We start from the raw sequence: 56,862 nt of genomic DNA, 5'->3' as shown, positions 1-56,862 counted from the left end.
GAGAACCTTGGGCAGCTCGGTCGGTTCCAGTTCCCTTGTCTGGCCCGTGCCGTCGGGGTACTCGGTGACGAACGTGGTGCCGTCCAGCACGTAGTGGACGTCGGGGTGGAAGCGCTGCACGTACGGCCGGGTGGTGAACGGCGAACGCGGCGAGGTGGACACGAAGTGATTGCCGACGGCGTAATCGATGCCGTACTGCGGATTCAGGGTGAAGCTGTGCCGGTCGATCCACCCGTCGCGGCCGAACTGGTGCAGCACCCACAGCTCGGAATCCAGCTCGCCGCGCCTGCTCTCCAGCCGGAATTTCCAGTCGCCGCCGGTGAATTCGCCCGCGGACAATTCGAACGGCACGAGCGGTCCGGCGCCGAAGCCGACGTCGCACAGCCAGACGCGGTCGTCGTCGCCGGTGGTCACGCGCAACAAGGCATGGGTGGCGGGGCGCAGCGCCGTGCCCGCGCCCATGCTCACGCGCCCGCTGAGGCCGGTGACGCCGAATCCGAGCCGTTCCAGCGCGGCCGCGAACAGTCCGACGTTCTCGTAGCAGTAACCGCCGCGCCGCCGCCGCACGAGTTTGTCCTGCAAGGTCGCCAGGTCCAGCGGAATCGACCGGCCCAGGATGATCTCCAGGTTCTCGAACGGAATCGCGGTGGTGTGCGCCCGCACCAATTCGCGCAGCGTCGCGACGGTGGGGGCGCGCTCGCCGTCGAACCCGATCCTGGCCAGGTAGGCGTCCAGATCGAGGTCCGCTCCGTTCCAGTGGTAAGCCGGGTCGGCGGGTTTGTTCATCGCGTCCTCACTTCGTCGTCGTTTTGTCGGTCAACCGCGTGAGGCGGCTTTCGTGTTCCCTCAGGCCGCGCATTTCGCGCCCGCGGGGGCCGCCGGTGCGGTGACGACGCCGTGCGCGACGTCCACGAGGTAGTCGCGGTCCGGGCCCTCGACCGGCTCCGCGCCGAGCAGCAGGCGCTCGACCACGCAACCGCCCTCGAAGAGGGCCGGCCCCACGCTGTGGTCGCCGGGAACCACCCTGCCGTTCAGGTCGTGCCCCGTGACGACGGTGTACATCGAGGTGGGCCTGCCCGCGGCGAGCAACCCCGCGCGCATCTCGACGCTGGTGGCGTACGGCACCACGTCGTCGGCGGTGCCGTGGACGAGAAACGCGCGCCGCACGTCCATCCGGGCCGCAAGCAGCGCGGGCGAGCGTTCGGCGTAGGCGAGCGGGCAGGCGGCGGGCGGGCAACCACCCGCGTCGCGCTCGATCTGCGCGGGCAGCGCCGGATCGACGGCCCCTGCGCCCAGCCACATCGTGAAATCGTCGGCCGGACCGTAATTGTCGACCCAGTAGTCGAACATCCCGCGCGGACCGTGCGCCGCCGCGAGACCGCTGGTGATGCCGCCCTGGCTCCAGCCCCACAGCACCGTGCGGGTGATCGAGCGATGGGCGTCCCGGTACCACGCGGTCGCGGCGACGACATCGCGCCACCCCGCCCACAGGTTCCACTCTCCGGCGCGCCATTCGCTCTGCGCCGAGCGCAGATCCATCGCCAGGATCGGCGTCGCGGTGCGCCGGGCGATCGACTCGAGGTAGCCCGCGAAATCCGCCGAAGACCCGCCGTGCCCGTGCACCGCGACCACGAGCGCCTGCGCAGGCGTGTCCTGCTCGGCGCACCGATAGGGCTCGTACACCCGGCCGGTCGCCTCATCCCCGTCCACGGTCAGCGAAACCGGGCGCACCGCCACGCCCCCGGCGCAGTCCGGCTCCGCGGAAACCGGCGCCGCCGCGGGGATTGTCGTCATGATCACGCCGATCAGCGCGCAGCAGAGTCCGAGTGCCGCAGATGCCCGTCGCATCCTCGGATGATGTCACGTCGTCAGCGCGCCGCGGGAGCGCACGACGACGAGCAGTCCGCCCGCGACCGCCGCGAGGCCGACCACCACGCCGAACGCGGTCACTCCCGCGCTCGATCCGTAGGCCGAGGCCACCTCCGTGCTGCCCGAGCCGGACCGTGCCGATCTGCGGCTGGACCATGTGCTCGCCGCGCTGAGCGACCCCCTGCGCCTGACCATGGTCCGCAGGCTGCTGCTGGACTCCCCCGACACCGACCGGCCGTGCTCATGGTTCGGCATCGATCGCCCCAAATCCACGCTCACGCACCATTTCCGGGTGCTGCGTGAAGCCGGCGTCACCCGGCAGCGCCGTTACGGACTCGAACGCCGCAGCCAGGTCCGCGTCGAGGATCTCGAAGCGCGCTTTCCCGGCCTGCTCGACCTGGTCCGCGCCTGGGAGCCCGTGGACTGATCCCGAACTTTGGGGGCAGGTCCCGGCGTCGCGGCCCTGTTACGGTCCGGGTATTCATTCCGAGTCCGGATGGCACGGGTCCGCGCGTTCGGACGCCTTCGCAGGGAGTCAGCCATGACCTTCGCACCCCGCCGCACCCCCGACGCGACCCTGATCAGCACGCCCGAGATCGCCGCCGGCTGGCGCGAACTACTGCTGGCCGAGCGGAATCAATTGCGCGGCGGCTCCTTCCGCGACGCCGCGGTGGCCCTGTGCGCGCTGGTCGCCGTGGCCGACGACGCGATCGCGGACCGGGCGACCATCGGCGAACTGGTCACGGCCGATCCGGTGCTGTGCAACTTCCCGGTCGACGACTTGCGCGCGTTGTTCGAGGACAACTGCAATCGGCTGGCGAACGCTCCGGTGCGCGGTTACGCCCACGTGCTGCGGCAGATCGCCACAGCGGCGCACCGGCCGGTCGAGGCGGACGCGGTGATCCGCACCGGCCTGCTGATCGGCAGCGACGCGGGCGCATGCGGCCCCGCGGCGGCCGAGGCCGTCCGCGACGCCTGCCGGACGCTGCGCCTGACCCCGGAGCGCTTCGGCCTCTGACCCGCGGCGCGAACGCTACGATTCGCCTATGCGTTCGATTGATGCCGCCGAGCGGCGCGCTCGGTTGGCGATACGACACCGGCTGGCCGCTTCGGAGCGCAGCGGCCAGGTCGCGGACATCGCCCGGTCGCTGGTCGCCTTGCACGCGACCGATCCGGCCACCGTCTTCCTCTCCGTCGCGGCGCGCGGCGAGGGGCTGACGCCCTCGGATGTCGAACGGGCCCTCTACGACGACCGGTCGCTGCTGCGGATGCTCGCCATGCGCCGCACCATGTTCGTCGTGCCGGTGGAACTCGTTCCGGTGCTGCAGGCCGCGTGCGCGGACGCGCTGGCGCACAAGCAGCGGCGCACCTACGCCAAGTACCTGGAGCAGGCAGGCATCGGGGACGGCGATGTGCGGCGCTGGTGGGCCGAGGTCGAGACCGAGACGCACAAAGCGTTGCTCGACCGCGGCGCGGCGACCGGCGCGCAGCTGAGCAGGGACGTCCCGCGCTTGCGCACCCAGGTGAACACCGCGCCGGACAAGCCGTATTCGAAGCCGACGAACATCACCACCTGGGTGCTGGTGACGCTGGGCTGTGAGGGCCGCATCGTGCGCGGACGGCCGAACGGCAGCTGGACCAGCAGCCAGTACACCTGGTCGCCGATCGAATCGTGGTTGCCGCAAGGCGTTCCCGCCCTCCCCGCCGCCGAAGCCCGCGCCGAGCTGGTCCGCCGCTGGCTGCGCGCGTTCGGCCCCGCGCCGGTGTCCGACATCAAGTGGTGGACCGGATGGACGTTCGGCGAGGTGCGCGCGGCGCTCGGCGCGCTCGATCTGGTCGAAGTCGATCTGGACGGCGTGACCGGCGTACTGCTGGCCGACGACGTGGAACCGGTCGCCGCCCCGGAACCGTGGGCGGCGTTGCTGCCCGCCCTCGACCCGACGCCCATGGGCTGGCAGGCACGAGAGTGGTTCCTCGGCTCCCACGCCGCGAACCTGTTCGACCGCAACGGCAACATCGGTCCCACCGTCTGGTGGGGCGGGCGCATTGTGGGCGGCTGGGCACAGCGCGGTGACGGCGAGATCGTCTACCGCCTGCTCGAAGACGTGGGCAGCGAGGCCGAGGCGATGATCGCCACGCAAGCGCAACGTATTCGCGAGTGGTACGGCGACGTGCGCGCCATTCCCCGTTTCCGGACGCCACTGGAGCGCGAACTCACCGCCTGACCGGGCGAAGCCGCGCGCCTACATGTCCAGCCCCAGATCGAGCACCCGCACCGAGTGGGTGAGGGCGCCGACGGCGAGGTAGTCGACGCCGGTGCGCGCGTAGTCGGCGGCGACGTCCAGGCTCAGGCCGCCGGAGGACTCCAGTTTGGTCCGCGGGGACGCCGCGTTGCGGCGCTGCACGGCCGCCTGGGTCTGCCAGAGCGGAAAGTTGTCCAGCAACACCAGTTCCACGTTCTCGGCGAGCACGGCGTCGAGCTGTTCGAGGCTGTCGACCTCCACCTCGCAGGCGATGTCGGGTGCGGCGGAGCGGACCGCGCGCAGCGCCTCGACCACCGATCCCGCTGCGACCACGTGATTGTCCTTGATCAGCGCGGCGTCGCCGAGACCCATGCGGTGGTTGACGCCGCCCCCGACCCGCACGGCGTACTTCTGCAGCGCGCGCAGTCCCGGTAGCGTCTTGCGGCTGTCGCGGATGCGGCACTTGGTGCCCGCGACGGCGTCCACCCAGGCGGCCGTCGCCGTCGCGATGCCGGACAGATGGCACACCAGGTTGAGCATGGTGCGCTCCGCGGTGAGCAGCCCCCGCGTGGGTGCGATCAAGGTCAGCACGGACTGTCCCGGCGACACCCTGGTTCCGTCGGCGACGCGGTCGGTGACCTCGTAGGCGTCCGCGCCGATCACCTCGTCCAGCACCAGCAGCCCCGCGTCGAGCCCGGCCACGGTCCCCGGCTCCCGCGACACCACCGATGCCTTGATCACCGCGTCCGCGGGCACGGTGGCCGTCGTCGTGACGTCGGGGCCGTAGCGCAGGTCCTCGTCCAGCGCGGCGCGGATGACGCGCAGCACCTCGTCGCGATCCAGAGCGGCGTCCAGAGCCATCGAAGCGTTCCTCTCTCGCCGAGCGGGACCGGTGGACAAGTCCGTTTCGGCGCGTGTGGTCAGGGAAGGGGTGCGTACTCGGCGACGCCGTCACCGTTCAGCCGGATCGGGAGGCTGTGGCGGAGTTCGGGCGCGGCGTCGGGGTGGTCCGAGCGGGTATGGCAACCGCGGCTCTCGGTGCGGGCGAGCGCCGCGAGCAGCAGGGCGCGGGCCGCGAGGGTGAGCGCGGCGTCCTCGATCGCGGCGATCGGATGGGCGGCGGCGCGCGTGTCGCGGCGGGTGACCGCGTCGTCGAGCCGTTTGAGCGCTTCGGCGAGCCCCGCGCGGTCGCGGACCACCGAGGCGTGCGTGGTCATCAGGTGCTGCACCACGTCGCGGTCGGCGTATTCGACCGCGCGCGAGGGGATCTCGACGACCCCGGATCGCTCACCGAGCCGCTCGGCGGCGGCGGCTCCGGCGCGCTCGCCGACCACCAGCCCCTCCAGCAGGCTGTTGGAAGCCAACCGGTTCGCCCCGTGCAGCCCGGTGCGCGCGACCTCGCCTGCGGCGTACAGGCCGGGCACCGCGGTGCGGCCGTGGGTGTCGGTGACGACTCCCCCGCACTGGTAGTGCGCGGCCGGTGCGACCGGGATGAGATCGGTGCGCGGATCGATGCCCGCCGCGAGGCACGAGGCGGTGATCGTCGGAAACCGTTGTGCGAAACCGTCGATCGAGCGCGCGTCGAGATAGACGTGCTCGGTGCCGAGTGCCCGCATGCGCGCGGCGATGGCGCGAGAGACGACATCGCGCGGGGCGAGATCGCCACGCGGGTGCACCCCCGCGGTCACCGGGTCGCCTTCGGTGTCGACCAGCGTCGCGCCTTCGCCGCGCACCGCTTCGCTGATCAGCGGCCTGCGTCCGAGGCCGCCCGGGGTGTAGAGCACGGTGGGGTGGAACTGCAGGAATTCCAGATCGGCGACGGCGGCTCCGGCCCACAACCCGAGCGCGATGCCGTCGGCGGTGGCGCCGGGCGGATTGGTGCTCAGCGCGTACAACTGGCCGAGCCCGCCGGTGGCCAGCAGCGCGGCGGGCGCGTGCACCACGCCGAACCCCCGCTCCGACACCGCGACCACACCCCGCACACCGGTCGGCCCGGTGACGATCTCGGCTGCCGCCGCGCCGAACAGCACCGGCAGGCCGGCTTCGTTCAGCGCCCGCTGCACCTCCGCGCCGGTGGCGTCGCCTCCGGCGTGAATGATCCTGCGGGTGCTGTGCCCGCCCTCGCGGGTCCGCGAGATCTGGCCGTCGCGGCCGAGGTCGAACACCGCGCCCAGGTCGGTCAGCGCGGCCACCGCGGCCTGCCCGCCCTCGACGATGGAGCGCACGGCGTCCACGTCGCAGAGCCCGGCGCCCGCCTCCACCGTGTCGCGCACGTGCGATTCGACCGAGTCACCGTGCGGCGCGACGACGGCGATGCCGCCCTGGGCGTACTGGGTGGAGGTGTCCGTCGGCCCGCCCTTGCTGAGCGTGAGCACCCGCAGGCCGCGCAGTGACGCGGTGCGCGCCGCGGTCAGTCCCGCGACGCCGCCGCCGATCACGACCAGATCGGCCTCGGCCTCCCAGTCGATGGAAACCCGGGTTGTCATCGGCCCGCGCCTCTCTGTCTTCCGTTCCGCGAACGACCTCCGGAGCGGACGCGGCGGTCACCGCGTCCGGCCGGAGCACGACCCACCGCCGCGAAGGCAGCGGTCGGATTCATTCACCGCCGCCGGGATTGCCGATCGCGATCATCCGCTGCACCGAGTTGCGGCCCAGCGCGGCGGTCTCCGGATCGACGTGCACCTCGTCGCGGCCTTCGACCAGGCAGCGCAGCAGCGCCGCCGGGGTGATCATCTTCATGTACTTGCACGACGCCCGGTCGTTCACGGCCTGGAAGTCGATGCCGGGGGCGGCCTTGCGCAGCTGGTGCAGCATGCCGACCTCGGTGGCCACCAGCACCTGGTTCGACTTCGCCGCCTTGGCCGCGTCGATCATGCCCCCGGTGGACAGGATGTGCACCCGCTCGGCCGGGAACGCGCCCTCGCCGGCCAGGTACAGCGCCGAGGTGGCGCAGCCGCATTCGGGGTGCACGAACAGCTCCGCGTCCGGGTGGGTGCGCGCCTGCTCGGTCAGCTCGTCGCCGTTGATGCCCGCGTGCACGTGGCACTCCCCCGCCCAGATGTGCATGTTCGCGCGGCCGGTGACCCGCTTGACGTGCGCGCCGAGGAACTGGTCCGGCAGGAACAGCACCTCGCGGTCCGGGTCGATCGAGGCGACCACGTCCACCGCGTTGGACGAGGTGCAGCAGATGTCGGTGAGCGCCTTCACCTCGGCCGTGGTGTTCACGTACGACACGACCACCGCGTTGGGGTGCTCGGCTTTCCAGGCGCGCAGCTCATCGGCCGTGATCGAATCCGCGAGCGAACATCCCGCACGCTGATCGGGGATGAGCACGGTCTTCGCCGGGCTGAGAATCTTGGCGGTCTCGGCCATGAAGTGCACGCCGCAGAACACGATGGTGTCCTCGGGCGCCTCGGCCGCGATCCGCGACAGCGCCAGCGAGTCGCCGACGTGGTCGGCCACGTCCTGGATCTCCGGCAACTGGTAGTTGTGCGCCAGGATCGTCGCGTTGCGCTCCCTGGCCAGTCGCTTGACTTCCCGCGCCCACTCCGGCGTTGCCTCGACACCCGCGAACCCCGATGGTCCGTCGAACACCTGCCCCATCAGCGGGGGCGCCAGTTTCGCACCCGTCGTCGCCATGGATGGCTCCCTTCCTCGTGCGGTCGGCTACACCGCCGATTCGCACCAAACCAGGTTTTCGACTTATAATCGAAAACGTGGCCCATAGTAGCACCATCCACGAATCGCTCACCGCGGTGTTCCAGGTTCGCCGCTTCCCCAGGGACATCGCCGCAGGTCACACCCCAGCCGACCGGGCGGAAGGCATGCTGCGGCGTTGCCCGCCCGACCAGCGGACCGAACTGGCGGTGTTGCTGTGGGAACGCGCATTGGATCCACAGAAGGGCACCTGGTCGCTGCCCGGCGGACGCCTCGGCGACGACGAGGACCTCGACGCCTCCGCGCGCCGCCAGCTCGCCGAGAAGGTCGACGTGCGCGAGTTGAGCCACCTGGAACAGCTTTCGGTGTTCAGCGCCCCCGACCGGGTGCCGAGCCCGCGCCGCATCGCCTCGGCCTATCTCGGACTGGTCCCGCTGACCGCCGACCCCCATCTGCCCCCGGACACCGCATGGCATCCGGTCTCGGCACTGCCGGCCATGTCCTTCGACCATCGCACGGTCGTCGACCACGCCCGCACCCGGCTGGCGGCGAAACTGTCCTACACCAACATCGCCTTCGCCCTCGCGCCGGACCGGTTCACCATGTCCACACTGCGCGAAATCTATTGCGCCGCATTGGGGTACGACGTGGACCCCACGAACCTCCAGCGCGTCCTTTCCCGCCGCAAGGTGATCACCCCCACCGGAGCCACCGCCGCACCCGGCCGCGCGGGCGGCCGCCCCGCCGCGGTGTACCGCTTCACCGACTCCGGACTCCGCGTGACAGACGAATTCGCGGCCCTGCGCCCGCCCGGCCCTTCCTGACCCCGCCTGGCCGCCCTAATCGGCCGAAGCCTTACGGTGCTTGCTCCGACGACGGTACTGCCGCTTGCTCGGCACAGGCCGCGCCGCATTGCTACGCCGCAAGGCATCCCGCCGCCGCCACGCCGCCAGATCGGCCCGTTCGCTCTCCGCGGGAACCGTCCCGGCTTCCGCTCCAGGTGCGCGCCTCACCGCCCCAACCCCTTCCAACGCTTTCTCGGCGACCCACCGTATCCCTACCCCCACACCGGCCTCCACCGGTTTTCGCCGGAATAACAAGATCAACGGCACGCCGCGGCGTTTCGCGAGTAGATTCCTGTGCCGTTGATCATGAAGAGGCGATCAAGCGGCCTTCATCTGCGGGCTCGGCGGGGGAGCTTCGGTTCGTTGCGACAGTCGGGAAGCGGCCCAGAAGGCCAGTTCGACGAGCCAGAACAGCAGGAGGAGCAGCGTCACGACGGTCGCGGGGACGGCGAGGAAGAACACCGAAGGGATCGCGACGACGAGGAAGCGCGCGACCTCGCCCGCGCTCGCGCCACGCAAGCGGTGGGCGGCACGCACGGCCGCCCACATCATCCAGCGGCGCGGCAGCGAGACCCCGAGTTCGTGCAGGCTGCGGCGGAAGATGCCGTCGGCGTCGGCCACGCTGACGGCGTGTGTGCTGAGCAGATAATCGTGCAGGATCGCGGCGCGGGTGTAGATGCCGTAGCGGGGGATCAGCCAGATCAGCGGGCGTGGCACCGACGCGAAATCGGTGCGGAAACCGGCGGGGATGACGAATTCCGCACTCGCCCCGCGGTAGACGAACGGTTCGGTCACCCGCCAGAACTTGGCGTCGAGCTCTTCGACGACCGGCCCGCCACCGACAAAGGTCACGTCCTGTTCCTTCCCCGCGCTTCGCGCCACCCCGCGGTGGTCGGGCCTGCCGCGACCACGCGCCGGGTCAATACCGTTGCCGGTATTCGGGTACCGAATACTCTTCCGAGGCAGGCTCGTAGCCACGATAAGGCAGCTCTTCCCCGCTCGCAGCGACGCCTCCGGAGCCCGTGAAGGTTTGCTCCTTCCGGGCGGCGCGGCGTCCGCTGCCGAGATCCTCCGACGTACTGAGCGCGGCGAGGAACAGCATGACCAAAGACGCGATCAACGGCTGCACGATCAGCGCGAGGTCGCTGCCCAATTCGATCGGCAATGTGACGATCTGGCCGACCGGCGGGTCGTGCGGGCGCGGATGCGACCACTCGGCCACCTGCTCCCCCACGCGGGCCATCACCACCGCGCCCGCGCCGCTGCCGAGCAGCAGGCCCAGTTGCAGCAGCGGCCCGCGCGCCGAGCGCCAGCGCCATACGGCCAGCGCGCCGAGCAGGCCGAGCACCGCCCCCGCGAGCACGAACAACGCCAGCGCGTCGAACTGATGAGTGCTCTCTCCGGTCAGCGCGACCCCACGACCCGGCTCGACCACGAGCAGACGCTCGGTAGGCGCCAGCAGACCCCAGCCGACGCCCGCGAGCGCGCTCACCACCACCACGGCGACGGCGACCACCGCCGCCGCCCGCCCCTCACCCCGCGACGATGCCACTAGCGGCGTTCCAGTTCGGCGGAGTCGATGACGCCGTGCCGGGAGCACTTGGCCCACCAGCCGTCCGGGCTCACCTGCACGATCATGCGGCGGCCGCACTGCTCGCAGAAGCGCGGCGGCTCCAGGCCCAGCGCGGCGGCGGGCGGGATCGCGTCGTCGAGGCCCGGCACCATCCGCTTGCCGGTGAACGGGTTGTAGCGCTCGTCCATGTCCATGACAGTACCCATGCTCGCCTGCCTCTTCGTCGCAACCGAGCCGGGTCAGAGCGTTTCGTTGAGCGCCTTGATCGGCATCTTCAGCTCGCCGAGCAGGTCGAGGTCCTGTTCGGCGGGGCGGCCGAGGGTGGTCAGGTAGTTGCCGACGATGACGGCGTTGATGCCGCCCAGGATGCCCTGTTTGGCGCCGAGGTCACCGAGGGTGATCTCCCGGCCGCCCGCGAAGCGCAGCATGGTGCGCGGCAGCGCGAGCCGGAAGGCGGCGACGGCGCGCAGCGCGTCGGACGCGGGCAGCACCTCCAGGTCGCCGAACGGCGTGCCCGGTCGCGGGTTGAGGAAGTTCAGCGGGACCTCGTCGGGCTCGAGTTCGGCCAGGTTGGCGGCGAACTCGGCGCGTTGCTCCAGGGTCTCGCCCATGCCGAGGATGCCGCCACAGCAGACCTCCATGCCCGCTTCGCGGACCATACGCAGGGTGTCCCAGCGCTCCTCCCAGGTGTGCGTGGTCACCACGTTCGGGAAGTAGGAGCGGGAGGTCTCCAGGTTGTGGTTGTAGCGGTGCACGCCCATGGCGGCCAGCTGGTCGACCTGCTCCTGGGTGAGCATGCCCAGCGAGCAGGCGACCTGGATGTCCACCTCGTTGCGGATGGCCTCGACACCGGCGGCCACCTGGGCCATCAGGCGCTCGTCCGGCCCGCGCACGGCGGCCACGATGCAGAACTCGGTGGCGCCGGTCTTGGCGGTCTGCTTGGCGGCCTCCACCAGGCTCGGGATGTCCAGCCACGCCGCGCGCACCGGCGACTGGAACAGGCCCGACTGCGAGCAGAAGTGGCAGTCCTCGGGGCAGCCGCCGGTCTTGAGGCTGATGATGCCCTCGACCTCGACTTCGGGACCGCACCACTTCATGCGCACCTCGTGCGCCAGGGCGAGCAACTCCTCCAACTGGTCGTCGCCGAGGCGCAGCACCGCCAGGGTCTGCTCCTGATTCAGCCCTTCACCGCGCTCGAGCACCTGCTCGCGGGCGATCGACAGAATGCCGGTGGCTACGGGTGCCTGGGTCACTGCACGAATCCCTTCGTCCGGCCGAGGTGGCCGTGCAACTTGAACGGTGTTCAGGCTAGGGTAGCGACAGGAGTGAGTCAAAGCACGACGGGAAGGGCATCGAGTGCAACTGCACCGGGCGGACGTGGTCGACGGCGCCATCGCGATTCTGGACCGATACGGCCTGGCCGACCTCACCATGCGCAGGCTGGCCGGTTCGCTCCAGGTCCAGCCGGGAGCGCTGTACTGGCACTTCCCCAACAAGCAGGCGCTGCTCGGCGCGGTCGCGGACAAGATACTCGCGCCCATGGATGACCCGATCGAAGCCGAGGAGTGGTCCGGGCAGATCACCGAGCTGGCCCACCGGCTGCGCGACTGCCTGCTGGCCTATCGCGACGGCGCCGAACTGGTCTCGGCGACCTACGCGTCGAGACTCACCACAAGCAAGGGGCGGGAACGCTTGGCGAGCGCGGCCATTCGCGCGGGGATGCCGCGTCAGGAGGCCGAACTCGCGGCGTTCACGCTGCTGTACTACGTGCTCGGCGAGACCGTGGACGAGCAGTCCAGGATGCAGATGGACTCGGCGGGCGCCCTGCCCGAGGGCGCGTCGCCGCTGGAGGAGACCACCGACGCCACCGCTCGTTTCGACTTCGGCCTGCAATTGTTCGTGGCGGGGGTGCGGCACCTGCTCGGCACTCGCGTCCGCTGACGTCCGACGCGTCGGCATGACGGTTCCGCGTTCGGTGTAGCGGCCTGGTTTCCGGCGGCCCGCTGTGGCGCGCCGAGGGTTCAGCGCAGGTGCGTGTTCAGGAAAGCCGATGTGTCCGGAAGCGATGCCAAGAACGCACCGCTGTGGTCCTGGCCGGGGTAGCTCTGGACCGTCACTTGTACTCCGGGGTTGAGCTGTCGCAACTTCTGCCCGTAGCCCTCGGTGTCGGTGGGCGGCACATCGATGTCGGCCGTGCCGTAGCCGATCCTGAGATCGCTGGTGAACCGGTCTTCCGGATATCTCGTCAAGGCGGCGATGTCCTCGGTGAAGGTGGGCGTCGGCCGATCGGGATCGGCGACGAGCGCCGACGGCCTGCGGCCCTCGGCGCGCTCGACCAGGCGCGACAAGCATTCGTGGGCCGCCTTTTCCACGAATTCCTTGCCGAAATCCGACAGGTACGGGGTGACGCTGCCGGGGTTCAGTTCCTCCAGCGAAGCCAGGTAATACGCCGCGTAGGCGATCTGGTTCTTCGAGCCGGTCGAGTCGCGCCGGAACATCTCCGGCAGGCTCTTACTCGGGTCGGTGCGCAGTCCGGTGACCACTACCCCGCTCAAACCGGGCGCGGAACCGCCTTTCTCGGCGTACAGGGCCGCAGCGCTCATCGCCGCGTGCGCTCCTTCCGACTGGCCGACGACGACCCATCTCCGCGACAGCGGAAAGGGAGTCGCGCGCAGCGCGGCGACCGCGTCCACTATCGACATTCCCTCGACCTGCGTGTTGTAGTAGCTGAACTGCCCGCGGGTGCCGAGGCCCTGATAGTCCGGAGCCAGCACCGCGTACCCGTTCTCCAGAATCCGGTCGAAATACGAGGTGTTCCGCTCGGACTGCGGGCGGCGCGACGGCGCGCAGGCATCGCCGATGCCGGCGGTTCCGTGCGCCCACACCACCAGCGGCCATCCGCCCTCCGGCGGCAGGCCCTTGGGCAGATAGAGCGCACCGGAGGCCTGCGCGGCGGCTCCGTGCTGATCGGTCGTGGTGTAGCCGATCCCGAACGAGGCCATGGCCTCGGGGAATGTCCACGCCGGATCGAGCAGTTCGATCGCACTCAGTTGCCCGGTCGCCGGGCTTTCCGCTGCCGCGGGCGCCACCGCGAGCGTGACAGCGACGCACATGCTGATCGAGGCCGCGACCGGAACGGCTCGCCGAAGGAAGGGGATGGGCATGGCGCAGCACCATACCGACGCGCATCGGTGACAACGTCCCAGCGACACCAGCCACCAGTGGAAATTCCCTTATCCCGCGCAGTGGCGGCGAGGGCCGAGCGGCTACCCGGTCTCGGCGGACGGCTGCCGTGCCGGCGGCACGACCACCTCGGGAAACCAGCGGTGCATGGTGTAGGCGCCCGCCGCGGCGGTGAGCGCGAGCGCGACGGCCGCTCCGCCCAGCACCGTGACGGCGCTGATCGCGCCGACCGCCACCGGCCCGGCGAACATGCCGATGTCGTGGGTGAGCCGCCAAGCGCCGAGGAACTCCGCGCGCTGCCCGTCGGGCGCGACGTCCGCGCCGACCGTCATGATCAGCCCGTTGCTCATCCCGTTGGCCAGCCCGAGCAGCACGGCGGCGCACCCGAGACCGAACACCGAGGAGGTGAACGGCAACACGCCGAAACCGGCGGCGAACAGGACCATCGACGGCACACCGGTCGCCCGCCTGCCGTAGCGATCCAGCCACACCCCCGCGGGATAGGACATCAGCACGTCCATCGCGCCCGCCACGCCGAAGATCAGACTGGTCGTCGAGGCGCTCACTCCGATGTGCGCGGCCCACAACGGCAGCAGCGCCAGCCGCGCCGCCCGCGCGGCGCCGACCAGCAGCGCGGCCAGCCCGAGCGTGCCGAGTGTCCTGCGGTGCTCGACCACGATCGCCGTCAGCGCGTGCCCGGTGCCCGCTCCGCCCGCTGCCTCGGGCGATCGGATCGCCGCCATGGCCGCGCCGGACACCACCGTGGTCGCCAGCTGCAACCACAGCGCGCCGTTGGGACCGAGCGAATGCACCACGGCCGCACCGAGGAACGGGCCGCAGAAGAACCCCAGCCGCATGGAACCGGCCAGCGTCGACATCGCGCGCCCGAGGTCGTTCGTGGGTATCACGGCCACCAGATAGGACTGGCGAGCCAGGCCCCACACCGCGCTTGCCGCGCCGCCCAGCAGCATGCCCAGCGCGAGCACGCCGACATTCGGCGCGACGATCGCCGCGAGCACGCCGAGCGCCCCGAGCACCGAGCCGAGCGCCAGCGCGCCGCGTTCGCCGATCCTGGCGACCACCCGCCCGGCGGGCAGATCGGTGAGCACCATGCCCAGTCCGGACAGCGCGACGACGACGCCGGCCAGCCCGGCCGACGCCCCCAGATCGAGCGCGCGCAGCGCGTACATCGGCGCGGCCGCGCCGGACCCGATGCCGTACACCACCATCGGCACGAACACCGTCCAGGTCAGCGACCGCAACCGCACCGCGCCGACGACTTCGCCCGCCACGGCGGACCGCTCGCTCATCGCGCCACCGCTCGACGCCACGACGCCGCGCTCACCTCGATCACCGGCAGCCCGAAGACGCTGCCCGAGGCGAGATCGCGCGCCGATTTCGCTCGCACCGGTGCCGTCCTGCGGCGGACAGCCCTGCGCCCGGGCGGACAGTCGCTTCCGTCGCCGCCGCTCACCGGGCCAGCGCGGGCTGCCGGGCGAAGCGGCTGTCGGGGCGGGGCAGGCCGAAGTGGTCGCGCAGGGTGGTGCCGCTGTACTCGGTGCGGAACAGGCCGCGCTCCTGCAGGATCGGCACGACCGTCTCGGCGAAGATCTCCAGTCCGCCCGGGTAGTACGGGGGCATCACGTTGAACCCGTCGGCGGCGCCGTTGCGGAACCATTCCTCGATGGTGTCGGCGACCTGCTCGGGCGTCCCGGCGAACACCCGGTGGCCGCGCGCACCGGCGAGGCGGTGCAGCAGGCCGCGCACGGTCGGCCGTTCCCGCTGCACGATGCCGGCCACGACCTGCAACCGGCTCCGCCCGTTGTCGGTGACATCGCCCGCCGCGTCGAACAATTCGACCGGGATCGGCTCGTCCAGCGGCAGGTGCCGCAGGCTGATCCCGACGATGCCCTCGAGTTGCGCCAGGCCGTATTCCGGCACGGTGAGCTCGTTGAACTCCTGCTCCAACTTCTTCGCCGCCGCCTCGGTGTCGGCGATGAACGGGCTGATCCCGGGCAGGATCTTGACGTGCTCTGGGTCGCGCCCGAAGCCGCGGGCCCGCTGCTTGATGTCGGCGTAGAACGCCTGGGCGTCGCTGAGCCTTTGGTGCGCGGTGAAGATCGCCTCCGCGTACTTGCCCGCGAACGCGCGCCCGTCGTTCGACGCGCCCGCCTGCACCAGCACCGGGTGGCCCTGCGGGGTGCGCGGCGCGGTGAACGGACCACGTACCCGCAGGTGTTCGCCCGCGAAGTCGATCCGGTGGATCTTCTCCGGGTCGGCGTACACGCCGGAGGCCCGGTCCAGGACGATGGCGTCGTCCTCCCAGCTGTCCCACAACGCGACCACGGCGTCGACGAATTCCCGTGCGCGGGCGTACCGTTCGGCGTGGACGGGATGCTTGTCCAGACCGAAGTTGGCCGCGGCGAGATCGGTGCCGGTGGTGACGATGTTCCAGCCCGCCCGGCCGCCGGAGATGTGGTCCAGCGTGGAGAACAGCCTGGCCAGGTTGTAGGGCTCGTAATACGTGGTCGACGCGGTGGCGATGAGGCCGAGATGCGTTGTCGCCGTGGCGATCGCGGTGAGCAGGGTGATCGGCTCCAGACCGGAGGCCGCGTTGTGCTCGACGTCGGTGCGCAGGGCGGGTCCGTCGGCGAAGAACACCGCGTCCAGTTTCGCCGCCTCGGCGGTGCGTCCGATCTCCTGGTAGTAGGCGACGTCGTAGATTCGGTCGGGGCTGCTCCACGGATGCCGCCAGGCCGCCTCGTGGTGGCCGGAGGGATAGATGAAGGCGTTGAGGCTGAGTTGGCGCGGTGCGTTCATGAGGCTTTCTTCTCGTCGGTGGGCGCGTCGGCGATGTCGACGCCCAGGCTGGCCAGCAGCAGGGAGCGGTGCCGCAGGAAGGCGGGATCACCGTGGCCGCGCGGACGTTCCAGGTCGATGCGCTGGTCCACCGCGATGCGCCCTTCGTCGAGCACCAGGACGCGGTCGGCCAGCAGCACCGCCTCGTCCACGTCGTGGGTGACCAGCAGCACGGCGGGCCGGTGCTTGGCGCACAGGTCCTGCAGCAGTGCGTGCATCTTGATCCGGGTCAGCGCGTCCAGCGCGCCGAACGGTTCGTCCGCCAGCAGCAATTCGGGTTCGCGCACCAGCGAACGCGCCAGCGCGACGCGCTGCTGCTCGCCGCCGGACAGCTCCTTGGGCCAGGCCTGCTCTCGGCCCGCGAGCCCGACCTCGGCCAGCGCCGCGCGGCCGCGACCGGCCGCGTCCGGACCGCCGAGGCCGAGGGTCACGTTGTCGAGCACCCGCACCCAGGGCAGCAACCGCGAGTCCTGGAACACCACGGAGCGCTCGGTGGGCACGCTCAACTCGCCCGAACCCGGAACGTCGTAATCCAATTCCGCCAGCGCGCGCAGCAGCGTGCTCTTGCCCGACCCGCTGCGGCCGAGCAACGCGACGAACTCGCCGCGGGCGATGTCGATGTCGAGATCGCGCAGCACGACCCGGTCGCCGAAGCCACGGCGCAGCCGCCGGACACGGACCACGTTCAGTCCCCGAGTGTCTGCCGCCATGACAGCGCCCTCCTTTCCACGGCGCGCACCAGCAGGTCGCCGAACAGGCCGAGCAGGCCGTAGATCACCAGGCCGACCACGATGATGTCGATCTGGCCGTAGGTGCGGGCCTGGGTCATCAGGTATCCGATGCCGCTGGTGGCGTTGACCTGCTCCACCACGACCAGCGCCAGCCACGAGATGGTGACGGCCAGCCGCAGGCCGGTGAAGAAACCGGGCAGCGATCCCGGCAGCGCGATCCGGCGGATGAATCCCCACCGCGACAGACCGACGGTCTGGGCGAGTTCCACGTACCTGGCGTCGACGCTGCGCAGATGCGCGTGCGTGTTCAAGTAGATCGGGATCGCCACGCTGGTGGTGATCACCACCAGCTTCATCTCCTCGCCGATGCCGAACCACACGATGAACAGCGGGATCAGCGCGAGCGTCGGAATGGCGCGCTTGATCTGGATCGGCCCGTCCACCAGCGCTTCACCGATCCGGCTCAGCCCGGCCAGCAACGCCAGCACCAGGCCGATCGCGACACCAAGGCCGAGCCCGATCGCGGCGCGTTGCACCGAGGTCAGCAGATTGCTCTGCAGACGACCGTCGGCCAGCAGGTCACCGGCGGTCTCGGCGACCGTCCACGGCGCGGGCAGCGTCTCGGGATCCAGTGTGCCGGTGGCCGATCCGGCCACCCATGCGGCGATCAGCAACAGCGGTCCCACCGCGATGCCGAACGGTATGGGACGGCCTGGTCCGAGGCGCGGCCGGGTCGGCTTGCGCTTCGCCGGCACCGGTTCCGTCGCGGAGCGGCCGCGACCGAAGCGGCGCAGCACCGCGGCGTCGACGGTCGCCATCAGCGGGCCTTCGGCTCGAACGACGCGCCGCTCTCGGTGACCGCCTGCGTCACCGCGGCGTCGAAGCGCAGGTCGAAGCCGTTGGCCGCCTGCACCTTCTCGGGCAGTTCGCCCGCCTCGGCGATGGCGTCGATGGTGGCCTGCTGCCGGTCGACGAGCTGCTGGTCCAAGTGCGGGAAGACGTAGGCGCCCAGGGATTCCACGATGCGCTTGGCGTCGTCGGCGCTCACCTTCTGGTTGTCCACGTAGTAGCGGCGCGCCCAGTCCTCCGGGTGGGTGTTGGCCCACTGGTAGGCGCGGACGAACGCGCCGACCAGCGCACGGCTGGCGGCGGCCTTCGCCGGGTCGCGCACGACGGCCCGGCGCGCGTACAGGTAGGCCAGACCGCCGTAGATGCCTGCGGTCTCCGAATCCGGGACCAGCGAGGCGCCCGGCGTGCGCAGGAACCGGGTGACGTTCGGCTCGATCAGCGGCGCGACGTCGACCTGGCCGGTGCGCACGGCATCGGGGAACTCGGCCAGCTGCAGCCGGATCAACTGCACGTCGGAGGTGGTGAGCCCGGCCTTGTCGATGGCGCGCAGCACGGCGGCCTGCTGGGCGGTGCCCTCGGCGTAGGCGATCTTCTTGCCCTTCAGATCCGACAGCTTCGACACCGGCTTGCCCGGCGCCACCGCCAGCTTCAAGGCGGTGGTGCTGGTCTGGTAGGACGCGATGATCGGAACGTCCTGCCCGGCCACCAACGCGTGGATCGGCGGGACGTCGCCGACCTGCGCTACGTCGGCGGCGCCCGCGCGGAACGCCTCCAGGATCGCGGGACCGCCGACGAAGTTGGCGAACTCCACCTTGAACGGCAGTTTGTCCAGCTCGCCGGACAGGCGAAGCACGGATTGCAGGCGCTCGGACTGATCGGCGACCACGAGGGTGGTTCCGGCGGGAACCTCGGTCGGCAATGGCCCGTCGGCGGTGGGACCGACCGGCTCGTCGTCCTTCGCGCAGCCGGTGAGTCCGAGGGTCGCAACGGTCGCAACGGCGAGCAATGCGGCGGTCGCGCGGCCGCGGCGGCCGGACCGGAACGTACTTGGTCGGAACATAACGCGAATTACAACAAGACGAAACCGGCGCGAGAACGGTTTGTCTCAGCCTGGTTCGAACCCCTCAGCGCGGCGGCGCGGCCACCGTCGCCGACCGGACCTGCTGCTGATAACGCTGCACGAACGGCAGGATCTGCTGTTCGATCACCGTGTTGTACTCCCGGGGCCGCTGCATGGGATTGGCGTGCCCGGTGTTGCGCGCCAGCACCACCAGCAGTGTGCCGTCCACTCCGCCGGACTGCTCGATCAGCACCCGGTGGGAGTACTCGACATCGACCACGCGGTCGGCGTTCGCGTCGCGGGGCCGGATGAAGACGATCGCGGGCCGCGGCTTGTCCGCCACCGGCTGGGCCAGGGTGCGCAAGTCGTCCGTCGCGCCACCGGCCACAATGGCGGTGAACTGGGACTCGATCAGGCCGTTGCTCGCCGCGTCGCGCGAGACGATCTTCTCCCGCATCACTTCCGCCAGCACCTCGCCCAGCTCGCCGAGCCGGACGCCGGGCAGCCCGTGGCCCCGGTCGACGAAACGGTCCCGGCGGGCGTAGGTCTCCACGGCCAGCCGGAGCATGCGGCTTTCCCGCGCGCCGGGCAGCCAGCCCATCCAGCGCAGCATGTCCTCACCGCGCCCGCGGCTCTCCGGGCGCACCGCGTTCAGGTCGACCGGCGTGCAGTCCAGGATCACCCCGACCAGTCTGCGGTCGCTGTCGCGGTGGATGTGCTCGGCGACCTCGAGCGCGATCACGCCACCCATGCTGTGGCCGACCAGCACGATGTTGCGCAGACCCGAGAGTTCGGCGGCGCGCACCACGAGATCGGCGATGACCTTGGTGTCGATACCTTGGTTGTCGTAGCGGATCGCCCACACCATGCCCATCCTGCGCAGAGCGGGCAGCGCGGCGGCGGTGTCGCCGGCGTCGAGCCCGCCGAGCCCGACCAGGTCCACCACGACGGTGTCCCAGTTCTGCGGGTCCACCGGCGGGGCGACGGGCAGGATGGCGGGCTCGGTGCGCGCCAGTCGCGCTTGTTCCGGCGCGACGTCGTACTTCCAGTACTGCGCGAACACCACCAGCCCGGCCAGCAGCAGCGCGGCCACCCGGAGCAGCGTCACCCTGGTGCGGCGCAACGTCTTCCACCCGTGCCCCGGGCTCGTGTCCCGCAGCCGGGCTCGGCGTCGCGCGTCGTCCCAGTCGGAGACGGTGGACGGGTGCCTCTCGTCCATCGGCGACATCCATCCCACTGTAGGCACGGGTGCGGATGGTCGCCACGAGCCCGCTATCGCTCAGCGTGCCGCCGCGGCCATGGCCGCGAGTTCCCCGGGGGCGGTCCGGCGGCCGATTTCGTTGTCCTCTGGCACCATTCCGCTGGGCACCCCGCGTGCACCGCCTGGATATCAGTGCCGCCCTGGGCATCGTGTTGGAGCCACCGCCGTTCGGAGCTCTTCGCGAACGCGGCCGGTCAGCGGAAAGGTGACCAGGCGGGCTCGAACCAGCCGGGGGCGGCGGCGGTGAATCGCGCGCGCTCCCAGCCGCCTGCGCCTTGCGGCACCGAGCCCACCAGGTCGACGCCGGTGACGCGCGGCAGGTCGGTGCGGTTGCACTCGGCGGCGAGATCGGGTTCGGCGGGCCAGGAACCGATCACCAGGCCCGCGCACCGCACGCCCGCCGCGTGCAGTGTGCGGGTGGTCAGTTCGGTGTGGTTGAGCGTCCCCAGCCCGGCGGCGGTGACCAGCAGGACGGGTGCGCCGAGTTTCTGGGCGAGGTCGAGCAACGTGAAATCGCCCAGGCGCACGAGCAGTCCACCCGCGCCCTCGACCAGAACGAGGTCGGCGCCGGTCAAAGAGTCGACGGCGGCGGCGGTCTCGGCCAGCGTCAGTTCCGGCAGCCCGGCGCGGCGGGCGGCGGTGTCGGGCGCGAGCGGGTCGGGGTAGCGGGCGAGTTCGAGGGTGCGGGTGACGCCGGACAACCGCTGGATCTCCGCGAGATCGCCGGGTTCACCGGCCGCCACACCGGTCTGGCCCGGCTTGCACACCGCCACCGAACGGCCGTTGGCCATCGCCGCGGCGGCGACGGCCGCGGTGACGACGGTCTTGCCGACATCGGTGGAGGTGCCGGTGACGAGCAGCACGGTCATGCCGGTACCGCCTCTCGCGCCTGCGCCAGCACCTCGCCGAGCACCCTCGCGATGACATCCAGTTCGGCCGGGGAGAGATTCGCCCGCGCGGTCAAGCGCAGTCGCGACGTGCCCTCCGGCACCGTCGGCGGACGGAAGCAGCCCACGTCCAGCCCGCGCGCCCGGCACGCCTGCGCGGCGTCGAAAGCCACCTGCGCCGGGCCGAGCACGACCGACACCACCGCCGAAGGCGGCGCGGGCACACCGGCGATGGCGGCGATGTCCGCGGCGCGAGCCAGCACCCGTTCGGCCAGCTCCGGCTGCGCGCGCAGCACCCGCAGCGCGGCCCGCGCGGCGCCGACGGCGGCGGGCGCGAGACCGGTGTCGAAGATGAACGTGCGCGCGGCGTCGATCAGGTGGGCGCGCACCCGCGCGCTGCTCAGCACCACACCGCCTTGTGCCGCGAGGGATTTCGACAGCGTCGCGGTGATCACCAGGTCCGGCGCCCCGGCCAGGCCCGTCTCGTGCACCAATCCGCGCCCGCCCGCGCCGCGCACGCCGATGCCGTGCGCCTCGTCCACCACCAGCACCGCACCGTTGGCCCTGGTCACGCGATGCAGCTCGGTCAGCGGCGCGAGATCGCCGTCGGCGCTGAACACCGAATCGGTGAGCACCAGCGCACGGTCCTCGGTCCGCTCCGACAGCAGCCGGTCCACGGCGGCGACGTCGCGATGCGGCGCGATCTCCACCCGGGCGCGGGAGAGCCTGCACGCGTCCACCAGCGACGCGTGGCTGCCCGCGTCGGAGACCACCAGCGAGCCGCGCCCGGCCAGCGCGGTCACCGCGCCGAGGTTGGCCGCGTATCCGGAGGCGAACACCAGTCCCGCTTCCGCGCCGACGAATTCGGCCAGCTCGGTCTCCAGCAGTTCGTGCTCGGTGGTGGTGCCGGTGACCAGCCGTGACCCGGTCGATCCCGCACCCCAGCGGCGCACCGCCTCGATCGCGCCCTCGGTCACCTCGGGGTGGCGGACCAGGCCGAGATAGTCGTTGGAGGCGAGATCGATCGACGGCGTTCGCGGGGCGCGCGGGCGCAGCTCACGGCGCAGTCCCGCGGCCACCCGTGCGGAAGCGCGTTCGTCCAACCAGCTCAACGGATCGGTACTCACAGCTGGGCAGCATACTTGAACACCGTTCAGGACACCCGCCCCGAGGTCCGCTGGTACGGTTGAGCCATCGTTGGTGGTGTCACCGGCCCGCGGTGACAAGCTGCACCGGGGAGGATTACGGCCGGATGCCGCGGTGGGCGATAGTCGTCGAGGAAACAACGGGTTCGGGCGATCACAAGCGCTGGTCACCCCGAATTCTCACCGAAGTGGTCGGCACGCGCGCACAGGCACTGGCGAAGCTGGCCGGTGTGCTGCCCACCTACACTCCGGAGCATCCCAAACTGCGCGGTCGCCGCATCGTGCTCCGCGACGGCGACACCTACCTGCTGATGGTGCGCGGCTGGTCGGACGACTATCACTGCATCTTCCGGGTATGGGAGATGGTGTCCGACAGCGATCGCCCGGAGATCGCCGACCACGCGCCCGACCGGCTCACGGACCGGTGAACCAATTCGGCGTATCGAGCCGGAACACCTCGCCGGGCGTCAGCAAGCGCAGGTCGCGCTCGAATGCGGCCAGCCGGTCCGCGCCGAGCAGCTCCGACCAGCGATCGCGGATCCGGTCGAACGTTCGCGCCGATCGGATGAGCACGTCTTCGGCGCGTTCGGTGAGCGTGTAGACCTTGCGCCGCGCGTCGGACGGATCGTGCCCGCGGCGTAGGTAGCCCAGCCGCTCCAGCGCCTCGATGTGCTTGCCCGCGGCCTGTTTCGAGACGCCGAGCGCGCGCCCGAGGTCGGCGGCGGTGCAGCCGTGCGGCCCGCCCGCGCGCCCGATCGCCTGGAAGACGAAGCCGTGCATCGGCCGCAATTCGGGATGACCGTGCCCGGCCAGATCCGCGTGCACCTCGTCGATCGCCGAGCGGAAGCCGAGCAGCATGCGCAGCGGCAACTCGTAGCCGCCCCGGTCACTTGACATGATGGACAACCTCGTTGACTATATAGACAACCATGTTGTCTATTCTAGAGGTGGTACCCCGATGACCGTCATCCGGCACTCCGACACCCGCCGCACCGAAACCGCCAGCGGCGTCATGACCACGCTCGCCTCGCCCACCCAGGGCGGCTCCGGGCTCGCGCTGTGGCGGGTCGAGGTGCCCGCGAACACCGCGGGACCGTTGCACTTCATCGACGCCGAGCAGATCTGGACCGTCCTCGCCGGACGGCTCGACGTCGCGCTCGACGGCACGGAACTCACCGCGGCGGAAGGCGATACGGTGATTCTCCCGCCGAACGCGCTGCGGCAGGTGCGCACCGGCGACGGCTTCACCGCCATCGTCACCGCGCCGGCGGGGGCTCGGGCCGGAACACCGGACACCGAGGCCACCATCGTCCCGCCGTGGATCGCCTGACCGGTCAGCGCCCGAGCTGCGCGGCGACCGCGGCGCGCATCCCGGCGGTGATCGTGGCGATGTCGCCGGACGTGCTGACGAACGGCGGCATCGTGTAGACGAGGTTGCGGAACGGACGCAACCACACTCCGGCCGCCACCGCGGCGTCGGTCGCGGCGCGCATGTCGACCGGGCGGTCCAGCTCGATCACGCCGATCGCACCGAGCACGCGCGCCTGCACCACGCCCGGCAGCTCGCGCACCGGGGCCAGCCCCGCCGTGAGTTCCGCCTCGATCCGGGTCACCTCGCCGCGCCAGTCGCGCGAGCGCAGCAACTCGATCGACGCGACGGCGACCGCGCAGGCCAGCGGGTTGCCCATGAACGTCGGCCCGTGCATGAGCCCGCCGTGCGCCGCGCTGATCGTCTCGGCGATCCGCGTGGTGCACAGCGCGGCGGCGAGGGTGAGGTAGCCGCCGGTCAGCGCCTTGCCCACGCACATCACATCCGGGCAGACACCGGCCTGGTCGGCCGCGAACAGGGTTCCGGTGCGGCCGAATCCGGTCGCGATCTCGTCGAAGACCAGCAGCACGCCGTGCTCGTCGCACAGTCTGCGCAGATCGGCGAGGTAGCCGGGATGATGCCAGCGCATCCCGCCCGCTCCCTGGACCACCGGCTCCACGATGACCGCCGCCAGTTCGCCCGCGTGCTCGGCGATCATGCGCTCCAGTTCCGCCACGTACTCCGGGTGGTACTCGCGCGGCGGCACCGGCGCGAACAGCTGGTTCGCCAGGATGTCGGTCCACAACGAGTGCATGCCGCCCTCCGGGTCGCACACGCTCATCGGGGTGAAGGTGTCGCCGTGATACCCGCCGCGCCAAGTGAGCAGCCGCCGCTTCTGCGGTTTGCCGAGTGAACGCCAATACTGCAGGCACATCTTCACGGCGACCTCGACCGACACCGAGCCGGAGTCGCACAGGAACACCTTGTCCAGCCCGTCCGGCGTCGATTCCACCAGCAGTTCGGCCAGCCGGGCCGCGGGCTCGTGGGTGAGCCCGCCGAACATCACGTGACTCATCCGCCGCGCCTGCTCCACCAGCGCGGCGTCCAGGGCCGGGTGCCGGTAGCCGTGGATGGCGGCCCACCAGGAACTCATGCCGTCGACCAGCTCGCGCCCGTCGGCCAGCGTCAGCCTGGTTCCCGCCGCGGCGGCCACCACCAGCGGTTCGGTCGTCGCGGGGAAGCCGCCGTAAGGATGCCAGACGTGCTCGGCGTCGAGGGCGGTGATCTCGTCGGGGGTCAGTGCCACGGGAATCCTCGCATCACGGCCCCGGTCCCCGGGGCGTCCTGAACGTCGTTCAAGTTAGCACCCGAGCTGGGCGCGCCCGCAACAGTGGGCCGAGTTCGGCCGTTTCCCCACCCAGCGACGCCGCCGCGCAATATTCTTTGACGGAGTCAAAGATTGGAGCCGCCGTGACCGCTGCCGCACCCGCCGACATCGCCGCCGTCCGCGCATTCAACCGCCACTACACCCGCGTGATCGGTGTGCTGGGAGAAGGACTGCACGACAGCCGCTACTCGCTCACCGAGGCGCGGATCCTGTTCGAACTGGCCGCCTCCGACACGACCGAAGTGGTGGCGCTACGGCACGCCCTCGACCTCGACGCGGGCTACCTCAGCCGCATCCTCGCCCGGTTCGAGCGGTCCGGCCTGGTGCGGCGCAACCGTTCGGGCCGCGACGGCCGCCGCCAGGAGGTCCGGCTGACCGACCGGGGCCGTGAGGTCTTCGCGACGCTCGATCGGCGCTCCAGCGACGAGGTCGGCGCGCTGCTCGGCGCGCAGCCGCAAGCGGCCCGAGCGCGCCTGATCACGGCGATGCGGACCATCCAGCAGATCCTGGACCGGCCCGCCGACGCGCCCGCCTTTTCGCTGCGGCCCCCGCGTTCCGGCGATTACGGCTGGGTGATCCAGCGTCACGCGGAGCTCTACGCGAACGAATACGGCTGGGACGCGACCTACGAGGAATTGATCGTGCGGATCGTGGCCGACTACTTGGCTTCACGTGACGAGCGGCGCGAGCGCGCCTGGATCGCGGAAGCCGATGGCCGCCCGGTGGGCAGCGTCTTCTGCGTTCGCGAGGACGAGACCACCGCGCGGCTGCGATTGCTCTTGGTCGAGCCGACCGCCCGCGGCCTCGGCGTCGGTTCGGCGCTGGTGGATGAGTGCCTGCGCTTCGCGACCGAGGCCGGGTACCGAGAGATCGTGCTGTGGACCAACGACGTGCTCACCGCCGCGCGCCGCGTCTACCAGCGCGCCGGATTCGAACTCGTCGAGCAGCAACCGCACCACAGCTGGGGCCACGACCTCGTCGGCCAGACCTGGCGGCGGTCGCTCACGTCCGCGAACTGACGCGCACGAGGCCGCCGGGGTGGTGCGTCCTCCGCGTCGAACCCTGTCCTCTCGCCCGGCTGCGGGACTGCAGGACGGTTGCCCGGCGGGTATGCCTGCCGGAACGCACCCGGCGGTCTCGCGCGTCGTGGCATTCCTCGGCTACTGCCGCCGCCGACCGAAGAAGGGCCTCCGACCTCGCCCGACCTACGCATCCACAACCACCCGCAGTGCGCGGAGCCCGGCTGGCGCTACTGTCGTTGCCATGGCTCAGCCCGACGCAGCGCCCGGTGACGCGGCACCCCTGGGTGTCTGGCCCGGCACCGCCTACCCCCTCGGGGCCACCTACGACGGCGCTGGCACCAATTTCTCGGTGTTCTCCGAGGTTGCCGACGCGGTCGAACTCTGCCTGATCGACGGGGACGGCGCCGAGACGCGCATCGCGCTCGACGAGGTCGACGGCTACGTCTGGCATGCCTACCTGCCCGGAATCGATCCGGGTCAGCGCTACGGATTCCGGGTGCACGGCCCGTACGACCCCGATCGCGGGTTGCGCTGCGACCCGAGCAAGTTGCTGCTCGATCCCTACGGCAAGGCTTTCGACGGCGATTTCGACGATCACCCCTCGCTCTACACCCACGGGCTCGACTCGCTCGGCCACACCATGACCGGCGTGGTGATCAACCCGTACTTCGATTGGGGCGCCGACCGCGCGCCGAACCGGCCCTACCACGAGACGGTGATCTACGAGGCGCACGTCAAAGGCATGACGATGACGCATCCGGAAGTGCCCGAGGAGTTGCGCGGCACCTATTCCGGCATCGCGCACCCGGCGATCATCGACCACCTGAAGGGCCTGGGCGTCACCGCGATCGAACTGATGCCGGTGCACCAGTTCCTGCACGACCGCGTGCTGCTGGACCAGGGACTGCGCAACTACTGGGGCTACAACAGCTTCGGCTACCTCGCCCCGCACAACGAATACGCGACGATGGACCGCGCGGGCTCGGCGGTCACCGAGTTCAAGGCGATGGTGCGCGCGCTGCACGCCGAGGGCATCGAGGTGATCCTCGACGTGGTCTACAACCACACCGCCGAGGGCAACCACCGCGGCCCGACCATCGGTTTCCGCGGCATCGACAACGCCGCCTACTACCGCTTGGTCGACGACGACCCCTCGCACTACATGGATTACACGGGCACCGGCAACAGTCTCAACGTGCGCCATCCGCACACCTTGCAGCTGATCATGGACTCGCTGCGCTACTGGATCCTGGAGATGCACGTCGACGGCTTCCGCTTCGACCTGGCCGCGACGCTGGCGCGGGAACTGCACGACGTGGACCGGCTCTCGACGTTCTTCGACCTGGTGCAGCAGGACCCGGTGGTGAGTCAGGTCAAGCTCATCGCCGAGCCGTGGGACGTGGGCGAGGGCGGCTACCAGGTGGGCAATTTCCCCAGTTTGTGGACGGAGTGGAACGGCAAGTACCGCGACACCGTGCGCGACTACTGGCGCGGCGAACCGGCGACGCTCGGCGAGTTCGCCTCCCGGCTCACCGGCTCGTCGGACCTGTACGAGGCCACCGGCCGCAGGCCCAGCGCCAGCATCAACTTCGTCACCGCGCACGACGGGTTCACGCTGCGGGATCTGGTGTCCTACAACGAGAAGCACAACGAGGCCAACGGCGAGGACAACCGCGACGGCGAGAGCTGGAACCGGTCGTGGAACTGCGGCGTCGAAGGCCCGACCGACGACCCGGAGGTGCTCGCCCTGCGCGACCGGCAGAGCCGCAACCTGCTGGCCACGCTGATGCTCAGCCAGGGCGTGCCGATGCTCGCGCACGGCGACGAGATGGGCCGCACCCAGCACGGCAACAACAACGTCTACTGCCAGGACTCGCCGCTGGCGTGGATGGACTGGTCGCTGCGGGAGAAGAACGCCGATCTGCTCGAATTCACCCGCGCGGTGGTCGCGCTGCGCACCGAGCACCCGGTCTTCCGGCGCCGCCGCTTCTTCGCGGGCGGGCCGGTCCGTTCGCCCGACAACGCCCGCGACATCGCCTGGCTCACCCCCTCCGGCGAGGAGATGACCGAGGCGGACTGGGACAGCGGCTTCGGCAAGTCGCTGGCGGTCTACCTCAACGGCGAGGCGATCCCCGAGCCGGGCCCGCGCGGCGAGCGGATCTCCGACGACTCGTTCCTGCTGTGTTTCAACGCCCACGACGCGGCTATCGACTTCGTGCTACCGAGCACCGGCGACGGCGCGGAATGGGCGGTGGCACTGGATTGCTCGACGCCGACCGGCCTGGCCGACGCCGGATACCCCGGTGGCGCGACCGTCACCGTCGAAGCCCGCTGTCTCCTCGTCCTCCGCCAGGCCGCCTGACCCGAATGCCGATGAACGCACCCGATCCCACCGAGATGCACGTGACCGACCCGGTGTCCCTGCGACGCAGGCCCGCCCGCCAGACCACGATCCGCAGCGCCTACCGGCTGCAGCTGCGCCCGGACGCGCTCACCTTCGCCGAGGCCCGCGCCATCGCGGAATACCTCCAGCAGCTGGGCATCTCGCACCTGTACCTCTCGCCGATCATGACCGCGGCGCACGGCTCGACGCACGGCTACGACGTCACCGATCCGACCACGGTCTCCGCCGCCCTCGGCGGGCCGACGGGGCTCAAAGCCCTCGCCGACGAGGTGCGCAGCCGCGGCATGGGCCTGATCGTGGATCTGGTGCCCAACCACGTCGGCGTCGCCGATCCCCGGCAGAACGCGTGGTGGTGGGACGTGCTGCGCAACGGCCAGGAGTCGCGGTTCGCGTCGTATTTCGACATCGACTGGAGCCCCGGCAACGGCGCGGGCGGCCGGTTGGCGCTGCCGGTCCTGCAGAGCGAGAACGACCCGGCCGCCTTGACCGTCGACCGCTCCGGCGCCGAACCGATGCTCGCGCTGCACGATCTGCGTTTCCCCATCGCGCCGGGCACCGACGGCGACAACGCCTTGCGCATCCACGACAAACAGCACTACCGGCTGGTGAGCTGGAAGGCCGGGTTGTGTACCTACCGGCGCTTCTTCGCGGTCAGCAGCCTGGCCGCGATCCGGCAGGAGGATCCCGAGGTCTTCGAGCTCACCCATCGCGAGCTCGCCGCGTGGTGTGAGCACGACCTGATCGACGGCGTGCGGGTCGACCATCCGGACGGTCTGGCCGATCCCGCCGGTTATCTCACCCGGCTGCGCAGGCTGATCGGCCCGCACCGGCTGCTGCTGGTGGAGAAGATCCTGGCCAACCGCGAGCCGCTGGACGCGACGCTGCCGATCGACGGCACCACCGGCTACGAGGCGCTGGCCGACTTCGGCGGCGTGCTGATCGATCCGCGCGGCGAGCACGCGCTCACCGAACTGTCCCGCCGGGTCGCCGGGCACGGCAGCGACCGGGCCTGGATCGGCGAGACCGAGCACCGGATCAAGCGCGCGGTCGCGGAGACCATTCTGACGCCGGAGGTCCGGCGGCTGGTGGCCGCGATCAAACAGGACGCGAACGCCGAGAGCTTCGACACCATGGCGCTGACCAACGCCACCATCGAGGTGCTGGCGTTCATGCCGGTCTACCGGGCCGACTACGCGCCGCTGGCCGGGATGACGGGCGCGGTGATCGCCGAGGTGGAGAAGCGCAACAGCGAGCTCACCGCGCCGCTGGCGGTCCTGGTCGCCGCGCTGGCCGCCGACGGCGCCGCGGCGGTGCGCTTCAGCCAGGTCTGCGGCGCGGTGACCGCGAAGGCGGTCGAGGACACCATGTTCTACCAGGCCGCCCGGCTGGTGTCGTTGCAGGAGGTCGGCGGCAACCCGGCACGGTTCGGTCACTCGCTCAACGAGTTCCACCTGTCCATGAGCCAGCGCGCGCAGCTGTGGCCCGCGACGCTGACGACGCTGTCCACGCACGACACCAAGCGCGGCGAGGACGTGCGCGCCCGCATCGGCGTGCTGTCGCAGGCCGCGGAGACCTGGGCGCGCAACGTCGACTCCTGGCTGGAGACCACCCCCGCCCCGGACGGGGCGACGGCGCTGTTCCTGCTGCAGAACATGTTCGGGGTCTGGCCCGCCGACGGGCGACCGGCCGCGTCGGTGCCCGGCCTGCGCGAACGCCTGCACACCTTCGCCGAGAAGGCGGCGCGGGAGGCGAACACCAAGACCTCCTGGGAGGAACCGGACGCCGAGTTCGAGGCCGCGGTGCACGCCTGGCTGGACGCGGTGATCGACGGACCGGTGGGCTCCGAACTCGGCGACCTGGTGCACGAGCTGGCTCCGCACGCCTGGTCGGACGCGTTGTCGCAGAAGCTCCTGCAACTGTGCGGGCCCGGCATCCCGGACGTCTACCAGGGCTGCGAGCTGTGGGAGGACTCCCTCGTCGACCCGGACAACCGCAGGCCGGTGGACTTCGCCGCCCGCGCCGGCATGCTGCAATCGCTCACCGGCACGCCCGCGCTGGACACCACCGGCGCGGCGAAGATGTGGATCGTCGCCTACGCGCTGTGGTTGCGCCGGGAACGTCCCGAGTGCTTCGTCGGCGGCGCCTACCGGCCGCTGTTCGCCACCGGCGACCACGCGTCCAAAGTGGTCTCCTACGCCCGTGGCCGGGCCGGCGAAGCCCCCGAGGTCATCGTCGCCGTCACCCGCCACAGCGTCGGTCTGGCCGAGACCGGGTGGGGCGACACGTTCCTCGACTTACCCGCGGGCAGCTGGACCGACCGGCTGACCGGCCACACCTTCCAGGGCCGGGCCAGGCTGGAGAAGATGTTCGCCAGACTCCCCGTCGCGCTCCTGGTGCGCTGACGCCTCCCGCGCAGGCGCGGGGGGAACATGCTCGAGCTGCTTCGAGAACACCCCGCGGACCTGCTCGAAGGTCTTCTCCGGAATCGCGCCGCCCAGTTCTTCGCGCCAGCGTCGCAGGTTCGGGGGATGGTAGTCCAGCGCGTCCTGAGCGCTTGCCGCCAGTCGCACCCCCTGATCGGTGGGTATGGACATCCGGCGCCAGGAATCCCAGTGGAACCGGGGGCTGCGCGGATTGCGCAGTGTGCGAAGCACATTCAGGATGCGGTAACCGATCTTCAGGGAATCGTGCAGCCGCATGTGGTCGCCGTCGGTGTGGTCGCAGCGTTTCGACAGCGCGGCCAGCCGGTCGCGGTCGAAGGCCAGCCCGACCGACTCCGCCTCGCCGACCATCCACTGCAGCGTCATGTCGGACAGGCCGCATTCGGCATAGCCGCCGCCGATGTCGCTGTGCACGCCGGGGAACCAGACCTGCTTGACCCGCTCGAAGCCGCGCCGGTACTTCACCGTCGGTTCGACCGGCACCTCCCACACGGACGGTTCGAAGTTGCGCCGCCGCTCGTCGATGGCCAGCGCCTGGCGCGCGCAGTGCACGTGCCGGGAGAGCTTGACGTCGTGGAAGCGGTGCCGCAACGAGGTGATGCCGGGGACGCCGAGCGCGCCGACGGTGTCGAACACGCCGAGGAAATCGATCTTCGCTCTGCGGCAGTACTTGCGGCGGAATTCCCGCCACTGCTCGGGCTCGTCCGGATCGGGGTTCTCCGGGGTCGGCGCCGGCGGTCGCTGCCGGTAGATGCGCAGCGCCTCCGGGTACTTGCCTTCGATCATCGCTTCGGGGGTCATGATCCCGATACGGCTGATCAGACCGGCCAGGCTGCGCGCGGTGAAGGCGCCGCGACTGAACCCGAAGATGTAGATCTCGTCGCCCTTCTCCCAGTTCAGGGCCAAGTGCCAGTAGGCGGACGACAGGTTCGCCTCGAGCCCGAGGCCGAAGGCGCCGCCCATCAGGCGATCGCTGAGGAACCCGCGCGCGCCCGGCCCGGAGACGTAGGTGACCCACTGCTGGATCGTCTCCCCCGCCGGTCCCTGCGCGTCGAAGCGGATCGTCTGGGCGATCTTGACAATGTTGGAAACCGTGCTGCTCGACTCGGCCTTCCACGTGCCGTCACAACACACCACGAGTCGTTTCATAAGGTTGATCCTCCCGCCGGCATCCCACCGAAACCCGCGTACTCGACTACTCGAATTCATCGCGTGGGGAGGGGAACCGTTAATGCGGGTGGGCTATGGAGTGCCGCCGGGCCGCTCGCCGCTACCCGCGGCGGCCATGCCGATCAGCCACCGCGCCGCGCCGAGCGCCGCCGCGGCGAGCACCGCGATCTGCAGCGATCCGGTGATCAGGGCCAAGACGAGGCAGGTCGCCAGGCCGACGACCAGTGCGTCGAGCTTGTATACCGGCCACGCGCTGCCCGCGATGTCGATGGTGGCGCCGCGTGCCGAGGAGTGAACGACCGCCATCTCCTCAGGGTAGTCGGAATCGGAAGTTCGGGCCAGCGAACTTTCTGTCGCCGGGAACACACGTAGTCGCCGCGGTGTTGCCGCAGACATGCCACTGACAGGTGAATACGAACCGAGTACCTCCGACTGGGCCCGCGAGCAGGCCGAGAAGTACGAGAACTCCGGCGGCACCGAGGGCAACACCCTGCAAGGTGTGCCGATCATCCTGCTCACCACGAAAGGCGCGAAGAGCGGCAAGCTGCGCAAGACGCCACTGATGCGGGTGGAGCACGACGGCGAGTACGCCGTGGTGGCGTCGCTGGGCGGCGCGCCCAAGCATCCCGTCTGGTACCACAACATCAAGGCCGAACCGCACGTCGAGCTGCGTGACGGCCCGGTCGTCAAGGACTACACCGCGCGCGAGGTCTTCGGCGAGGAGAAGGCGCGATGGTGGGAGCGCGCGGTCGAGGTGTGGCCGGATTACGCGAACTACCAGACCAAGACCGATCGCCAGATCCCCGTCTTCGTGCTCACGCCCAGGTAGCTTCCGCGCAGGTAGCCCGCGTGTCACCGCCACCCGCCGCAGCTCGCCGCCGCGGCGGGTGGCAGCATATTCGGGGTGTCCGATCCGCTTGATGTCCTCGACGCACTGACCGTTTCTCGCCCCGCGCTCACCGCGGACGAGATCGATGCTGCCGCCAAGCGAATTGCCGACGTCATCGATCCGACGCCCCTGCAGCGCAGCGAGCGGCTGTCCAAGCTGACCGGGGCGAACGTCTATCTGAAACGCGAAGATCTCAGCGCGGTCCGCTCCTACAAACTGCGCGGCGCCTACAACCTGGTGGTGCAGCTGACCGAGGCGGAACGCGCCGCGGGCGTGGTCGCGGCCAGCGCGGGCAACCACGCGCAGGGCGTCGCGTTCGCCTGCCAGGCGATGGGGATCAAGGGCCGCATCTACGTGCCGACCACGACGCCGAAGCAGAAGCGCGATCGCATCCGCGTGCACGGCGGGGAATTCGTCGAGCTGATCGCGGTCGGCGAGACCTACGACGCCGCCGCCGCGGCCGCGACGGCTGACGTGGAGCGCACCGGCGCGACCATGGTGCCGCCGTTCGACGACACCCGCACCGCCGCCGGTCAGGGCACCATCGCGGCGGAGATCCTGGAGCAGCTGCCGACCACGCCCGATCTGGTGATCGTGCCCGTGGGCGGCGGCGGCTGCCTGGCCGGCATCGGCACCTACCTGCGCGCGCGCTCGCCGCGCACCGCCATCCTCGGCGTGGAGCCCGCGGGCGCCGCCTCGATGACCGCGGCCCTCGTGGCGGGCGGCCCGGTCACCCTGCCGGAGATCGATCCGTTCGTGGACGGCGCCGCGGTGCGCCGGGTGGGCGCGGTGCCCTACGCGGCGGTGGCCGGGTTCGGCGGGCGCGTGGTCTCGCACGCCTCGCTGCCGTTGCTGACCGTCACCGAATCCCCCAGGGGCGCGGGCGCTTTCCAGATGATGCAGGTCGACGAGGGCGCGATCTGCACGACCATGCTCGACCTGTATCAGAACGAGGGCATCATCGCCGAGCCCGCAGGCGCGCTCACCACGACCGCGCTGGCGGAGATCACCGTGGAGCCGGGTTCGACGGTGGTGTGCCTGGTGTCGGGCGGCAACAACGACGTGTCCCGATACGGCGAGATCATCGAACGCTCGCTCGTGCACAGCGGGCTCAAGCACTACTTCCTGGTGGACTTCCCGCAGGAGCCCGGCGCGCTGCGCCGATTCCTCAACGAGGTGCTCGGCCCGGAAGACGACATCACGCTGTTCGAGTACGTCAAGCGCAACAACCGGGAGACCGGCGCCGCGCTGGTCGGCATCGAACTCGGCGCGCCCGACGGGCTGGCGCCGCTGCTGGAGCGGATGCACCACTCCCCGATCCAGTGCGAGCGCCTCGAGCCCGACTCACCGGCCTACCGCTACCTGACTTGAGCCCGGCTCCGGCGGTCAGGCGGCCTTGGGCGTCTGCGCCGCCGGTATCCGGCGCCGGGAAGCGCGCAGGCAGTTCAGCATCAGCGGCAGCAGCCAGAAGGCCGCCGACTGGTCGTAGCTGAGCTGCGCGGCGGACAGGCGGTTGTGCACGAAGCCGACCGAAAGGCCGAGCCGTGGTTCGGCCCAGCCGAAGGAACCGCCGAGGCCGATGTGCCCGAACCCGGCGTGCGCGCCCGGCATCGGCAGCGAGTGGTAGCCCAGACGCCACATCATCGGCAGGTAGAACAGCGCGCGATCGGGCTGGTAGGTCTCGATGCGGCGCAGCGCCTTCATGGTGTGGCGGCCGAGGTACCTGCGGTCGGCCACGGTGCCGTCGCCCGCGAGCGCGCCGTACATCGTGGCCAGCGCGGGCGCGGTGGCTACCCCGTTGCCCGCGCCGAGTTCGGTCTCCAGGATCGGCGGGCTCACGCCCTCCAGAATGGATTCGAGGCCGGGCAGGAACAGGCAGCGGGTGGCCGCGCCAAGCGCGCCGGGAATCCGGTGGCTACGGCCCATCACCGCGGCGCCGAGCGGTTTGCCGAGCATGCTCAGCTGGGTGCCCGCCAGCGGGGCGTAGGTGATCGGCGAACCGGCGGGCGGCTTGCCCAGATGCAGTCCTTCGATGCCGAGCGGTTCGGCGACCTCGGTGCGGATCAGCTCGCCCAAGCTGGTGCCGGTGATCGCGCGCGTCAGGCCGCCGACCAGCCAGCCGAAGGTGAGCGCGTGGTAGGTGGGAACGCCGAGCAGCCGGTCGGGTTTCGCGGCGGCGAGGCGCTGTTCCATGAGCTCGTGGTCGAGCACGTCGGACAGGCCGCCGGTGGCGATCGGGGCCAGCGCGGACAGGCCGGCGCGGTGGGTCAGCAGGTGGCGGATGGTGATCTTGTGCTTGCCGTTGGCGGCGAACTCCGGCCAGTACTCCGCGACCGGGGCGGAATAGTCGAGCAATCCGCGGTCGGCGAGACGATGCACGACGGTGGCCGCGATCCCCTTGGTGGCCGAGAAGATGATCGTGCCGGTGTCCCTGGTCCACGGAACGTCGCCACCGGAGCCGACCCAGATGTCCACCAGCGGTTCTCCGTGCCGGTGCAGCGTGAACGCCGCGCCCGCACCCCGGCGAGTGCCGAACGTCCGCGCGAAAGCGCGCACGAACGGTGCGAATTCGGCGGCGGCGCTGCCACCCATCCCCGGGGGAAGAACCGCGAGGTCCCCGGAAGCGACGTTGCTCATCTCTCCACGGTAATGGCATCGGACGATTCCGGCAAAGCGCCTGTCTCGGACAGTTGTACGCCCGTTACCCGCCACCCGCCAGAAAGCCCGCTCCGAGCTGGGATTCCACGGGCTCAGCGCGGGCCGGGCGGCGCGGTGTCCAGCAGGGTGAAGGAGTGGCCGGGAACGATTGTGGCGGAAGGCCCGACCGTCGGCGATTCCCAGGACAGCAGCGGCAGGCCCGCGACCGGCACCCCCACCTGGTCCTCGCCGAGGTTGCACACCAGGGCCAGGGTGCCCCGGTGCACGACGATCCAGCGCGCCGCCTCGTCGTAGTCCACCGAAACATGGGTCAGCCAGGGATCGCTGAGCTCGGCGCGGTCGCGGCGCAGGGCGAGCAGGGTGCGATAGCAGGACAGCAGCCGCGCGTGGCCCGGCTCGTCGGCTTCGGTCCAGTCGAGTTTGGAGCGCAGGAACGTCTTCACATCCTGCGGGTCCGGCACCTCGCCCTCGGGCCAGCCGTGCGCGGCGAACTCCTTCTTGCGCCCGGAGGCGGTGGCGGCGGCGACATCCGGGTCGGTGTGCGAGGTGAAGAACTGGAACGGCGTGCGCGCGCCCCACTCCTCGCCCATGAACAGCATCGGCGTGAACGGCCCGCACAGCACCAGGGCGGCTTTGATCGCGAGCTGGCCGTCGGTGAGGTAGGCGCTCGGGCGGTCACCGAGCGCCCGGTTGCCGATCTGGTCGTGATCGCAGGTATAGGCCAGCAGGGCGCTGCCGGGAATCAGGCCGCGATCTATCGGGCGGCCGTGTGTGCGGCCACGGAAACTGGAATACGTTGCGGCGTGGAAGTATCCGTGCTTCAAGGTGTGGGCCAGGCAGCGCAGGGAGCCGAAGTCGGCGTAATAGCCCTGCCGTTCGCCGGAGACGGCGGTGTGCACGGCGTGGTGCAGGTCGTCGTTCCACTGCCCGGTCAGGCCGTAGCCGCCGGCCGCGCGCGGGGTGATCAGGGTCGGATCGTTGAGATCGCTCTCCGCGATGAGCGTCAGCGGCCTGCGCACGTGGGCGGCCAAGCGCTCGGTCGCGACGGCGAGTTCGGTCAGCAGATGCGTGGCCGTGCGGTCGACCAGGGCGTGCACCGCGTCCAAGCGCAGCGCGTCGATGTGGAAATCGCGCAGCCAGCGCAGCGCGTTGTCGATGATGTACCCGCGCACGTGATCGGACTGCGGGCCGTCCAGATTGAGGCTCTGCCCCCAGGTGTTGCGGCCCTCGGTCAGGTAGGGCGCGAAGCGCGGCAGGTAGTTGCCGGACGGGCCGAGATGGTTGTAGACGACGTCCAGGCAGACCGCCAGCCCACGGGCGTGGCAGGCGTTCACGAACCGCTGCAAACCGTCGGGGCCGCCGTAGCTCTCCTGCACCGCGTACCAGAGCACGCCGTCGTAGCCCCAGTTGTGCGGGCCGTCGAAGGCGTTCACCGGCATCACTTCGACCACGGTGACGCCGAGCCCGACCAGGTGGTCGAGCCGTTCGATCGCCGCGTCGAAGGTGCCTTCCGGGGTGAAGGTCCCGATGTGCAGTTCGTAGTAGACCGCCCCGGCCAGCGGCCTGCCGGTCCACGCCGCGTCGGTCCATCCCGCCGGATCGAGGGCGTGCAGGGCCGAGCGGGCGTGCACACCGTCGGGCTGGCGCGGGGAGCGGGGATCGGGCAGCACGGTCGGGTCGTCGTCGAGCAGAAAGCCGTATCGGGCGCCGTTCGCGGCGGGCACGTCGGCGCGCCACCACCCGTGCGGCGACCGCGTCATCGAATGAACGACACCCTCCAGATCCAGCCGCACCGACTCCGGCCGCGGCGCCCACACCTCGAACACAGTCACCGCGCCAGCATCCCACGGGCACGCCCGCTCCGCCGGATACGGACGCCGACCTCGCGGGCAGCAGTCCCGACTTCACGGCAACGGGCCAAGTCTCTTCACTCGGTCCGCGGCGGGGTACGACCAGCGCGGCACGCGCGGCGACCACGGCACGCGCGGCGCCAGTATGCCCAGGGTCGAGGGGCGACCGCCAGAACCCACTGGGCAAATGGCGGTGCGCCCTGGTCCGAACGGGTCATGCCTGCAAGAGTGGAGGGGTGGGCGTCTATACGGAGCACGTGGTTCCCCGGATCGTCAACGTGGCCTGCGGACTGCGGGACTTGAAGCCGCTGCGTGAGCGGGCGTGCGCCGGGCTGCACGGGCGGGTCGTGGAGATCGGTTTCGGTTCGGGATTGAACGTGCCGTTCTACCCGGCGGGGGTCGAGAAGGTGCATGCGGTCGAGCCCGCCGATCTGGGCTGGCGGCTGGCGGGCGAGCGCTTGGCCGCCGCCACCGTGCCGGTCGAGCGGGCCGGGCTGGACGGGCAGGCGCTGCCCTTCCCGGACGACTCCTTCGACTGCGCGCTGTCGACTTGGACGATGTGCACCATCCCCGACATCGACGCCGCGCTCGCCGAGATGCGCCGGGTGCTCGTCCCCGGCGGCACCCTGCATTTCGTCGAACACGGGCTCGCGCCGGACGAGAACGTGCGGACCTGGCAGAACCGGCTGAACCCGGTCCAGAAACGACTGTTCGGCGGCTGCCACCTGAACCGCGATATCCGCGGCCTGGTGGCAGACGCCGGTTTCGAGATCCGCGACGCCGAGCAGTTCTACGGGGAGCACGCTCCCCGCTTCCTGGTCGCCCAGACGCTCGGCGTCGCGGTGTCGCCCTGAGGCTCAGACGATGCGCACCGACAAGGTATAGGTCGCGTTGCCGCGGCTGGGCTCCACCGAGATGGCGTAGTAGCCGCTCCGCGGCAGGGTGATCCGGCTGAAGGTCTCCTCCAGGCACAAGACGCTTCCGTCGGGGCCGGTGGTGGAGAACCGCGCGTTGTCCTCGAGCGAGGTGAGCTCGAGAGTCAAGGTCTGCCCCGCCCGCGCCTCGAACGCGTAGGTGTCGGCGTCGCCGCGGACGACCGCTCCGTCGATCGACGTGCGATCGCTTCCGGGCGCGAACTTGATCTCGTAGACCGAGCCCGCGTTCGCCGCGCCCGCCCCGACCGTCGCGACGGCGAACGCGGGCACGAACAGCGTCACGCCGAGCACGAGCAGGCGCAGGGTGCGCAGGATGGCTTGCATGGTGATCCTCGTTTCCTGAGTGGACGACTTGCACGGAATTCTGCGCGATCCCGCCTATCGGACGCTTAACAGCCGCTTGGACCGCGACACTCCCTAGCCGCCAACCATATTGGAACGATCTGTTCAAAACTGTGCTACCGTGAATTCATGCCACGACCCAGATCCTTCGACGAGGACCGCGCGGTGGACGCGGCGATGCAGGCGTTCTGGCGCGCGGGGTACGAGGCCACCTCGACCGAGGACCTCTGCGCCGCGACCGGCCTGGGCCGCAGCAGCATCTACAACACCTTCACCAGCAAGCGGGACTTGTTCGGCCGCGCCCTGCGCCGCTACATGGCGACCAAGAACGCCGCGACGTTCGACCTGCTCGACACCGAGTCGGACGCGCGCGCCAAGATCCGCGCCCTGCTGTGGCAGATCGTCGAGGCCCCCGAAGAGGACCCCCTCGGTTGTCTCGTGGTCAATTCGACGATCGAACTGGCCCCACGCGACCCCGAACTGGCCGCCGTGCTCGCCGCCGACCAGGGGCGACGCCTAGCCGCGCTGACCGACGTGTTCGAGGCGGCGAAACGCGCGGGCGAGATCGCACCGGACAAGAACCCGGTCGCCTTGGCGCACTTCGTGATCGCGACGATCGGAGGCATGCGGGTGGCCGCGCGCGGCGGCGCGGACCGCGAAACGCTCGCCGCCATCGCGACCACCGCGCTCGACGCTCTCTGAGACCGCATCCGGCGACGGCTCTGCCGCGCCCTCATTTTGGATAGATCAGTACAAAACAAGGAGGTACCGATGCCCGTGGCGATCTATGTCCTGGGTCTGTCGATCTTCGCCCAGGGCACCTCGGAGCTGATGCTCGCGGGCCTGCTCACCGAGATGGCCGGGGACCTTGGCGTCTCCGTGCCCCGCGCGGGCCTGCTCATCTCGGGCTTCGCGATGGGCATGCTGGTGGGCGCGCCGGTGCTGGCGGTGGCGACGCTGCGCTGGCCGCGGCGCACCGCGCTGCTGGCCTTCCTCGCCGTGTTCGTCGGCTCCCACGTCGTCGGGGCGCTGACCTCCGACTACTGGGTGCTGTTCGCGACGCGGGTGGTCGGCGCGTTCGTCTACGCCGGATTCTGGGCGGTGGCCGCGACGACGGCGATCGGTCTCGTCCCGCCCACCGCGCGCGGCAAGGCGATGAGCATCGTGGCGGGCGGGCTCACCTTGGCCATCATCATCGGACTGCCCGCGGGCACCGTGATCGGACAGCAGCTGGGCTGGCGCGCGGCGTTCTGGGCGGTCGCGTTGCTGTCGACGGTCGCGGCCATCGGCGTGCTGGCGAAGATCCCCGGCGGACGCACCGACGCGCCGCTGCGCCTGCGCACCGAACTGCGCACGATGCTGCGCCCCGCGCTGTGGCTGTCCTACGCCACCACCGCGCTGTCCATCGCCGCCCTGATGGTCACCTTCGCCTACCTCGGCGCTCTGCTGTCGCGCACCACCGGACTGGCGGACGGCTGGATCCCGGTGGTGCTCGGCGTCTACGGGCTCGGCGCGTTCCTCGGCATCGTCGTCGGTGGGCGCACCGCCGACGATCACCCGCTCACCAGCCTGTACGTCGGCATCACCGGCGGCGTGCTCACCTCGGCGCTGCTCGCGGTCACGATGGAACACACCGTGCCCGTCGTCGTGCTGTCGTTCCTGTTGGGCGCGTTCGGCTTCGGCATCAACCCGACCTTGAACAGCCGGGTCTTCACCCTGGCGGGCGACGCGCCCACCTTGGCGGGAGCCACGAACATCTCCGCGTTCAACGTCGGCATCACCGCAGGTCCCTGGCTCGGCGGCCTGGCCATCGGCGCGGGCCTCGGCTACACGGCGGTCGCCTGGATCGGCGTGGTTCTCGGGCTGGTCGCCCTCGCTGTCGTGGCATGCAGCCACGCTCTGCAACGTAAGGAGATCTCGCGCGCGTCGGTCGACACGGCTACCCCGGCACTGGCCGACGTGAACGGTTAACTCCTGTGCGTAGGCAGCGGCCCTGGCCCGACCATGCGTTGATCGAGTGCAGGGCCGCTGTTGTTCGGGGCGGGAATCCAGTTCAGGCCGATCGGTCGGATTGCCGGCACGGATGTCCGCAGCGAAAGCGTCCCACTGGTTCGGCTCGAAGATCAGCGCCGGGCCGGTCGGGTTCTTCGAATCACGGACACCGACCTGCTTGCCTCGAGCCAGGCGACTTCGACGCACTCGTTCGCCGTGCCGCTATGTGTCGACTTGAACCACCGTTCGCCGCTCAGATCGAGAGTCACAGCTCCTACCTCCTTGCCACCCGCCGGAGCAGGTCTTGGCTGCTTGTTCATCTCAACGAGTCCGCCTGAGATCAGGAAGTCGGCCGGTCGAACTCGCCGCCACGGACGCCAGCGGCGAAAGCATCCCACTGGCCGGGCGCGAATATCAACGCCTGACCAGTGGGGTTCTTCGAATCGCGGACACCGACGTACCCGGTTGCGAGCCAAGCCACTTCTACGCACGCTTCTTTGGCGCTGCTCAGGCTCGATTTGAACCACTGCGCATCGGATAGGTCGATAGTCACCGTTCATATCTCCTTGCCACCTGCCGGAGCAGGTCTCGAGAGGCTTGTTCCTCCAGTGCGACGCACCAGATTGTTTCGTGAATCTCGCGGTAGCGTCGCACGTCATCATCATCTTCGAAAAACATTGTGCCAATGGTATTTTCGGTGTAGACAACCGACGGCTCCGCCCCGAACCCGCCGCTTCCGGCCGGGAAGTCAAGGATGATGTACGGCAGCACAGGAGTCCCGTCCCATGGAAACCCGGCTGTGAACGGCAGTATCCGCACGAAGACGTTCGCCAAGGTGCTCATGTCGGCTACGTGCCGCAGACACCCAGCCATGACAGCCGGCGATCCAACGATCGTATGCAGGACACTTTCGTGCAACACGAACTCAGCCGATATGGGACTGCGCTGTCTGGTCAAGATTGCCGCGCGTTGCAGTCGCAGTGCAACGCGGCTGTCGACGTCCTCTTGGGTATCTCCGGGTAAGAACGGCCTCTCGACAGCTTTCACGTACTCAGACGACTGCAACAGACCTGGAACAATCATGGGCTGATAGAAGGACAGCTGTGATGCGCCGGATTCAAGCCCCAAATACGTGTGAAATCCACGCAGGAACAATTGGCGGGATGCCTGCCACCACGATTTCGTAGGTGTTTGCTGCGCAAGGACTTTCAACTGCTCGATCTGATCCTCACCAAGTCCGTACAAATTGCCGAACGCCTCCACATCACGCAGCCTCACCTTGTCGTTCTGCCCCTTCTCGATCCTGCCGACCGAGGTCTTGCCCATCTCCATGAGCTGCGCGGCACGCTCGAGGGTGAACCCGGCCCCTTCTCGCGCCTCCCGCAATGCCCGCCCGAGTTGCCTGCGCGGCAATGTCGAACCAGGCTGATCGTCCTTCCCCATCGCCCCCTTTCCCCTGCTCGGTCCGAAACGGCCCAGAACCCGGTCCGGTTCGGACGCCGAACTATGTGTAGACCGGTCCGGGCTCTGCGTGAATGGCCGACTTCATCGGACCGTCCGTTTTCCGAGCCCGAATGCTGTTGGCCTGCAGCAACATAGCCGCATGGCTGAGCAACAGGGAAGCCTCCCCGCCACACAAGTCCGAATCCTGCGGACGCCCGCCTTCGCCGGGAGCAGCCGACCAAGCGGCCAGCGCATATCAAGATCAACGGCACATGGCGGAGACCTCTTCTCGCGAAATGCCGCAGCCATGTGCCACTCGACGTCACCGCCCAGGCGGGCGGGAGAGGATATGGAGATTTGGACGAGAGGGTGAGGGGCGTTGTTGTCGCGCCGCCGCGGATTTGTGAGGCAGCCGAGGTTGATTCGGCGCATCGGCAGATGAGGCGGCATCGGGAGTGCCGGATCGATCGGTGCGCGTGGAAGTGGGTCGCCTTCTATACCTTGGTGCGGCGCGGCCGGATCGTGCCGCAGAAGGTGAGCCCGCGCGAACGCGCCCACCGGCGGGGGATCGCCTTCCCCATCGACCACACCGAGCACCCGGCCTATGCCGACGGCGCGCCGGAACCCCGGACGTTCCAGCAGGTCCTCGATGGGTTGAGCAAGCTCGCCGAGGACCTGCGCGCCGGTTCGGGCGACGGCTGCCAGCGGTGAGCGAGGGTGGATATCGGGACCCTGCTGTCCACCCTCGTGACGGTCTTCGCCGCCTGCGGCGCGGCGCTGCTCGGCGTGGGGTGCGTATGGCCGTCCGACCTGCCACGCCGACGCACACCTAGACGTAATTCCGCTGGCAGACAAACACATTCGCGCACACTCCAGTGGCCGGAAGCGTGGACCTGCGCTACACCAACCCAGCCGCTGACCGTCACCACCGCCCACCAGGCCATGCAGCTGCACCGCGAGCACGACTGCCCCCGCAAGCGCGCCGCGTTCGCCGCACTGGTAGCCGCCGGGCGCATCACACCGGATTCCACCCGCCGAAACCGCCGATGGAGCGACCCCTCATGAGCGACGCCGAAGAAGATTCGATCGGACGGCTCCCGGAACTCACCGACCGGGCCACGCGAGCGGGCTACCGCATGATGCGCGATCCGGTCTCACCACACGATTGGAAGCTACTGGACGCCGAACACGGCGACGTCATCGTCTGCGCCGCCAGCCTCGCCCAGATCGAGCAGTGGCTCGACTCCTGACCGCGCGCGGCCCGCAGCCAGGCGGGCCACACGAGCGGGCTAGCGCCTCCTGCGCGAACCGGCGTCACCACACGACTGGAAGCTACTGAACGCCGAAGCCGGTGACGTCGTCGTCTCCCCCGCCAGTCTCGACCCGATCGAGCAGTGCCTCGCTTCCTGACCGCGCACGGCCCGCCGCCAGGTGGGCCACAACCTCGGACAGATGGTTCTCGGACACGTACAGCTGCGCGCCGAACCTATCAGGCCGCAATGTTCCGGATGCGATCAGATCGAACACGGCGGATCTATCCAACCCGAATCGTGTCGTCGCTTCGTCCAACGGGATATACGACGAAGTAGGAGACGCATGGATTCGCTCCGGATCGGTGTACCAGCTCTGCCGTTGGAGCCACCGGAAGTACTCATGGTGGATCCGGGTCCTCGCGCGATGATCGGCCGTTTCGGCCAGGAACTCATCGAGCAAGTCGAACAGTCCGTCGACGGCCGCCTGTTCATCATGGCCGTCGAGCGGCCGAGCCGCGTCGGGGACGCAGATTCGGCTGACGAGTCCGGACCAGCTGAGATTGTTGCCACCGTCCAGTCGCAGGATCAAGAACTCACGGAAGCCGGCCAGCATCGAGCCTTGGCTGCCGATGTCTACGCCGGTGACGAAGGCGACCAGCTTGTCGTATCCCAGCTCGGACCTGGCGAAGTACATGCCAGGTCGCAGTCTGACATTGCGCAACAATCCGCGATAGTCCATCCGGCAAGGCTGCCACGATCCGCCGGTTCGGTAGCCGTGACTATGCGGATGTTCCGCAGAACACCTGGTGGTCGACATCGAGTCGATCCTCGCGGTTCGCTTCGGTGACACAGATTCCGAGGCGGCCCTCGATCAGGCGGAGCCGTTGGCCGGGTCCGGCGACGTCGGCCAGGTGAGACACCGACGGTTGGCGGCACAGATCGGCCCGGGACCCCAGTCTCAGCGCGGCGGAACCTACGGCCGCCACCGCGGTCAGTGATCAGCGCTGCGATGGCAGCGATCTCGTCGATGCGCGGTCAGCTCGCCAGGCAGCCCGGGCCGAGCAGCGCCTTCAGGTCGCCCATCAGGGCCGAGGACGGTGAGACGCGCAGGCGTTCGTCGAGCTTCAGCAGCGTGGTCTTGTCCCGGGCGCCGACATGGCGGATATGGACGTCCGACGTGCCGGGGTGCCTGGACAAGACCCGCTTGAGTTCGCCGATCTTGTCCGGGGTGCACATGCGGGTGGTGATGGTGACCGCGAGGGGCTTGGCCACGCCGACGGCGGACAGGTCGGGGACGGCGAGATCGTTGGCGATCAGCGAGATCCGGTCGTCGCGGACCGAGACCCGGGCCTTGACCAGCACCACGGCGTCCTCGACGACGTCCATCCCGTACACCGAGTACGCCTGCGGGAAGAACAGCACCTCGATGCCACCGGTGAGGTCTTCCAGCTGGGCGGAGGCCCAGGCCAGGCCGTTCTTGTTGATCCGCCGGTTCACCGAGGCCAGGATGCCGCCGACGGTCACCTGGGTGCCGTCCTTGATGTCGCCTTCCAGGATGGCGGGGATCTGCGTGTCGGCCTGCGCGGCGAGCACATGCTCCACGCCGTTGAGCGGATGCCCGGACACGTACAGGCCGAGCATCTCCCGCTCCAGCGCGAGGCGGTGCTTGGACTCCCACTCCTCGTCGGGCACCTTCACGTTGAACACCGAGGTCACCGACTCGTCCGCGTCCAAGCCGCCGAACAGGTCGAACTGACCCATCGCCTCGGCCTTCTTGGTGGCCATCACGGCGTCGATGGCGTCGGAGTGGATCAGCATCAGGCCCTTGCGCGGATGCCCCAGCGAGTCGAATCCGCCCGCCTTGATCAGCGATTCGGTGACCTTCTTGCTCGCGGCGATCGCGTCGATCTTGTTCAGATAGTCGGAGAAGTCGGTGAACTTCGACTTCTCCTTGCGCGCCTGGATGATCGAGGCGACGACGTTCGCGCCGACGTTGCGCACCGCGCCGAGACCGAAACGGATGTCCTTGCCGACCGAGGCGAAGTTCTGCTCGGACTCGTTGACGTCCGGCGGCAGCACGGTGATGCCGAGGCGGCGGCAGTCGGACAGGTAGACCGCGGCCTTGTCCTTGTCGTCACCGACGGAGGTGAGCAGGCCCGCCATGTATTCGGCCGGGTAGTTGGCCTTGAGGTAGGCGGTCCAGAACGAGACGAGGCCGTAGCCGGCGGCGTGCGACTTGTTGAACGCGTAACCGGCGAACGGAAGGATGGTGTCCCACAGCGCTTTCACCGCGCCTTCGGAGAAGCCGTTGTTGGTCATGCCCTCGTGGAAGCCCTTGTATTCGGCCTCCAGCACCTCGAGCTTCTTCTTACCCATGGCTTTACGCAGCGCGTCGGCCTTGCCCATGGAGTAGGAGGCGACCTTCTGTGCGATGAACATGATCTGCTCTTGGTAGACGATCAGACCGTAGGTCTCGGCGAGGATGTCCTTGAGCGGTTCCTCGAGCTCGGGGTGGATCGGCTTGATCGGCTGCCGCCCGTTCTTGCGGTCGGCGTAGTCGTTGTGCGCGTTCATGCCCATCGGGCCGGGCCGGTACAGCGCGAGCACGGCGACGATGTCGTTGAAGCCGGTGGGCTGCATGCGGCGCAGCAGGTCGCGCATCGGACCGCCGTCGAGCTGGAAGACGCCGAGCGTGTCACCGCGCGAAAGCAATTCGTAGGTCGCGGGGTCGTCCAGCGGCAGGTTGTCCATGTCCAGGTCGATGCCGCGGTTGGCCTTGATGTTGTCCAGCGCGTCGCCGATGACGGTGAGGTTGCGCAGGCCCAGGAAGTCCATCTTCAGCAGGCCGATGGCCTCGCAGGACGGATAGTCCCAGCCGGTGATGATCGCCCCGTCCTGGGGCCGCTTCCACACCGGGATCGCGTCCATCAAGGGCTCGGAGGACATGATCACCGCGCACGCGTGCACACCGGCGTTGCGGATCAGGCCCTCGAGGCCGCGCGCGGTCTCGTAGATCTTGGCCACATCGGGGTTGCTGCCGATGAGCTCGCGGACCTCGGCCGCTTCCTTGTACCGCTCGTGATCGGGGTCCATGATGCCCGAAAGCGGGATGTCCTTGGCCATGATCGGCGGCGGCAGCGCCTTGGAGATCTGGTCGGCGATGGCGAAACCGGGCTGGCCGAACTGGACGCGCGCGGAGTCCTTGATCGCGGCTTTGGTCTTGATGGTGCCGAAGGTGATCACCTGGGCGACCCGGTCGCTGCCCCACTTCTCGGTGGCGTAGCGGACCATCTCACCGCGACGGCGATCGTCGAAGTCGATATCGATATCGGGCGCGGACGGGCGCTCCGGGTTGAGGAACCGTTCGAACAGCAGGCCGTGCGGAAGCGGGTCGATATTGGTGATGCCGAGGGCGTAGGCCACCAGCGAACCGGCCGCCGAACCACGGCCCGGGCCGACCCGGATGCCGACTTCCCGCGCGTGCTTGACCAGGTCGCCGACGACGAGGAAGTAGGCGGGGAAGCCCTTCTGCTTGATGACGTCGAGTTCGAAGTAGGCGCGGGTGTAGTACTCCTCGGGCACCCCACCGGGGAACCGGCGCGCCAAGCCGCGATCGACCTCTTTGCGCAGCCAGGAGTCCTGGTCCTCGCCCTCGGGAACCGGGAAGACCGGCATGCGGTCCTTGAAGGCCCACACCTCGTCGTAGGACTGGACCCGCTCGCCGATCAGCACCGTGTTGTCGCACGCGCCGGGCACCTCGGCGTCCCAGAGCGCGCGCATCTCCTCGGCCGACTTCAGGTAGTAGCCGTCACCGTCGAACTTGAACCGCGTGGGGTCCGACAGCGTCTTGCCGGTCTGCACGCACAGCAGCGCCTCGTGGTTGGCGGACTGATCCTTGGTGACGTAATGGCAGTCGTTGGTGGCCAGCGCCGGGATGCCCAGTTGTTTGCCGATGTTCAGCAGTCCCTCGCGGACCCGGCGCTCGATGGACAGGCCGTGGTCCATCACCTCGAGGAAGAAATTCTCCTTGCCGAAGATCTCCTGCCACTTGGCGGCGGCCTCGAGCGCCTCGCGCTCGTGGCCGAGGCGCAGGCGGGTCTGCACCTCGCCGGAGGGGCAGCCGGTCGTGGCGATGATGCCCTCGGCGTACTGGGCGATGATCTCCGCGTCCATGCGCGCCCACTTGCCGAGCTGACCTTCGATGGAGGCCAGCGAGGAGAGCTTGAACAGGTTGCGCAGGCCGGTGGCGTTCTCGGCGACCATCGTCATGTGCGTGTAGGCGCCGGAGCCGGAGACGTCGTCGCCCTTCTGGCTCGGATCGCCCCACTGCACGCGCTTGGTGTCGAACCGGGAACCGGGCGCGATGTAGGCCTCGATGCCGATGATCGGCTTGATGTCGTGCTTCTTGGCCGAGTTGTAGAACTCCGACGCGCCGTACATGTTGCCGTGGTCGGTCATCCCGACCGCGTTCATCCCGAGCCGTTTCGCCTCCGTGAACAGTGGCGAGATCTTGGCCGCACCATCGAGCATGGAGTACTCGGTGTGGTTGTGCAGATGGACGAACGATCCGGACGAGGCGGCCAAGACGGTCCTTCCTCCCAAGGTCTCGACGGGGGTTGGCTGGACCGATTCTAGGCGGGCGCACCGACTGCTTTTGACCGGCGCGCGGGCGCCGCTCGGGCCTGCGGCGTGTCGGTGGGAAAGATCACCGGCGCGTCCTGGCGACTCGCCGCATAAGCGTCTGATTCCCGCGAGTGTCGGGATCGGCCCGCCGCCATGCCTGGCGATCGCGCCCACCGCGATAATCGGCCCATGACATCCGCGCGCCGGGGCCCGCCATGACCACCGCGCTCGCCGTCGTGGTCGCGGCGGCGCTGATCGCCGGTGCGTTGCTGATCTGGTCGCGCACCCGCAGGGTGGTGACCACCCCCGCCGAGCGGGCGGTGCATTCGGCGCTGCACACCGCGTCGCTGGCGGCGGTCCCGCTGCGGCGCGGGTTGACCGAAGAGTCGGCCAGGGAAGCCGCGCCCCATCTGCGCGCGCTCACCGGCGCGGAGGCGCTCGCGCTGGCCGACGCGGACGGCGCGCTGCTCGCCTGGGACGGGCCGCACGCCGAACTGGCCGAGTACTTCGCCGAAGCCGCCGCACGCGCCGTCGCGGGCGAGCGTCCGGTGCTCGTAGCCGGACCCGGGCGCGGCGAGCACGCCGGGCGCACCCTGATCGCCCAACCGCTGCTGGTCGAATCCAACGGCGTCGCCGGTGTGCTGGGCGTCGTGAGCACCGGACAGCCGGGGCCGGGGCGGCTCGGCGCGGTCGCCGAGGTGGCGCGGTACGCCTGCGGCCAGCTCGAACTGGCCGAACTGGACGCGTCGCGGGCCCGGCTGGACCGGGCCGAGGTGCGCGCGCTGCGGGCGCAGATCAGCCCGCACTTCATCTACAACGCGCTCAACACCATCGCCTCGTTCGTCCGCACCGACCCGGCGCGGGCCCGCGAGCTGATCCTCGAATTCGCCGACTTCACCCGGTACTCCTTCCGCGCCGCGGGCGAGTACACGGTGCTGTCGGACGAGCTGCGCAACATCGAGCGCTACCTGGCGCTGGAACGCGCCCGCTTCGGCGACGCCCTGCAGGTGCGGCTGCGGATCGCGCCCGAGGTGCTCGGCGTGGTCCTGCCCTTCCTCGCGCTGCAGCCGCTGGTGGAGAACGCGGTGCGGCACGGGCTGGCGGGCACCGCCAACGGCGGCACCGTGAGCATCGTCGCCACCGACGCGGGCACCGACTGCGTGATCAGCGTCGAGGACGACGGCGTCGGCATGGACCCCGACCTCCTGCGCTCCGGCGCGCTGGACGCCGTCGACACCGGCGCCGGCCCGGCGGGCTCCGGGGAGGCCGCGCACGTCGGCCTGGCGAACGTCGACGACCGGTTGCGCGCGGCCTTCGGCGACGACTACGGCCTGGTCGTGGAAACCGCGCCGGGCGCGGGCACGAAAGTCAGCCTGCGCGTCCCCAAGTTCCGCGCGGGCATCCGGCCGTGAGATCGGCGTGCCCGGCCCCACCCGGCGGCGGCCAACCAAGCACCGCTCAGCCCACGCACGCCGAAAGCACGACTCACACCGGCCGGCAGACCAGCCCACGCGATGCCCGGCTCACGCCCACGACGAACACCCGACCAGCAGGCCGACCCACGCGAGCGGGAACCACGACCGCATCCGGTCGAAGGACAGCCAGCGGTACCCGGAGCAGGCCGGGGCACGCTGACGACGCCCGGTCGGCGGCCCGGCGGGAGAGCTTTACGATGGAGCGACTGTGACCCGCGTTACCGGCAAACCGGCGGGCGCGCTGCGCGTGCTCGCCGTGGACGACGAGAAGCCCGCTCTGGACGAGCTGGTGTATCTGCTGCGCGCGCGGGCCGAGATCGGGGAGATCCACGCGGCGGGCGACGCCACCAGCGCGCTGCGGGTGCTGCGCGCCCACCCGGTCGACGCGGTCTTCCTGGACATCAACATGCCCGGCCTGGACGGCATGGAGCTGGCGGGCATCCTGTCCGAGTTCGCCAATCCGCCCGCCGTGGTCTTCGTGACCGCCCACGACGATCGGGCGATCGCGGCGTTCGACCTGGGCGCGGTCGACTACCTGCTCAAGCCGCTGCGCGAGGCGCGGCTCGCCGAGGCGGTGCGGCGGATCGCCGCCGCTCGCAGCGCGCCGCACCAGGCCGCCGCCGACGAGCGCGCCGACCCGAGCGAGGTCATTCCGGTGGAACTGGGCGGGGTGACGACGCTGGTGCCGAGGACGAGCGTGAGCTGGGTGGAAGCCGACGGTGACTACGCGCGGCTGCACACCAGCCGCGGATCGCATCTGGTGCGGATCCCGTTGTCCGCCTTGGAGGCTCGCTGGCACGACGCGGGTTTCCTGCGGGTGCACCGCTCGTATCTGGTGGCGCTGCGGATGGTCACCGGACTGCGCGCGGTGGGTTCCGGCACCGTGGTGTGCCTGCGGGCCGAGGGCGACGCGCAGGCGGTCGAACTGCCGGTCAGCCGAAGACAGGTGCGCGAGCTGAAGCAGCGGCTGGTGCGCCGGCCCCGGCAACACTGGGGCAATCAGTGACCACGCCGCCGCGTCCGGTGCGCGAGCGCGTGGTGCTGTCCGAGCGACGCGGCGCGCGGCGGATCCGCACGCGGGTCGAGGTCACCGAGCAGACCGAGTTCGGCGAGGCGCTCATCGGCGGTCTGATCCGCGCGCAACTCGGGCTCGCGTTGCGCGTGGGCCTGGTGACCATCGCGCTGCTGTGCGCGCTGCCCGTGCTGTTCCGCGCCGGTTCGATCGGCTCGGTCACGGTGCTGGGCATCCGGCTGCCCTGGCTGCTGCTCGGCGGCGCCGTCTACCCGCTGCTGTTCCTGATCGGCCGCACCTACGTGCGCCTGGCCGAACGCAACGAACAGGATTTCCTCGAACTGGCCGAGGACTGATCGTGCACCCCACCCGAATCCCGTCCGTGTCGATGCCCTGCGGCAGCAGCGGGACGAGCCGGGTACGCCACTCGGCGCGTCCGCGAACCTGCGCCGGGAACACACGCGGCGCGTCCGCGACCGGGATTCGACAGGAGCGATCCGCGTGCCGCCGTGAGACCGGCTTCACCAGCACAGACATGACGCATGCGCCTCCGCACCCCGCGAGCGGCCCCCGCCCGTCCCGGACGCCCGGCGGGAGCTGGCCGGCGCGGCGAACATCGTCTGGCGCTTCGTTCCCCGCACCGTTCGGCACGCCCATCCGCCGGGGGGCCGCGTGGACCGCCATACCGCGCGCATGCGGCCGACCTTCCTACGGCCGCGCGGTGACCTCCGACCCCACGCTGACCCCGGTGGCGCTTCCCGTCCGGAACATGCGGTGGCCTGGCCGAACGCGACGAACGGGTCTTCCTCGGATCGGCCGGGGACCGAACGTGCGACCGGTCCGACTCCCCGCCACCGGCCGAGCGACCGCCGTGGCCCGCGCGCGCGAATGCCGGACGCCAAGCGGCGACTGGCGGATCTTGCGCCCGCGCCGACCGGGCACGCGCGGTCCGACCACACCGACGGTGCGGGACGCGTCGCTCCTCGCACCGTTTCGCACGCCAGCCGGCCGAGGCGCGGGGGCCGGATACCGCGCCCGGTCCCGAGGCACGCCATGACCTCCGGCACGGCGACCACGCTGACGGTGGCCGCGCTGATCCTCGCCGCGCTGGCGACCGTCGCGATCGGCGCTTACGGTGTGCGGCTCGCGCGCACCACCTCCGACTTCCTCGTCGCATCGCGCAGTGTGGGGCCGCGCTGGAACGCCGCCGCGATCTCCGGTGAATACCTCTCGGCCGCTTCGTTTCTCGGCGTCGCCGGGTTGATCGCCAAGTACGGCGCGGACGCGCTGTGGTACCCGGTCGGGTTCACCGCCGGATACCTGGCGCTGCTGCTGTTCGTCGCCGCCCCGCTGCGCCGCTCCGGCGCGTACACGGTGCCCGACTTCGCCGAATTCCGTTTGGGCTCGGTGCGTTTGCGCAGGCTCGCGGCCACCGTCGTGGTGCTCATCTGCGCGGTGTACCTGATCCCACAATTCCAAGGCGCGGGCCTCACGCTGCACATCCTGCTCGGAGTGCCGGACTGGGTGGGCGCGGTGGCGGTGGGCGCGATCGTGATCGCCAACGTGGTCGGCGGCGGGATGCGCTCGATCACGCTGGTCCAAGCGTTCCAGTACTGGTTGAAGCTGACGGCGGTCGCCCTCCCCGCGCTGGTGCTGCTCGGGCACTTCCTCGCCGACGAGCGGGAACTGGGCGCGCCGGCCCCGCCGGTGGTGTCCGAACGCACGACCGTCGACGTGACCACCGACGTGGTGGTCCGGGTCAACGCGCCACAGCAGGTCTCGATCACGGGAACGCTCGACGAGCGCGCCGTCGACGGCCCGGTGCCGCTGTCACCCGGCACGCACGAGCTGGCGGCCGGGACGCGGTTGGTGCTCGAGGCAGGGTCCGCGGTGCCGGTGGTGGCGGGCGCTCCCGCCGACGGCGCGGGCTGGCTGGCGCCGGGCGGCGGCCTGGGCGGACCGCATCCGGCCTACCAGGTCTATTCGCTGATCCTGGCGACCTTCCTCGGCACGATGGGCCTGCCGCACGTACTGGTGCGCTTCTACACCAACCCCGACGGGCGCGCCGCGCGCACGACGGCGCTCGCGGTGATCGGCCTGGTCGGGTTGTTCTACCTGTTCCCCGTCCTGCTGGGCGTCTTCGCCCGGCTGTACGTGCCGCAATTGCTGATCACCGGAACCTCCGACGCCGCGGTGGTGCTGCTGCCGGGGGCGGTGGTCGCGGGCCTGCCGGGTCAGCTGCTGGCGGCGCTGGCCGCGGCGGGCGCGATCGCCGCGTTCCTGTCCACCTCGTCGGGGCTGCTGGTGAGCATCGCGGGCGTGCTCAGCACCGACATGCTGCGCGGGCGCATCCGGGACTTCCGCACGGCCGCGCTGGTCGCGGGGTCCGTCCCGCTGGCGTTGTCGCTGACGGTGGTGTCGCTGGACCTGTCGCGCACCGTCGGCCTGGCCTTCGCGGTGGCCGCCTCCACGCTGTGCCCGCTGCTGGTACTCGGCATCTGGTGGCGCGGACTGACCGCGGCGGGCGCGGCGGCCGGACTGATCGCGGGCGGGCTCGCGGCGGGCGCGGCGACCGCCGTCTCGGTCACCGGCGGTTTCTCCGACGAAGTGGCGGGCGGCTGGCCCGCCGCGCTGCTGAGCTATCCGGCGGCGATCAGCGTGCCGCTGGCGTTCGCCACCATGGTGCTGGTGAGCTCGCGCACCCGCGGCCTCGGCGCAAGGACGGTGAGCCGGATCTTCGTCCGGATGCACGCGCCGGAGCGCTTGGGCATGGGCGCGGACCGGGAGCGCAGTCTCCGCTCGGACTGAACGACGGCTCTCGCAACCTCCGACCGTTCGTCGCGCCGGATCGACCGCTCACCGCAGATTCGGACACCTTCACGGAGTGACCCACACCACAGCCTACTGACGCCCCTGTGGTCTGACTTACCGTCCACGAGAAGTAAGCCACGTCACTTGGTAGGACCATCATGACCAGTACCGAACTCGACGACACCGCACCGCGGCGAGCGCCGAGCGCAGCAGAATTCGCCGAAGTCCAGGCGAGCCCCCAATTCCAGGAACTGCGAACGCGCCTGCGCCGCTTCGTGTTTCCGATGACCGCGCTGTTCCTGCTCTGGTACCTCGGTTATGTGCTGCTCGGCGCGTACGCCCACGACTTCATGAGCCGCCCGGTGTTCGGCGAGATCAACGTCGGATTGCTGCTCGGCCTCGGCCAATTCGTATCCACCTTCGCCATCACCGCGCTCTACGTCCGGTTCGCCAACCGGGAGCTGGATCCGCGCGCGGCGGCCATCCGCGGCTACCTCGAGGGAGACCGAGCGTGAAAACCGTGCACACCTACGCCGCGGCGGCGACGGTCGGCAACCCGGTCGCCAACATCGCCATCTTCGGCGTCTTCGTCGTCTTCACGATGATCGTGGTGATCCGGGCCAGCCGGAACAACGCCACCGCCGCCGACTACTTCACCGGCGGGCGCGGCTTCTCCGGCCCGCAGAACGGCGTCGCCATCGCGGGCGACTACCTCTCGGCCGCGAGTTTCCTCGGCATCGCGGGCGCCATCGCGGTCTACGGCTACGACGGATTCCTCTACTCCATCGGATTCCTGGTCGCCTGGCTGGTGGCGCTGCTGCTGGTCGCCGAGATGCTGCGCAACACCGGCAAATTCACCATGGCCGACGTGCTGAGCTTCCGATTGAAAGAAGGCCCGGTACGCACCGCCGCGGCGCTGTCCACGCTGACGGTGTCGCTGTTCTACCTGCTCGCGCAGATGGCGGGCGCGGGCGGTCTGGTGGCGCTGCTGCTCGACGTCACCGACAAGACCGGCCAATCCGTCGTCATCGCCGTCGTCGGCGTGCTCATGATCGTGTACGTGCTGGTCGGCGGCATGAAGGGCACCACGTGGGTGCAGATCATCAAGGCGGTGCTGCTGATCGTCGGCGCGGCGCTGATGACCGTCATGGTGTTCGCCAAGTTCGGTTTCGACTTCTCCGAGATCCTCGGTTCCGCGCAGGAAGCGGTTTCCGGTTCGGCGAACAAGGCCGTCGCCGCGCGTGACGTGCTCGCCCCCGGCGCGCAGTACGGCGGCAGCGAGACCTCGAAGCTCAACTTCCTGTCGCTCGGCTTGGCCTTGGTGCTCGGCACCGCGGGCCTGCCGCACGTGCTGATGCGCTTCTACACCGTGCCCACCGCCAAAGAGGCGCGGCGCTCGGTGGTCTGGGCGATCGGCCTGATCGGCGCGTTCTACCTGTTCACCCTGGTCCTCGGCTACGGCGCGGCGGCGATCGTCGGGCCGGATCGCATCCTCGCGGCCGCCGGCGGGCAGAACTCGGCCGCGCCGCTGCTGGCCTTCGAACTCGGCGGCGTGGTGCTGCTCGGCGTGATCTCCGCGGTCGCCTTCGCCACCATCCTCGCGGTGGTCGCAGGCCTGACCATCACGGCGTCGGCGTCGTTCGCCCACGACATCTACGCCAACGTCATCAAGCGCGGGAAAGCCGGTGAGCGCGAACAGGTCCGGGTCTCCCGGATCACCGCGGTGGTGATCGGCGTGCTGGCCATCGCGCTGGGCATCCTGGCCAACGGCCAGAACGTCGCCTTCCTGGTGGCGCTGGCGTTCGCCGTCGCGGCGTCGGCGAACCTGCCGACCATCCTGTACTCGCTGTTCTGGCGGCGGTTCAACACCACCGGCGCGCTGTGGAGCATGTACGGCGGCCTGATCTCGACGATCGTGCTGATCGTGTTCTCCCCCGCGGTGTCCGGCAGCAAGACCGCCATGCTGCCCGGCTCGGATTTCGACTGGTTCCCGCTGTCCAACCCGGGCATCGTCTCCATCCCCCTGGCGTTCGCGCTCGGCATCATCGGCACCTTCGTCGGCGGCAGGTCCGAGGATCCGGCCAAGGCCGCGGAGATGGAGGTCCGCTCGCTCACCGGCGTCGGCGCCGAGAAGGCGGTGGTGCACTGAGCACTGCCCGGCATTCCTCGTCCCCCCTGTTCTTTCGTTAGGAGATCTCGCGTGACCAGCGCAACCACCGATGACCGCGACACCACCGCCTACCCGCCCGCCGCGGAGTTCGCCGCCCAGGCGAACGCGAGCGCGGCGCTGTACGACCGGGCGCGGTCGGATCGGCTGGAGTTCTGGGCCGAACAGGCCCGCAGGCTGCACTGGGAGCAGCCGTGGACCCAGGTGCTGGATTGGAGCGAAGCGCCGGTGGCGAAGTGGTTCGTCGGCGGCAAGCTCAACGTCGCCTACAACTGCGTGGACCGCCACGTCCTGGACGGACACGGCGACCAGGTCGCCATCCACTGGGAAGGCGAACCCGGCGACTCGCGCGCGATCACCTATGAACAGTTGCGGGACGAGGTCTGCCGGGCCGCCAACGCGCTCACCGACCTGGGCCTGGTCGCGGGCGACCGGGTGGCGATCTACATGCCGATGGTGCCCGAGGCCATCGTGTCCATGCTCGCCTGCGCCCGCCTCGGACTCACCCACTCGGTCGTCTTCGCCGGATTCTCCCCCACCGCGCTGCGCCAGCGGGTGGACGACGCCGGCGCGCGTCTGGTGATCACGACCGACGGGCAGTGGCGGCGCGGGGCGGCGGCGCCGCTCAAAGCCGGGGTGGACGAGGCGCTGGGTGAGGGGACGTCGAGCGTCGAGCATGTGCTGGTGGTGCGCCGCACCGGCATCGAAGTCCCCTGGACCGAAGGCCGCGACCTGTGGTGGCACGACACCGTCACCCCCGCCTCACCCCACCACCAACCCCAACCCTTCGACGCCGAACACCCCCTGTTCATCCTCTACACCTCCGGCACCACCGGAAAACCCAAAGGCATCCTCCACACCACCGGCGGCTACCTCACCCAAACCGCCTACACCCACCACAACGTCTTCGACCACAAACCCGGACACGACATCTACTGGTGCACCGCCGACATCGGCTGGGTCACCGGACACAGCTACATCGTCTACGGCCCCCTCGCCAACCGCACCACCCAAATCGTCTACGAAGGCACACCCAACTCCCCCACCGAACACCGCCACTTCGAAATCATCGAAAAATACGGCGTCACCATCTACTACACAGCGCCGACGCTGGTGCGCACCTTCATGAAATGGGGCAGGAGCATTCCCGACAGTCATGATCTGTCGTCGCTGCGCCTGCTCGGTTCGGTCGGCGAGCCGATCAACCCGGAGGCGTGGCGCTGGTACCGCGAGGTCATCGGCGCCGGCCGCACGCCGATCGTGGACACCTGGTGGCAGACCGAGACCGGCGCCATCATGATCTCCCCGCTGCCCGGCGTCACCGCCGCCAAACCGGGCGCGGCCATGACCCCGCTGCCGGGCGTCTCGGCGCGAGTGGTGGACGAGGACGGCGGCGAACTCGGCCGCGACAGTTCCGGATTGCTCGTGCTGGATCAGCCGTGGCCGTCGATGCTGCGCGGCATCTGGGGCGATCCCGAACGCTACAAAACCACCTACTGGGAACGCTTCGCCGACCA

Annotated in this window: 53 protein-coding genes and 1 pseudogene (1 of these 54 only partly in view); 24 read left to right on the top strand and 30 right to left on the bottom strand. The window is 70.0% G+C overall.

Annotated elements, in window-relative coordinates; translation table 11 throughout:
• Both ACH49X_RS27655 and ACH49X_RS27650 read right to left on the bottom strand, forming a co-directional pair.
• Window positions 1-786, bottom strand: the 5' portion of a protein-coding gene (locus tag ACH49X_RS27655; RefSeq protein ID WP_195082704.1) for an arylamine N-acetyltransferase. The gene continues 75 nt to the left of window position 1, outside the view; only the first 786 of its 861 coding nucleotides appear in the window; its start codon is at window positions 784-786; its stop codon lies beyond the left edge, outside the window.
• A 60-nt stretch (window positions 787-846) separates the two neighbouring features.
• Window positions 847-1,848, bottom strand: coding sequence for a prolyl oligopeptidase family serine peptidase (locus ACH49X_RS27650; RefSeq protein WP_357208581.1), 1,002 nt, complete (start codon window positions 1,846-1,848; stop codon window positions 847-849).
• A gap of 136 nt (window positions 1,849-1,984) precedes the next feature.
• Here ACH49X_RS27650 and ACH49X_RS27645 point away from each other — a divergent pair, with 136 nt between their 5' ends.
• The 3 genes from ACH49X_RS27645 (at window position 1,985) to ACH49X_RS27635 (ending at window position 4,094) form a co-directional block, all read left to right on the top strand.
• Entirely contained in the window at window positions 1,985-2,296 is a 312-nt protein-coding gene (locus ACH49X_RS27645; RefSeq protein ID WP_357208584.1) for a helix-turn-helix domain-containing protein, read from the top strand.
• A gap of 114 nt (window positions 2,297-2,410) precedes the next feature.
• On the top strand, window positions 2,411-2,887 hold the full coding sequence (locus ACH49X_RS27640) for a TerB family tellurite resistance protein (RefSeq protein WP_357208586.1): 477 nt from the start codon (window positions 2,411-2,413) through the stop codon (window positions 2,885-2,887).
• Window positions 2,888-2,915: 28 nt separating this feature from the next.
• Window positions 2,916-4,094 (top strand): winged helix DNA-binding domain-containing protein, encoded by a 1,179-nt coding sequence (locus tag ACH49X_RS27635; RefSeq protein WP_357208589.1) that lies wholly within the window; start codon window positions 2,916-2,918, stop codon window positions 4,092-4,094.
• Window positions 4,095-4,112: 18 nt separating this feature from the next.
• On the opposite strand, the gene nadC is transcribed toward ACH49X_RS27635, so the two are convergent.
• The 3 genes from nadC to nadA all read right to left on the bottom strand — a co-directional run bounded on the left by nadC (window position 4,113) and on the right by nadA (window position 7,751).
• Window positions 4,113-4,973, bottom strand: coding sequence for a carboxylating nicotinate-nucleotide diphosphorylase (nadC, locus tag ACH49X_RS27630; RefSeq protein WP_195082700.1), 861 nt, complete (start codon window positions 4,971-4,973; stop codon window positions 4,113-4,115).
• A 59-nt stretch (window positions 4,974-5,032) separates the two neighbouring features.
• Entirely contained in the window at window positions 5,033-6,598 is a 1,566-nt protein-coding gene (locus ACH49X_RS27625; RefSeq protein WP_357208592.1) for an L-aspartate oxidase, read from the bottom strand.
• Window positions 6,599-6,707: 109 nt separating this feature from the next.
• Complete coding sequence (gene nadA, locus ACH49X_RS27620) at window positions 6,708-7,751, bottom strand: quinolinate synthase NadA (RefSeq protein WP_195082698.1); 1,044 nt, start codon at window positions 7,749-7,751, stop codon at window positions 6,708-6,710.
• 77 nt (window positions 7,752-7,828) lie between these two features.
• On the opposite strand from nadA, the gene ACH49X_RS27615 reads away from it, so the two are divergent.
• Window positions 7,829-8,593 (top strand): NUDIX domain-containing protein, encoded by a 765-nt coding sequence (locus ACH49X_RS27615; protein WP_357208596.1) that lies wholly within the window; start codon window positions 7,829-7,831, stop codon window positions 8,591-8,593.
• 339 nt (window positions 8,594-8,932) lie between these two features.
• On the opposite strand, the gene ACH49X_RS27610 is transcribed toward ACH49X_RS27615, so the two are convergent.
• From ACH49X_RS27610 to bioB, 4 genes are all read right to left on the bottom strand, one after another.
• A complete protein-coding gene (locus ACH49X_RS27610; RefSeq protein ID WP_357208599.1) occupies window positions 8,933-9,466 on the bottom strand; it encodes a DUF1353 domain-containing protein in 534 nt (177 codons plus the stop codon).
• 67 nt (window positions 9,467-9,533) lie between these two features.
• Window positions 9,534-10,166 carry a DUF2567 domain-containing protein gene (locus ACH49X_RS27605; RefSeq protein ID WP_357208601.1) on the bottom strand — a complete coding sequence of 211 codons (633 nt, stop codon included), beginning with the start codon at window positions 10,164-10,166 and terminating at the stop codon, window positions 9,534-9,536.
• The gene (locus ACH49X_RS27600) at window positions 10,166-10,393 is read right to left on the bottom strand and encodes a hypothetical protein (RefSeq protein WP_357208604.1); all 228 of its coding nucleotides are present in this window, start codon (window positions 10,391-10,393) and stop codon (window positions 10,166-10,168) included. Before ACH49X_RS27600 ends, ACH49X_RS27605 begins: the two co-directional genes overlap by 1 nt.
• A gap of 33 nt (window positions 10,394-10,426) precedes the next feature.
• Entirely contained in the window at window positions 10,427-11,440 is a 1,014-nt protein-coding gene (gene bioB / locus ACH49X_RS27595) for a biotin synthase BioB (protein WP_195046255.1), read from the bottom strand.
• A 103-nt stretch (window positions 11,441-11,543) separates the two neighbouring features.
• Between bioB and ACH49X_RS27590 the strand changes: the two genes are divergently transcribed.
• Window positions 11,544-12,128: a TetR/AcrR family transcriptional regulator C-terminal domain-containing protein gene (locus tag ACH49X_RS27590; RefSeq protein ID WP_195082695.1), complete on the top strand. Its 585-nt coding sequence runs from the start codon at window positions 11,544-11,546 to the stop codon at window positions 12,126-12,128.
• 80 nt (window positions 12,129-12,208) lie between these two features.
• On the opposite strand, the gene ACH49X_RS27585 is transcribed toward ACH49X_RS27590, so the two are convergent.
• The 9 genes from ACH49X_RS27585 to ACH49X_RS27545 all read right to left on the bottom strand — a co-directional run bounded on the left by ACH49X_RS27585 (window position 12,209) and on the right by ACH49X_RS27545 (window position 22,144).
• Window positions 12,209-13,351: a S9 family peptidase gene (locus ACH49X_RS27585; protein WP_195082694.1), complete on the bottom strand. Its 1,143-nt coding sequence runs from the start codon at window positions 13,349-13,351 to the stop codon at window positions 12,209-12,211.
• Window positions 13,352-13,453: 102 nt separating this feature from the next.
• Window positions 13,454-14,680, bottom strand: a complete 1,227-nt coding sequence (locus tag ACH49X_RS27580; protein ID WP_357208606.1) for an MFS transporter — start codon at window positions 14,678-14,680, stop codon at window positions 13,454-13,456.
• A 160-nt stretch (window positions 14,681-14,840) separates the two neighbouring features.
• Window positions 14,841-16,190, bottom strand: a complete 1,350-nt coding sequence (locus ACH49X_RS27575; RefSeq protein WP_195082692.1) for an LLM class flavin-dependent oxidoreductase — start codon at window positions 16,188-16,190, stop codon at window positions 14,841-14,843.
• The gene (locus ACH49X_RS27570) at window positions 16,187-16,939 is read right to left on the bottom strand and encodes an ABC transporter ATP-binding protein (protein WP_357109462.1); all 753 of its coding nucleotides are present in this window, start codon (window positions 16,937-16,939) and stop codon (window positions 16,187-16,189) included. Before ACH49X_RS27570 ends, ACH49X_RS27575 begins: the two co-directional genes overlap by 4 nt.
• Window positions 16,915-17,778 (bottom strand): ABC transporter permease, encoded by an 864-nt coding sequence (locus ACH49X_RS27565; RefSeq protein ID WP_195082690.1) that lies wholly within the window; start codon window positions 17,776-17,778, stop codon window positions 16,915-16,917. The genes ACH49X_RS27570 and ACH49X_RS27565 overlap by 25 nt, the downstream gene beginning before the upstream one ends.
• Entirely contained in the window at window positions 17,778-18,869 is a 1,092-nt protein-coding gene (locus tag ACH49X_RS27560) for an ABC transporter substrate-binding protein (protein ID WP_195082689.1), read from the bottom strand. The genes ACH49X_RS27565 and ACH49X_RS27560 overlap by 1 nt, the downstream gene beginning before the upstream one ends.
• A gap of 64 nt (window positions 18,870-18,933) precedes the next feature.
• A complete protein-coding gene (locus ACH49X_RS27555; protein ID WP_195082688.1) occupies window positions 18,934-20,097 on the bottom strand; it encodes an alpha/beta fold hydrolase in 1,164 nt (387 codons plus the stop codon).
• A gap of 227 nt (window positions 20,098-20,324) precedes the next feature.
• The gene (bioD, locus tag ACH49X_RS27550; protein ID WP_195082687.1) at window positions 20,325-20,999 is read right to left on the bottom strand and encodes a dethiobiotin synthase; all 675 of its coding nucleotides are present in this window, start codon (window positions 20,997-20,999) and stop codon (window positions 20,325-20,327) included.
• Entirely contained in the window at window positions 20,996-22,144 is a 1,149-nt protein-coding gene (locus ACH49X_RS27545) for an 8-amino-7-oxononanoate synthase (protein WP_195082686.1), read from the bottom strand. Before ACH49X_RS27545 ends, bioD begins: the two co-directional genes overlap by 4 nt.
• A gap of 125 nt (window positions 22,145-22,269) precedes the next feature.
• Here ACH49X_RS27545 and ACH49X_RS27540 point away from each other — a divergent pair, with 125 nt between their 5' ends.
• Entirely contained in the window at window positions 22,270-22,590 is a 321-nt protein-coding gene (locus ACH49X_RS27540; RefSeq protein ID WP_195082685.1) for a hypothetical protein, read from the top strand.
• Here ACH49X_RS27540 and ACH49X_RS27535 read toward each other — a convergent pair.
• Window positions 22,577-23,059, bottom strand: coding sequence for a MarR family winged helix-turn-helix transcriptional regulator (locus ACH49X_RS27535; RefSeq protein ID WP_195082684.1), 483 nt, complete (start codon window positions 23,057-23,059; stop codon window positions 22,577-22,579). The genes ACH49X_RS27540 and ACH49X_RS27535 overlap by 14 nt on opposite strands.
• A 61-nt stretch (window positions 23,060-23,120) precedes the next feature.
• Here ACH49X_RS27535 and ACH49X_RS27530 point away from each other — a divergent pair, with 61 nt between their 5' ends.
• Window positions 23,121-23,492, top strand: coding sequence for a cupin domain-containing protein (locus ACH49X_RS27530; protein ID WP_357208611.1), 372 nt, complete (start codon window positions 23,121-23,123; stop codon window positions 23,490-23,492).
• Between the two features lie 4 nt (window positions 23,493-23,496).
• Here the strand turns inward: ACH49X_RS27530 and ACH49X_RS27525 are convergent, their stop codons facing one another.
• Window positions 23,497-24,777 carry an adenosylmethionine--8-amino-7-oxononanoate transaminase gene (locus ACH49X_RS27525; RefSeq protein ID WP_357208613.1) on the bottom strand — a complete coding sequence of 427 codons (1,281 nt, stop codon included), beginning with the start codon at window positions 24,775-24,777 and terminating at the stop codon, window positions 23,497-23,499.
• Between the two features lie 164 nt (window positions 24,778-24,941).
• Between ACH49X_RS27525 and ACH49X_RS27520 the strand changes: the two genes are divergently transcribed.
• From ACH49X_RS27520 to treY, 3 genes are all read left to right on the top strand, one after another.
• A complete protein-coding gene (locus tag ACH49X_RS27520) occupies window positions 24,942-25,877 on the top strand; it encodes a helix-turn-helix domain-containing GNAT family N-acetyltransferase (RefSeq protein WP_357208615.1) in 936 nt (311 codons plus the stop codon).
• A 244-nt stretch (window positions 25,878-26,121) separates the two neighbouring features.
• On the top strand, window positions 26,122-28,242 hold the full coding sequence (gene glgX, locus ACH49X_RS27515; RefSeq protein WP_357109440.1) for a glycogen debranching protein GlgX: 2,121 nt from the start codon (window positions 26,122-26,124) through the stop codon (window positions 28,240-28,242).
• Window positions 28,243-28,277: 35 nt separating this feature from the next.
• Window positions 28,278-30,686 carry a malto-oligosyltrehalose synthase gene (gene treY, locus ACH49X_RS27510; RefSeq protein ID WP_357208645.1) on the top strand — a complete coding sequence of 803 codons (2,409 nt, stop codon included), beginning with the start codon at window positions 28,278-28,280 and terminating at the stop codon, window positions 30,684-30,686.
• Here the strand turns inward: treY and ACH49X_RS27505 are convergent.
• A complete protein-coding gene (locus ACH49X_RS27505; protein ID WP_195082678.1) occupies window positions 30,579-31,874 on the bottom strand; it encodes a DUF2235 domain-containing protein in 1,296 nt (431 codons plus the stop codon). The genes treY and ACH49X_RS27505 overlap by 108 nt on opposite strands.
• 93 nt (window positions 31,875-31,967) lie before the next feature.
• Window positions 31,968-32,201, bottom strand: coding sequence for a hypothetical protein (locus ACH49X_RS27500; protein ID WP_195082677.1), 234 nt, complete (start codon window positions 32,199-32,201; stop codon window positions 31,968-31,970).
• 88 nt (window positions 32,202-32,289) lie between these two features.
• Here ACH49X_RS27500 and ACH49X_RS27495 point away from each other — a divergent pair, with 88 nt between their 5' ends.
• Both ACH49X_RS27495 and ilvA read left to right on the top strand, forming a co-directional pair.
• Window positions 32,290-32,724 carry a nitroreductase family deazaflavin-dependent oxidoreductase gene (locus tag ACH49X_RS27495; RefSeq protein WP_195082676.1) on the top strand — a complete coding sequence of 145 codons (435 nt, stop codon included), beginning with the start codon at window positions 32,290-32,292 and terminating at the stop codon, window positions 32,722-32,724.
• A 75-nt stretch (window positions 32,725-32,799) separates the two neighbouring features.
• Window positions 32,800-34,155, top strand: a complete 1,356-nt coding sequence (gene ilvA / locus ACH49X_RS27490; RefSeq protein ID WP_195082675.1) for a threonine ammonia-lyase IlvA — start codon at window positions 32,800-32,802, stop codon at window positions 34,153-34,155.
• A 15-nt stretch (window positions 34,156-34,170) separates the two neighbouring features.
• On the opposite strand, the gene ACH49X_RS27485 is transcribed toward ilvA, so the two are convergent.
• On the bottom strand, window positions 34,171-35,421 hold the full coding sequence (locus ACH49X_RS27485; RefSeq protein ID WP_357208617.1) for a serine hydrolase domain-containing protein: 1,251 nt from the start codon (window positions 35,419-35,421) through the stop codon (window positions 34,171-34,173).
• Between the two features lie 113 nt (window positions 35,422-35,534).
• Window positions 35,535-37,274: a malto-oligosyltrehalose trehalohydrolase gene (gene treZ, locus ACH49X_RS27480; protein WP_357208619.1), complete on the bottom strand. Its 1,740-nt coding sequence runs from the start codon at window positions 37,272-37,274 to the stop codon at window positions 35,535-35,537.
• A gap of 254 nt (window positions 37,275-37,528) precedes the next feature.
• On the opposite strand from treZ, the gene ACH49X_RS27475 reads away from it, so the two are divergent.
• Window positions 37,529-38,146 (top strand): methyltransferase domain-containing protein, encoded by a 618-nt coding sequence (locus ACH49X_RS27475; protein ID WP_357208622.1) that lies wholly within the window; start codon window positions 37,529-37,531, stop codon window positions 38,144-38,146.
• Between the two features lie 3 nt (window positions 38,147-38,149).
• Here ACH49X_RS27475 and ACH49X_RS27470 read toward each other — a convergent pair whose 3' ends face one another.
• Window positions 38,150-38,551, bottom strand: coding sequence for a hypothetical protein (locus ACH49X_RS27470; RefSeq protein WP_357208625.1), 402 nt, complete (start codon window positions 38,549-38,551; stop codon window positions 38,150-38,152).
• 147 nt (window positions 38,552-38,698) lie between these two features.
• Between ACH49X_RS27470 and ACH49X_RS27465 the strand changes: the two genes are divergently transcribed.
• Window positions 38,699-39,271 carry a TetR/AcrR family transcriptional regulator gene (locus ACH49X_RS27465; RefSeq protein ID WP_195082670.1) on the top strand — a complete coding sequence of 191 codons (573 nt, stop codon included), beginning with the start codon at window positions 38,699-38,701 and terminating at the stop codon, window positions 39,269-39,271.
• A gap of 69 nt (window positions 39,272-39,340) precedes the next feature.
• On the top strand, window positions 39,341-40,540 hold the full coding sequence (locus tag ACH49X_RS27460; protein WP_357208628.1) for a Cmx/CmrA family chloramphenicol efflux MFS transporter: 1,200 nt from the start codon (window positions 39,341-39,343) through the stop codon (window positions 40,538-40,540).
• Window positions 40,541-40,660: 120 nt separating this feature from the next.
• On the opposite strand, the pseudogene ACH49X_RS27455 reads toward ACH49X_RS27460, so the two are convergent.
• The 3 genes and pseudogenes from ACH49X_RS27455 to ACH49X_RS27445 form a co-directional block, all read right to left on the bottom strand.
• Window positions 40,661-40,881: pseudogene (locus ACH49X_RS27455) on the bottom strand (DUF397 domain-containing protein); the annotation flags it as partial.
• Between the two features lie 20 nt (window positions 40,882-40,901).
• Window positions 40,902-41,114, bottom strand: coding sequence for a DUF397 domain-containing protein (locus ACH49X_RS27450; protein ID WP_357208629.1), 213 nt, complete (start codon window positions 41,112-41,114; stop codon window positions 40,902-40,904).
• The gene (locus ACH49X_RS27445; RefSeq protein WP_357208630.1) at window positions 41,111-42,004 is read right to left on the bottom strand and encodes a helix-turn-helix transcriptional regulator; all 894 of its coding nucleotides are present in this window, start codon (window positions 42,002-42,004) and stop codon (window positions 41,111-41,113) included. Before ACH49X_RS27445 ends, ACH49X_RS27450 begins: the two co-directional genes overlap by 4 nt.
• Window positions 42,005-42,442: 438 nt before the next feature.
• Between ACH49X_RS27445 and ACH49X_RS27440 the strand changes: the two genes are divergently transcribed.
• Together ACH49X_RS27440 and ACH49X_RS27435 are read left to right on the top strand one after the other, a co-directional pair.
• Entirely contained in the window at window positions 42,443-42,715 is a 273-nt protein-coding gene (locus ACH49X_RS27440; protein ID WP_357208632.1) for a hypothetical protein, read from the top strand.
• Between the two features lie 350 nt (window positions 42,716-43,065).
• Window positions 43,066-43,254 (top strand): hypothetical protein, encoded by a 189-nt coding sequence (locus tag ACH49X_RS27435; RefSeq protein ID WP_357208633.1) that lies wholly within the window; start codon window positions 43,066-43,068, stop codon window positions 43,252-43,254.
• Between the two features lie 82 nt (window positions 43,255-43,336).
• Here the strand turns inward: ACH49X_RS27435 and ACH49X_RS27430 are convergent, their stop codons facing one another.
• Complete coding sequence (locus ACH49X_RS27430; protein WP_357208634.1) at window positions 43,337-43,996, bottom strand: hypothetical protein; 660 nt, start codon at window positions 43,994-43,996, stop codon at window positions 43,337-43,339.
• A gap of 296 nt (window positions 43,997-44,292) precedes the next feature.
• Window positions 44,293-47,841: a DNA polymerase III subunit alpha gene (gene dnaE, locus ACH49X_RS27425; protein ID WP_195083345.1), complete on the bottom strand. Its 3,549-nt coding sequence runs from the start codon at window positions 47,839-47,841 to the stop codon at window positions 44,293-44,295.
• A 254-nt stretch (window positions 47,842-48,095) separates the two neighbouring features.
• On the opposite strand from dnaE, the gene ACH49X_RS27420 reads away from it, so the two are divergent.
• The 7 genes from ACH49X_RS27420 to acs all read left to right on the top strand — a co-directional run.
• Window positions 48,096-49,292 carry a histidine kinase gene (locus ACH49X_RS27420; protein WP_357208635.1) on the top strand — a complete coding sequence of 399 codons (1,197 nt, stop codon included), beginning with the start codon at window positions 48,096-48,098 and terminating at the stop codon, window positions 49,290-49,292.
• A gap of 271 nt (window positions 49,293-49,563) precedes the next feature.
• Window positions 49,564-50,361, top strand: a complete 798-nt coding sequence (locus ACH49X_RS27415; protein ID WP_357208636.1) for a LytTR family DNA-binding domain-containing protein — start codon at window positions 49,564-49,566, stop codon at window positions 50,359-50,361.
• Window positions 50,358-50,723, top strand: coding sequence for a hypothetical protein (locus ACH49X_RS27410; RefSeq protein WP_357208638.1), 366 nt, complete (start codon window positions 50,358-50,360; stop codon window positions 50,721-50,723). The genes ACH49X_RS27415 and ACH49X_RS27410 overlap by 4 nt, the downstream gene beginning before the upstream one ends.
• Before the next feature lie 697 nt (window positions 50,724-51,420).
• Complete coding sequence (locus ACH49X_RS27405) at window positions 51,421-53,175, top strand: cation acetate symporter (protein ID WP_195083348.1); 1,755 nt, start codon at window positions 51,421-51,423, stop codon at window positions 53,173-53,175.
• 161 nt (window positions 53,176-53,336) lie between these two features.
• Window positions 53,337-53,693, top strand: a complete 357-nt coding sequence (locus ACH49X_RS27400) for a DUF485 domain-containing protein (protein ID WP_195083349.1) — start codon at window positions 53,337-53,339, stop codon at window positions 53,691-53,693.
• Window positions 53,690-55,327, top strand: coding sequence for a cation acetate symporter (locus ACH49X_RS27395; protein WP_357208639.1), 1,638 nt, complete (start codon window positions 53,690-53,692; stop codon window positions 55,325-55,327). Before ACH49X_RS27400 ends, ACH49X_RS27395 begins: the two co-directional genes overlap by 4 nt.
• A 51-nt stretch (window positions 55,328-55,378) precedes the next feature.
• Window positions 55,379-56,862 (top strand): acetate--CoA ligase (gene acs / locus ACH49X_RS27390; protein WP_357208641.1); only part of this gene is annotated, 1,484 nt, incomplete at its 3' end.

This window comes from Nocardia sp. NPDC019323 (assembly GCF_044389845.1).
Classification (GTDB): Bacteria; Actinomycetota; Actinomycetes; order Mycobacteriales; family Mycobacteriaceae; genus Nocardia; species Nocardia implantans.
The sequence above is the reverse complement of the archived record's forward strand: the minus strand, read 5'-3'. Positions and strand labels throughout refer to the sequence as shown.

Bases quoted from the DNA above. Each gene is read 5' to 3' on its own strand.
- ACH49X_RS27650 (WP_357208581.1), bottom strand. From the start codon at position 1,848: ATGCGACGGGCATCTGCGGCACTCGGACTCTGCTGCGCGCTGATCGGC.
- ACH49X_RS27640 (WP_357208586.1), top strand. From the start codon at position 2,411: ATGACCTTCGCACCCCGCCGCACCCCCGACGCGACCCTGATCAGCACG.
- ACH49X_RS27635 (WP_357208589.1), top strand. From the start codon at position 2,916: ATGCGTTCGATTGATGCCGCCGAGCGGCGCGCTCGGTTGGCGATACGA.
- nadC (WP_195082700.1), bottom strand. From the start codon at position 4,973: ATGGCTCTGGACGCCGCTCTGGATCGCGACGAGGTGCTGCGCGTCATC.
- ACH49X_RS27625 (WP_357208592.1), bottom strand. From the start codon at position 6,598: ATGACAACCCGGGTTTCCATCGACTGGGAGGCCGAGGCCGATCTGGTC.
- nadA (WP_195082698.1), bottom strand. From the start codon at position 7,751: ATGGCGACGACGGGTGCGAAACTGGCGCCCCCGCTGATGGGGCAGGTG.
- ACH49X_RS27600 (WP_357208604.1), bottom strand. From the start codon at position 10,393: ATGGGTACTGTCATGGACATGGACGAGCGCTACAACCCGTTCACCGGC.
- ACH49X_RS27585 (WP_195082694.1), bottom strand. From the start codon at position 13,351: ATGCCCATCCCCTTCCTTCGGCGAGCCGTTCCGGTCGCGGCCTCGATC.
- ACH49X_RS27580 (WP_357208606.1), bottom strand. From the start codon at position 14,680: ATGAGCGAGCGGTCCGCCGTGGCGGGCGAAGTCGTCGGCGCGGTGCGG.
- ACH49X_RS27575 (WP_195082692.1), bottom strand. From the start codon at position 16,190: ATGAACGCACCGCGCCAACTCAGCCTCAACGCCTTCATCTATCCCTCC.
- ACH49X_RS27570 (WP_357109462.1), bottom strand. From the start codon at position 16,939: ATGGCGGCAGACACTCGGGGACTGAACGTGGTCCGTGTCCGGCGGCTG.
- ACH49X_RS27565 (WP_195082690.1), bottom strand. From the start codon at position 17,778: ATGGCGACCGTCGACGCCGCGGTGCTGCGCCGCTTCGGTCGCGGCCGC.
- ACH49X_RS27560 (WP_195082689.1), bottom strand. From the start codon at position 18,869: ATGTTCCGACCAAGTACGTTCCGGTCCGGCCGCCGCGGCCGCGCGACC.
- ACH49X_RS27555 (WP_195082688.1), bottom strand. From the start codon at position 20,097: ATGTCGCCGATGGACGAGAGGCACCCGTCCACCGTCTCCGACTGGGAC.
- bioD (WP_195082687.1), bottom strand. From the start codon at position 20,999: ATGACCGTGCTGCTCGTCACCGGCACCTCCACCGATGTCGGCAAGACC.
- ACH49X_RS27540 (WP_195082685.1), top strand. From the start codon at position 22,270: ATGCCGCGGTGGGCGATAGTCGTCGAGGAAACAACGGGTTCGGGCGAT.
- ACH49X_RS27535 (WP_195082684.1), bottom strand. From the start codon at position 23,059: ATGTCAAGTGACCGGGGCGGCTACGAGTTGCCGCTGCGCATGCTGCTC.
- ACH49X_RS27530 (WP_357208611.1), top strand. From the start codon at position 23,121: ATGACCGTCATCCGGCACTCCGACACCCGCCGCACCGAAACCGCCAGC.
- glgX (WP_357109440.1), top strand. From the start codon at position 26,122: ATGGCTCAGCCCGACGCAGCGCCCGGTGACGCGGCACCCCTGGGTGTC.
- treY (WP_357208645.1), top strand. From the start codon at position 28,278: ATGCACGTGACCGACCCGGTGTCCCTGCGACGCAGGCCCGCCCGCCAG.
- ACH49X_RS27505 (WP_195082678.1), bottom strand. From the start codon at position 31,874: ATGAAACGACTCGTGGTGTGTTGTGACGGCACGTGGAAGGCCGAGTCG.
- ACH49X_RS27500 (WP_195082677.1), bottom strand. From the start codon at position 32,201: ATGGCGGTCGTTCACTCCTCGGCACGCGGCGCCACCATCGACATCGCG.
- ACH49X_RS27495 (WP_195082676.1), top strand. From the start codon at position 32,290: ATGCCACTGACAGGTGAATACGAACCGAGTACCTCCGACTGGGCCCGC.
- ACH49X_RS27485 (WP_357208617.1), bottom strand. From the start codon at position 35,421: ATGAGCAACGTCGCTTCCGGGGACCTCGCGGTTCTTCCCCCGGGGATG.
- ACH49X_RS27470 (WP_357208625.1), bottom strand. From the start codon at position 38,551: ATGCAAGCCATCCTGCGCACCCTGCGCCTGCTCGTGCTCGGCGTGACG.
- ACH49X_RS27465 (WP_195082670.1), top strand. From the start codon at position 38,699: ATGCCACGACCCAGATCCTTCGACGAGGACCGCGCGGTGGACGCGGCG.
- ACH49X_RS27460 (WP_357208628.1), top strand. From the start codon at position 39,341: ATGCCCGTGGCGATCTATGTCCTGGGTCTGTCGATCTTCGCCCAGGGC.
- ACH49X_RS27445 (WP_357208630.1), bottom strand. From the start codon at position 42,004: ATGGGGAAGGACGATCAGCCTGGTTCGACATTGCCGCGCAGGCAACTC.
- ACH49X_RS27440 (WP_357208632.1), top strand. From the start codon at position 42,443: ATGAGGCGGCATCGGGAGTGCCGGATCGATCGGTGCGCGTGGAAGTGG.
- ACH49X_RS27435 (WP_357208633.1), top strand. From the start codon at position 43,066: ATGAGCGACGCCGAAGAAGATTCGATCGGACGGCTCCCGGAACTCACC.
- ACH49X_RS27430 (WP_357208634.1), bottom strand. From the start codon at position 43,996: ATGGACTATCGCGGATTGTTGCGCAATGTCAGACTGCGACCTGGCATG.
- ACH49X_RS27420 (WP_357208635.1), top strand. From the start codon at position 48,096: ATGACCACCGCGCTCGCCGTCGTGGTCGCGGCGGCGCTGATCGCCGGT.
- ACH49X_RS27405 (WP_195083348.1), top strand. From the start codon at position 51,421: ATGACCTCCGGCACGGCGACCACGCTGACGGTGGCCGCGCTGATCCTC.
- ACH49X_RS27400 (WP_195083349.1), top strand. From the start codon at position 53,337: ATGACCAGTACCGAACTCGACGACACCGCACCGCGGCGAGCGCCGAGC.